Genomic DNA, 57,671 nt, shown 5'->3' with positions numbered 1-57,671 from the left:
ATACGTAGTAAGCCTTGCACATTAACCACATCAGGTCAGCAAGTGTTTGAATATTTGAAGAAAAGTCAAAGATTAGAACAAAATTTTTTACATAATTTAATGAACAAGTCACAAGCTGAATTTTTCAAAGTGGTTATAGCCTCTAATGCCGATAGCTTAGCAACTTGGTTACTTCCAACGCTCAAAGATGTACTTATAAAAAATAAGATATTGCTGAATCTAATCGTTGATGATCAAGCTCATACATATTCCTTACTAGAAAAAGGGATAGTTAATGCTTGTATCTCAATTGAACCTAAACCTATGAAAGGATGTAAGTCTCAATATCTTGGTGTGATGAAATATAAAATGATCGCAACAAAAGCATTCACAAAAAAATGGTTTCCTAGTGGCATAAATAGACAAGCTTTATGCTTAGCGCCTGCTGTGATATTTAATGAAAAAGACCATCTTCATTTTGATGTTTTAATAAAGCAATTCGGCCTAACAAAGGGAAGTTACCCTTTTCACTTAATACCATCTTCAGAATCTTTTTTGACAGCTATACGACTTGGAATAGGCTATGGAATGGTTCCGGAATTCCAATTGAATACCCTCTATGATCAAGATGAAATGATTGATTTATGTCCAGAATTAGAAAATAAAGTTCAACTCTACTGGCATCATTGGACTCAGCAACCTTACCACTTAGAAAGTGTTACAGACCATATAATTAAGTACTCAAAACTCATCTTAAAATAAAATGATTGAGCCGAATTCCCAGTCTATTTAATAATGGCGGTTATCCGGCATAGACACCAACATATTAAACCGTCCGCTAAGAAAACCACAAAAGTGCATATTCTAAAAGCGGACATTTCTATTTTGGGCTTACACAAAAATGGGAGCTAAAGCTCCCAATTTTATTGATGATTTTTTAAATCTTTTAACATTGCTTCACGCAGAATTTTATTCATGCGTGTCTGATAGCCTTTCCCTTGTGCTTTTAACCATGCAAGTACATCAGCATCAAGACGAACAGAAGTTTGTTGCTTTACTGGACGATAAAATTGCCCATGACGAATAGCATTACTCCAGTCTGTAATTTCAGGAATATCAGACAGATCTAATAGTTCATCTGGTACAGTTCCCTTAGCAAGCAAGCGTTTAATTTCAGCATCTTGCTTGTCACTGAAATTTTCATTCAGTTCTTTGCGTGTATATCTAACCATGCTCATATTGATTTCGCTCCGCTTTGGTTACTTCCCTTGCACTAATGATTCGTATGATTTCACAGTCATCTTCATCAAAGATGGTGTGAGCTACTAATAGCATTAGTACGCCTTTTACTTTTCCAATGGTTTGCCAACATTCTTCACCATCGGTATGTCTGTCCTGGATTGAGATCCTCAGTGGATCTTCAAAAACAAGGCTTGCGGTTTCGAAAGAGACATCATGTTTTTTCTGATTCCTTCGATTCTTTGCCTCATCCCATTCGAAATACTGTTCCATAAAAAACATTCAAATTTGTATATACAATAATGTATCATAAAATTGTATAACTCAAGTTGAGGGGCGTAATTTTTAACCGATTTTATAGACGAAATATATCAAAACAGTTTAAAAAAAGCCGACTTGTTTCCAAGTCGGCTTTTGAGGGTTTGCGTCCCAACTCCTTATATTATAACTTTTTGAAATTTAACACTATTTTTTATGAATATGCTGTTATTTCGTATAACGCCCATTATATTAATTTTAGGAATACTTAAAAAATGAAGAAATTAGAAATCATCATCGATTCTAGAAAAAATAATTTACAGGCTCCATTTCGCTAAAAAATTCGGCTCATCATAGTGCTTGTTCTTCATAGCGATTTCTAAAGGAAGTAAATAAAAAAGAACACCTGAAATACGAGGACTACCATCAGAATTTTCTAGATAATTCTGAACCTTAATATATGTTGGATCATTTTCATCATAACAAACATCTATATATATTTCGCCCCGATAAGACTCCATATAGTTTTCAACTGCCACATTAAAACATTCTATATAACCAATTTTATTATTTTCAAGCCAGTCTATTAGCTGTGTTCTATTAGTCCATTTCTCATAATCGTAATCAGGATAAATTTCCTTATCAAATGCAGCAAAAAGTACATCTCTTCCTTTTTCACGAGCAATTTGATCAACATATTTTAGAATTCTTGGCATTTCAAGCCTCCTGACAGGTACACTTTAAAAATTTACTTTTTACGTTCATAAGTTCTTACCACTGTAGATATCCTTTCCCAAGTCCCACCATCTTTAGTATCAATATTCTTCAATTGAAATAGCCCCATAAAACGATATACAGCTTTATTACTTAAATTGTCTTTGACACGTGCAAATACTATTCTTTTTTGCTTACCTATTTTCCATTCAATGACTTTCTGCTGCATAGTTGATTCGTCGATAGATTTTTCAGTAATTGTCATACCATCTGCTGTTATTTTATTATCCCATTGGTCATTCTTATAAAGTTTAGGAAACCAAATCATTGTATCTTCTTCATATGGATGAGATGCTCCACCTCGTTGCCAATGTTTGTAATCATGACCAAAACAATTACAAACATCTTTCTGACTTTTTAGAATGACATTATCTTCAAGTTTAATTTCACATAAATCTATATATGTCTGTGGGTTAAATTCTTTATCTATATTCCATGGCTTAAATAAATCAGCTTGTTCTAGTTTTTGTTTTTTACAACGTATTTTTTTTAATAGATTATCAATTTGAGTATGAATGCTATCCAAGGTATGTTCTAAGCCATCATCCTGTTTATAAACATTAATACGAAATATTTCATGGCCAGTCATATTAATAATATCCGCTTCTCTGACCTTATCTTCATGACATTGAGTAACAATATATTTTGGCTGTGATTCTAATTCATGATCAATTTTATCTTTAGTCAAATAATGATGTCCTTCATCAACCTCAACATGTAAGCGAAATTGAGGAAAAAACAAATCAGTTAATGCAATTTTATTATCATATCTTCTTACATATTGTTGGGTTACAAACTTAATGCTGAAATCATCTAATAAATGAATAATTCGATTCACCACATAAGACTCATATTTTTTGTATCTTAACTTAGCAAGATTTCGAACCACATAATCAGTGATGCTTAATGATTCCTTAGCATACAAGCTCTTCATTTTTTATACGCACTTCCTTTTAATAATTATTATTAAACTTAACACATAAGATTTTAAATTTTATAAAAAAATTACTATATGCGACAATTAATGTCGCTCCATACTTCTAGTTAGAGAAAATAAAAAGTATGCTGTTTTTAAGCAATCAGGAAATACCAAATAAGATGATTAAAATAAAACATCAACCTCTTATCGATGACTCAATTTCTAGAGAGTCTTTAACTGTATTCATCTGTAATGGATCTTACTTTTTAACCAATATAACTATTTTTAAAAATAGCTATATTGATTGCTGGGGCTTACTAACATTAGAAGAGTTTATTCAAAAAGTAGAACAAGGCTGGGTAACAGTAGAGTTGGATGATAGTGATGATTTAGAAATTTCAATATTTGGTGTGGGAGAAATTACATCAGGTTTTGAATATATCCCCTACAAAACTAATCAAGACCTGATTACAGAAGTTAAAGATATTATTGCTCAATTAAATCAACAACCTGATAGTTCTAAACGATGTTGGAACGCATGGCATAAATATAAAAAAGACCAATCAGAAAACAATCGGATTAATTTACAGCAAGCTTATGAAGCAGTTCCTAAACATAACCGTGTATATATATTAAAAGATCAAGATCTTAAAGATTTTCCCATTCGTCGTGCTATCTACCCAAATGAAGGATATTCATTTCAGGAACTTCTATTTTCATCGGAAATAAGCAAGGATTTACAGAACCAAATAGCCGAAAATCATCATGATCTCAAATCCAAAAGTCAGGAAATAAATATGATGCAGCAATTACAGCAGAATCTTACAGAATTAAGTTCAATTAAGAAAAAATATGAAGATGATATTCAAAATTTCATTAACCAAAAATTAAGTGAATTTCACAATGAAGTAAATTTACCAATTCAATATTTAGATGTAGATATTGATAATGTTCAAAATAATAAAAGATATAAAACTCATGTATCTAATTTCAAGATTCATATTAATTTAGAAATTTAAGTTATTAATTTAGATTAACTTTTAAAATTAATTTCACAAATTTACAGGATCTATTTGATGCATCAGGAATTTTCAAAAGCTTTTGAAAATAGAGCTTTTGGCTGCTTAATTGGATTGGCATGTGGAGATGCTGTAGGAACTACTGTTGAATTTTTACCACGTGAGCGTTTTAAACCTTTAACAGATATGGTTGGTGGTGGGAAATTCAAACTAGATCCAGGAATGTGGACTGATGACACATCTATGGCACTATGTCTTGCTGAAAGCTTAATTTTAAAAAAAGGCTTCGATGCGAATGATCAAATGCAACACTATAGCCTTTGGTTATATGAGGGCCATAATTCCTGTCTGCCCCATGCTTTTGGGGTAGGGAAAACTATTTTAAATGCTTTGTTTCGTTATCATAAGACAGGGAGGCCTTATAGTGGCCGAATAGAGTCTCGCTTTTCAGGTAACGGCTCATTGATGCGGTTAGCTCCAATTGCAATTTATTATCATGATGATAAATTGCAATTGGATGAATACTCCGCATTAAGTTCGAAGACAACGCATGCTTCGCTTGAATGTATTCAAGCCTGTCAATTTTTTGCTAAGATTTTAGTAAATGCTTTGTATGGAAAAACTAAAGAGGAATTGTTTTTAGTCGAATACTCTTCAGAATTAGAAGCGTTAAGCTCGATTATAAATGGCAATTATAAGTTAAAGAATGCTGACAACATTAAGAGTGGTGGTTTTGTACTAGATAGCCTTGAAGCAGCATTATGGGCCTTTTGGCACACAGATAATTTTAAAGATGCCATTCTCGCTGCGGCGAATCTTGGTGATGATGCAGACACTACAGCAGCAATTTGTGGTCAACTTGCTGGTGCTTATTATGGTTTAGAGCAAATACCTTCAGAATGGAAAAATAAATTATTCCGTTATAAGGATATTTTAAAAATTTCAAGATGCTTGCTATACACGTCACTAATAAAAAATAACAATAATTGCTTAACATAAAATCTCTTATGCGAAAAAAAAACATCTGTTATTCACCAATTAAAATGTCTATGCGATAAACCATTTAAAATGTCCTGTTTTTAACTACAAGAGTCAAGAACAGGATTTAAATTTCTTTGTTCAATAACAGCTTTCTGAGCTTTAAGACTCGGCATACTTTTCTTGGCACGGGAACGGTTATTCTGTTTTTCCAACTCTTCATGCTGCTGCTGGATATGGGCCAGGACTGAACCTAATCGTTTATTCTCAACCACTTCATTTTGCTATAGCCCAGCCAGTTTATTAAATCTTTCGTCCCTCATGCATAAAGGCTATAGTATCCGTCCGGATACTATAGAAATGAAATATATTACCCAACAAGCTTATGATTCTGCGCTGATTTGTTGCATGAAAAATTCTTCAAGATACTGATTTTCAAGGATTTGTTTAAGGTTTATTCCAAAATAAATTAAACAAAATCATAGTCTTGGATATTTATGCAACAAAGCCGGCGACTATTGGTAAAAAATGAATAATCACTAATTTGAAGTCGACTCTTTACATTAGAGAGTCGACTTCAACGTGATTTGCGTGATCAATCTTGGGGGAGCTAAAACAATTAGAACTGATATGCAAAGGTAATATAAAGTAACTTTTTCCACGCACTGTCAGTTGAATTGGCAAAGGAATTGGTATTTCCACCGACAAAGGCATCATTTTTCGCCAAAATATACTCTGCATTGATGGTAATGTTTTTGTAATCTGCCTGTAGTCCAGCAATATTACGGTAGGAGTTTGGCTGCCCATCCTGTTTCATTAGACCACTGAATACGAGATACGGTTTAAATCCTTTCCAATCCTTATAACTCCACGAAGTTTTATAGTCCAGATCAGCAACATAATAGTAGGCTTTATTCGCTACGTGATATTCCGTATCAAAAGAACCAAAGGTCGAATAGTCCACTCCAGCTAGCTTGTTGTCGATATCCTGATAACCGAAAGTTAAGGTTGTGTCATAAGTTGGTGTAGCCCACTGACCAAACACGTTGGCATTCATGCGACTGCCGGTCTTGTTGTCATTTTTATTGTCCAAGAACGAATACCAAACTGATGAACCCAGCGTATATTCAATTGTATCCTTCTGGCCCTGATATGCATAACGCATCATCAGCATATTCTTTTCATCAATCTGGGTGGCATTGTCTGATACGCCTTCAACAAAATTGGCACTATAACGTGATGCATCATTGCTATCCCCTTTATAGTTGCCGCCATCCTGTGGAAAATAGCCAAAGCTCCAAGACTGCTGATCCTGACTCAGGTCATAGCGAATCCCAATATTGTGGGTATCCTGCATGCCGATGGTATACATCATGCTTTCATAGAAACTGCTATCCCAATAGGTTCCAATCCCGAATGGAATCGGTTGCAAGCCCACGGTGATTTTCTGCTGCTCATCCAGTTGATAACCTAGATAAGCATCTGACAATGTAATCAAATCACACATTTCGTTAAATTGGACACAGCGTGCCGTAATCTTGCCATCTATCTGATCTTTCTGATAATTAAGATTGAGCCGGACATCACTGATCTGCGCTTTACTCTTTTCGCTTTCAGCATATTCTTTATATTGATAATTACCTCGTACAAAACCAGAAACCGACCAGTCCTGTTCTTCTGCATGAGTCACAGTCATTGTACATAAAACAGCAATAGCTAAGCCTGCAGGAATCATCATACGGTGTAACACTGTTTTTTTAGGCATAAGAAACCCCTTATCTATGCAGAACATAGACAATTTTTTGATTTAGTGATTTGGATTGCGGGTCAGGTAAATCCGGTTTAGGGCAATGCCGGTTGTTTATACATCCGGATTTTGCCTACCCGCTGGATCATTTCATCGAAAAATATCTTTCACTCGGATCAGATATTTTTAGTGTGTTGTTTTACCTGTTGAATTAGATGCCAATCGCTAAACGCTGAGTTGCAGCATCCTGCTGGGCAGGTGTTGCAACAGACAATAATTGCACCTGATCTTCCTGACGCTGCATGATGATGTTGCCATGACGCACACTTAGCACCGCCTTGGCCTGATTAGCGACAACCTCATAATCATTCTTGGCATTGAACAGGATAAAGCTCGCCGGTTTTCCTACTTCGATGCCATATTGATCCCCCAGACACATGGTTTTGGCAGAATTGTCCGAGATCAGATCCAGACAGTGCTGCAGGTCTTCATAGCCTAGCATGTGACAAATATGCAAACCGGCATCCAGAATGCGTAAAATATTGCCATTGCCTACCGGATACCATGGATCACGGATCGAGTCCTGCGCAAAGCAGATGTTCATGCCAGCACGGTCAATCTCCGCCACACGGGTCAGACCACGACGTTTTGGATAGCTGTCAAAGCGGCCTTGTAAATGGATGCTTTCGGTCGGGCAGGAAATAAAGTTGATTTTTGAACGCTTCAGCAAACGGAACAGTTTATAGCAGTAGGCATTGTCATAAGAGCCCATGGCTGTGGTGTGGCTGGCCGTGACACGCTCGCCCATGTTTCTGACCAGTGCTTCGTCGGCCAATACTTCCAGAAAACGTGAATTCGGATCATCGATTTCATCGCAATGAACATCAACCAGTACATTGTATTTTTCGGCCAAGTCCATCAAGTAATGCACGGAGCTCACGCCTTTGTCACGGGTATATTCAAAATGAGGAATCCCTCCGACCACATCAGCCCCCATCTGCAAGGCTTTTTCTAGCAGTTCACGGCCATTTTTAAAGGACTCAATGCCTTCTTGCGGAAATGCCACGATCTGCAGATTCACCACATCCTTGACTTCGTTCTTGACCTCAAGCATCGCGTGTAATCCGGTCAATTGCGGATCGGTAATGTCGACATGGGTACGCACATGTTGGATGCCATGCGCCACCAGCATGTCAATGGTCTGTTTTACACGTTGTTTGGTGTCTTCAAAAGTAATGCTGGCCTTGCGTTGCGCCCAGCGTTCAATGCCTTCAAACAGCGTCCCGGACATGTTCCATTCCGGCTCACCTGCGGTCAATACCGCATCCAGATGAATGTGCGGATCAACCAATGGCGACATCAGCAACTGCTGTTTCGCATCAATAACATCAGGTCCTTCGAGGGTTAGTAACACGGCCTGTGGCTCAATCGCATCAATCACACCATTGTGATAGCTGATGGTGAATAAACCGGTCTTTTTACGTAGGGTTGCATTGATAACTTTCATATTCTTTTCTCTAATTATGGGATATTTGCCAAATTAATAGGGCAACAGAAGCATTCAAACGGAAGTTGGGATTGCCCAAGGATTGTCCGGTTAAGGCTTCAATTTTTTGGATACGCTGGTTCAGAGTATTGCGGTGAATACCCAGCCGGGCAGCGGCTTGAATGGCATTACCACTTTCCTTTAACCAGGCATCCAGGGTTTCAATCAGCAGATAGGGCTGTTTTTTTTCTGGCTCAATCAGGCAGCCGAGCGTTTCATTCATCAGTTGCTGGGTAACGGCCTTGTTTGGAATTGCCTTGATCAGTCTGAGTACGCCCAGTTCGTTATACAAGCAGACACCAGAACTGGTCTTTAAATCTGCGGCAATTTCTTCAGCCTGACAGGCTTCCCAGTAGCCGCGCTGAAAGGCAACGGCAGAATTCACTTCGGTGGAAAGTCCAACATACAACTTGAGATCGGATTCAGACTCACGTAAAGCAGAAACCAATGCCGACAGAGCCAGGAACCAGAAATTCAGATCCTGATCCTGCAAGGATAGAACCAAACTAAACTGCTCTCCCTGCGGAACAATCGGGAAAACTTGTTCATGCTGTTTTCTCCAGCTTTCCAGATGTTCATAACAAGCCTGTTTTTTCTGGTACAGATCATGGGTTTTGTACTGTGCACCGCTATCCTGAAAAAAGTCTTGCACATTACTCAAACGGATCACTGCCACCACATGTTGCCTTAACAAGGGTAAACCCAGCTGCTGTGCACGCAACTGAATGGTTTCCAGTGATGGATACTGGCCCAGTAACAGCTGGCTCACCACGTCTTCTGCAGACTTCTTGATTTGTGACAGCTGTACCAAACGGGTGCCAATCACATGGGTCAGCTCTATCAGCCTGAGGTGATAAGGCTGTTCAATCAGCGGCAAACCCAGTGCATCCGCTTTTTCCAGCACTGTGGCCGGAATCTCACGAATAAAATCGGTACCGGTTAAGATCACAATACCTGCTACGTTTTTGGTAGCAGCTTGATCTAATAGATCTAGCAGGTTGGCTTCATCACGTACCTGGTTGATACCGGTAATAAATACCAGTTCACCACCTTCAATCCAGTCGGAAATTCCTTTGTTCTCAGCGACATAGAACCAGCGAACCAGACGGTGCACATGGTCGGCACCTGCTCGCAGCCGCAATTCATACAACTGTGGTAGTTCCAGCACCTCTTGCACCGTCATACTCATACTGATGGCCCTGTCATCACTTGTGCTGATTTTTCAGCCGATTTTGCTGGAAATAAAGGGATCAACACTACATAACATACGGAAGCAACCACAATTCCGACAAGCGGGGCAATCCAGGGAGAGTTATACGCCACGATCGCACCGATGCTATAGGCTATCAGACCATTCCAGTTAAAATTCGGCAGCTCTACATCATTCAGCAACGGATATTGACCTTTGTAGCGAACCCAGTAATCCGCCATAATGACGCCACCTACAGGCGGAATGATCGCACCGAGTAACAACAGAAATGGCAATAACAACTCATACATGCCTGCGACAGCCAGCACAATCCCCACAATCGCCGCCAGAATCGTCATGGTTTTACGGCGTTCGCTACGTACTAAATGGCATGCTGCTGCGGACACGTTATAGATGGTCGGGCCTTGAATGGTCCACAAGTTCATGCACAGCATAATCACTGCTGCGACAGATAGGCCTTGCAATACTAGAACCTCTACAATGTCAGCTTGTTGGTAAACAATCGCCATCCAGGCACCCGCCAAGACCATCAAACCGTTACCAATGACAAAGCTGATCAGACATGCCCATACTGCGATCTTGCCGTTTTTCGACATACGGGTCCAGTTGGTGATTTGCGTTGCGCCACTGGCAAACGTACCAAATACGATGGTCACAGCGGTAGAGAACGTCATGGCTTCCGTTGGCTTAACAGCAGTCAAGCCCGTCCAGCCGCCAATTTCTTTGGTGGCCAATACAATTGAGGTAATTAGCAGGATAAACATCAAAGGAATTGAAACCCGTGACAGGTACTCCAATCCTTTAAAACCGACCAGTGCGGTCACTGAGAAGAGTAAACCGAACAACACCATTAATGGCATTACCCAGCTTTCTGGCATCCCAACAATTTTCACCAGCGAAATAGCCAGTGTTGCAGTTCCCCAGGCATACCAGCCCAGTTCGGCAAACCCCAGTAAAAAGTCGGACAGCTTGCTGCCTAAATTGCCAAAGCAGAAACGTCCCATGAGTACTGTATTTAACCCACTGCGGGCAGAAATTAAACCGAGTGAGGCGGCATAGAGAGCCAGTAACAGATTACCAATTGCCGTGATCCAGAGGATGTCAACAAAATCAAATGCGACGCCAATTTTGCCGCCAGCAAACATAGTGCCGGTAAAAAAAGTAAAACTAAACAGCACCATTGCAATCGGAAACAATCCTTTTCGATTGGATTGGGGTGTTTCGGTCAGTGGACTTTCTTCATGTGTACTCATTTTTAGCTCCAGTCTCTTGCGCTATTTTTGAATACACCTGACTTTGCAAGAGCCGTGCCGCTTTAAAATTGGGTTACTTTTAAGTAATACGCCCTTCACAACATGTGCAACATGCACATTTACAGATATTTTTAATACATTTCTATGCCAGTTTTTTGTGCATGTTGTTGATTAAATGAGTTGATTTCGAGCAATCTCTAAGGAGTAAATATCACGAAGATTTATTGGTTGATGCCTAAACACTAGAATGTGATTTCCCTTCTGGATATGTTTCGTCGATTCTTTTTGCAAAGGAGAGTGGTGGCAGTTCAAAAGATGGTTATGTGTGTCTAGAATTTTGGTGGCTATTCAGATTAATCCTCCGACTTTCCCATTAGAGGCATTACCTAAAACCTACTATAGAGTAAGCTCTTAGTGCGAAACAAATCCCTCTAATAACGCACTTGCCGAAAAGGTAAAATTAAAAATGAGTCATGGATTTAGGCTGCGCAAGGGAGGAATGAAGTAAAAGACCATGTTTTGGTCATTTGACGTAAAATCTCTTATACAAAATTGGGCTGTAAGCCCAAAATAGAAATGTCCGGTTTCTCCAAAGTAAAAATGGGAGCTTAAGGCTCCCATTTTTGTGGATTAAGTTCAAGAGTTTGTGGCCGGCCAATACAGGCTAGATGCAGACAAAATTTAAACGCTGCAAGTGCTCTGCCATCTTTTATTGAGTAAAGTTGAAGGCGAACATAATCTTCCTGCGTTGTTGGATAATCTTTAGTTTTACTGTGTGATTGAGCAAGTTTCATTAATAAAGGCTGTTTCTTAGTATCTAATGATTTGACTAAGTTTTGTCCGAGAAGATGCCAAAATTGACGTGGAAACAAGTCTTTTACCATGGAATAAAATGATTCCAATTGATCGATTTTGCCCCATCGATAGTGAATACCTGTATGAGAGGCGGTGACACGACTTAAGAATATTTCAAGCACGGCTTTAATTTGATCTGGATTCTTTTTAAATAAATTTTGAATCTTCTCAAAAAAATGGATCATTGCTGTTTGTTCTTCAGCGGTATCGATCAAGGCAGGTTTGAGGGGAGTTGACTGATGATTTATGTTGTTAAGATCAAATAATCGGGGGTTATTTTTTTGAGACTTAAGATTGCTTAATTGTTTGGCATTTTCATACCAATAGTTAACGAGTTCGATGGGTAAACTCATTTCTAGTGATACACGCTGTGGGTCACGATGAATCTCTAGTAAATTAAGACAGTTGTAAAACAATTTAAATGAAATTTTAGACTCCTTTGTTCCAGCGAAATATTTAAAAAAGTCATGGGGTTGAGAATTAAACGAAGCGATTTCATCCAGAATGTCTTCTACATTGCTGTTTAACCAGCCAGTTTGATCGTTGAGTAAACGCTGACATAAATCATTAGAATGCTTTTCGAAACTAAATTTAGCAGAATCTTTCATTGTATTTAAAAACTTGAAAGAAGATTGATATCCCAGTATTTTCTTCGCCAATTGATTATCAATGTCTGGGTGATATTGCAGTATTTTACGTCCAGCGATCAGGTAGCTTAAATGGATATAACTTTTAAAGGTCTCAGTAGGATCAATATGGCCTAGTAAATGGGCAATAATAAACCAATGATGTTGACCATGTGAATTGCGGAGTATCTCTGCTCGAATAGATTGATATTCTTCTTCGGTGTAATCCGTCAGATTTTTTACAAGTGGAGTGTAATCAGAATTGAGAAGAACTGATAGGTGATTTGCTGCAGTGTGTCGGAACGAATGGAAAGAATAATCATGATAATCAAAAAGCTCATTCATAATCATTTTAAAAGGTGTAGTCACTGTATGCTTGTTAAGTTTTGTGTTCTCATTCCAATTGCGAAATAAGGATAAGTTTTTTTGTTTGAGTAGGCGTTGCTCGATTACATGACTATGGAATAGCTGATATTCATCAGTTTTTAATAAACAATGTACAGGTACTTTTCGTTCAGCACTATCTGTTTTGAGTTCATGTAGATTCCCTTGTTTTTTAGAACCGTACGGTTGAATCCATACTGATATATTGGTTAAACCCTCAATATCTCGTACACGCAATCCGAGTATTTCATTAATGCGCATACCTGTTCTGTAAGCTAAAATATAAATAATTTTCAATGTCTTATAATGGTATTCATGGATACAAGCACTTGTGAATAGTGCATCCAACTTGTGCATGAAAGCCTTATAAGTTAAAGGGCCTATGATGCGGGCTCTAGGTCTGCTTTGAGTAGCGATGAATTCTAAGTCAAATGACTCTGCATTGAAGACTTTTTGTTGGAATACATGGAAGCGTTTCAACATCCTGATCGTTTGACCTTTTGATTTTTTGAAATCAGGTTGATTTGCTTCAGCTGCTAGTCGAGTATTCGTAATGATTTGTTCGTAGATTTTATTCAGAGTCGTATTCAGTTCATCTTCTGCATCGAGATATTGTAATGAATGAGTCAACCAAGGTTCAGCAATCCGGGTGTAGTAGGTGTAGATCGAGCTATCAGCTAAACGTTGATTTTCCTGAAATGCCTTTTCAAATTGAATCACGCAAAATTTAAAAATTTCAGCGATAGGCAGGATTTTTTCCGGAGCAGGTTTATAAAGACTAATAAGCCATAAGACCATACGTTTGCTATATTCATTAAATTTTTCGGCATTTTCAATACAATATTCGATAATTAATATATCAATACCTTTATCGGTTTGTGCAGTACGAATAAGCTTTAAAAGATCTTTATGAATTTTGATGACATTGTCTAAGGCCTGTTGAGTATCATCAGAGTAGTACTGCTTCAGTATAGAAGGCGATTTTTCTATATCGACATCATTAATAGGATCCTGCTGATATTTGAATTTTGGTTGAAGAAATCGTTCAAATTCAGTCTCTGATAATCCACATGTTGCAGTGTTTTCAATCAGACATTGTGAGAGTGCAGGATCAATGTCAACGTTCGGGAGTTGCATCCAGTTGAAATTGGCATAGTTACGTAATAATTTATAAGTTTTGAAGGTAAATGGTAACTGAAGTTTATTAAAAATAATCTCCAAATAATCCTTAACATTTTGATGTACGTTACGAATATTTCTGGTGTTAAAGTGTATTAACCATAAGCGGGTAATTTGATCTGGAATAAAATTGCGTGATTTGCGTATGGTTTTTTCATCAACGAATAGATCACCATACGAGGGAGAAAGCGGTTCCAAAAATATAATGTTGAGATCTTCGATATTTCTAATTTTTGCCGGATCTTTTAAATGTTCAAGCAAAGCCTCCAATGTGGCTTTTTGATTTAGGCCTGAGTAAAGCATGGCACAAATAATGATATTCCCGATGATCTCATCATCAGAAAAGGCCTGACTATCTTTCGCTAGAATCCAATAGTCCCAAAGCTGATCAATAATTTCATCAATCTGATGCCCCTTCTTGATCCAGTCCATCGTGAAAACTGGCTGATCACGCTGCATATCAAACGTCAGACTAGGCAGAGGTAAAGGCTCACTACGTTCTAGATTGATTTTCTTAATATAGGCCCGGAAAAATTCATGCGCATATTTTTTCCAAGCCAAGCTTGGAGCCTTGAGCTTAATAAATTCATAAATTGCTGGATAAAAGGATTCAAGATTCTCTTTTTGTTCTAATTCTTGTTCTTGAAAATATTGGGTCAGTTCCTGTTCTACATCTGCTCGAAGCTCTTTTTCCTTATTGAGTCGATCTTGTGTTCTGCGTTCTTCAGCGTATAACTTTTGAGTTCTTTTATTGGATGAGGACATGGAGTTCAATACCCGTAATTTCAAAATGATCTTTCATCTGTTCAAGAATAGGAGCGATACTTAAATATTGTGAAATGGCTAAGCTCGAATAGGGATGCGCAGCTTCTTGCTGCATTGGTTCATGACCGAATAAGGCCAAAATTTCAGGTTCGCTAATCTTATTGCTGAGAAAAGCGCGAGCTGTATGTCGATGCCAGTTCTCATATTCCAGGCCTAGCTCGGGATTGAAGTTATTCACAATTGATGGACTCAAGGTCTGCCATTTTTCCTGGCTAAAAATATTTAGGAGCGGGAGTTTGTTTTCCATAATCTGTTGAATATTGTCTTGAATTTCTGGATGATGCGGGCCGATTTGAATTTTAAAAAAATCTAGAAACTGTATGAATTTCTCCATTTCCTGTACGACAAAGTTACAAAGCGGAATTAAACGCCCATAGCCTTGACGTCCACCAATTTCTTTATCAGAAACCATGAGTATTTGTCTTTTTAGGCTAAAGCTCTTTAAAAATCCAGGGAAGTCAGAAACTGGACGTGCAGCCGTAAACAGCAATAAAAAGTGCCACATCCAAATATTATAGTGGTTAAAAACAGCAATTAAATCATTTTCCTTTTGCACAAAAATTTTAGCTTTGAGTACGGCAAAGATTTTTTTAACCATATCCGCTGTGGGAGCTTTGCGGCTACCAAAGTTTTTTTCTGCAGCATGTTCGATGTTCTGGTAGTCATTAGATAATGACTCACATAGCTCTTTTAAAATCGAGACATACTCGGTCTGTAAAGTCTCAGTATTTTGATGACAATAAGAAATAGAAGAAGATTTATTGGCGTCAATTCCGGTAAGTAGGTCAGCAAGCTGTTTATTTCCAGTTCGTTGCAGAATCGTTTGATGTAAAAGCGAACTAATCTTTATCGATGACAATTTTGGAATATAAAGTTCTGTTCTTAGCTGTTCTAAAAGCTGTTGAAGATCGTCTTCATTGACAGGATCATTATTTTGCAGGTAAGCAATAAATTCATTAGGAATCGGGATCTCCAGATAGACTGTTTGGTTGAGCAAGCAGTTCGAATAAGCAAAATTATTATTTTCAAAAATTGAAAATTTACTCCTCAGAAAATATTGTCCTTTCTTAAGAATGATTTCCTGACGAGAATTTAAATTCTTAGCACGTTTTTTTTGTAGCTTTAACCATTCATCAATTTTATTACCCGTTATAAAGGACAGCATCAGGATCAAAGCAGCCTTCTTTTTCTGAATTCGTTTTAATATTTCATTGGGAGTTCCTTCAATTTTTGCATGATAATTTTCGTATAGTTTATTAAGTAAGGCACTCACACTTGTGGTATCTGGAAAAAGGTTGCTGAATGGCAGCAAATGCTCTTTTCTTTGAATATGTTTAGCCACTAAAGGCAGGACATAGCTTTGGCTGGATTCTGAGTATGCGGCAAGGGGGGTAACAACAGTCGGGTCTATGTGTATTTGACGTATATTTTGGTCATCTAATTGTTTTTCAATATTGAGGGCTTTTGACTTCGAACCCTTCTGAACTTCTGAAGTTTCTTCAATAAGCTGATCTTCATCTAAAAAATGATGTTCCAGTTTTGTGTTTATACTAGTTTTGGCAATTTTTGCCTTGTTTTTCAAAACATAAGTAAATGTGATACGAATAACTTTCAGCAGGTTTTGTACAAAATCATCCGATTTCTTTTTATCAATATCTTTATTAGTTAACTCATTAAGATATTGAACAAACTCTTCTAAAGAAAGTTTAGGATTTTGAAGATGCTGGTTCCAAAGCTTCTCGTATTCGCGTGTGTTTCGATATTCTTTGTTAGAGTTTAGAACCGAATTGGCTATACGAAAGCGGTCAAATAAGCGTTTTACAGTAGTGAAATGTTCCGTGTTGTTTTCTTTAAAAAGTTCCGGTTTCATATCTGGAAGAGCAATCAGATAGATTGCTGCTTTCAAGACTATGATATTCCAAGTCAAAGCATTTTCTTCTGACTGTGCTAATTGTGCAATTGAGTTTACATACCAAGTGATTGGATTTTCGCTAATTTTATGTTGTCGCGAAAGGATTAAGGCTGCTGGTTTTGTAATAACATGATCAGATTGTGGTTTAAAATCTGAGAGATCGATCTTCAGGCCTTCCAGATATTGATCAGTTTGTTCTGAGGTAAGTAAGTCAACGACATATTGAATATGTTCGGTACGGTTAAGTTCCTCACCCCCAAAGAGTTTTTCTAACGTTCTTTGTAATAATGTCTGTTGAGTCTCAGTCATACTTTGATTCGTTTTATTATATTTAGACATTATCATTTCCATAGCTGATCAGGTGAGATAGCGAAGTCAGGGTGGTTTAAAAGCTGTTGAACAATTTCATCAGTTTGCTCCAGTTGATCCAACACGTTTCGTCTTTGCTGCTTGATAATTTTATTGCGATGATTGAGTTGGTTTCGTGTGAATTTCAACAGTTTGGCAAGCAGATCCAAGCTAATAGTGCAGTGTGGTTTGAAAGAGTTTTCTTTGTTTAAATTGAGAATCACTTTAGATGAAATATGCATATTGATCAGTCCCTGTAACCTTTCTGGATTCAGTTTGTTCAAATCATGATGAAAAGAGGAAAGAAATTTGAGGAATTCTGAACTTGCTTGTTGTTTTAATAGCTTAATTTTCTCAACATCGCGAGGGAAAGAATGTACCTGCAGCTTGATATTTTGGGGAGTGGTATTTAACAAATATAAGTACATGTGAATATTGTTGGCCACTCTGTAGCCGTCAATATTTGGATCTTTCCATACACGAAGTTCGGGTTGGGAGACAAATATAGATAAATCAGCTTTTATGGATTGAAAAGCCCAAACATAGCAAAGCTGAATTCCAGAAAAATCAGGATGAACACTGAGATGAAGTTTATTGAAGTTTTTGCAGAATAATTCTTTAGCTGTACCAAATTCTTGATTGAACTCAAAAGTCGTTTTCATCTAAATGAGAGTCCTGAAAAATTATTAAAAAATAACCAAGTGAAATTCTTATTTTGTTTGGGCTAGAATTTTTTACATTTTCATGAATTCAATGTTGCTTAAGATGAACCTTATACTACTTACAAGAAAAAAATATTTCAAGTACTTGATTTAATTAAAATAATATATCAAAAAATGTTTCTTTTGTACATGTGAGAGGCTTTGTTGCATAAACATTCAAAAGCCGAATTTTCCCCGAGCCGTTCAAATTTAACAGACAACTTGGGTATGTGGTCTACCTAATTCACCCTTGGCATTCCACGTACAGAACTGGCTAAACAAATTTTAGGCATGTTTGAGACTGGGCTAGCTAGCTCTCTTACTTTTTTCCTCACGCCGGATGGGAAAAATGGAATTTTTATAAAAGATATTACGCTCCTAGCTGAACAGTTTGGATGGCGCATTTTTTATTTCAGTTTTTTAGATGCGGGTTTTTGTGTTGTTTTCCCAAGTAGAGATTTTATGTTAAATAAAAAATAAATTTTGAAAACTCACTTGGACAAAAAATAATACTTTACTACTATAATAGGTATATAATAGGTAAAACTGGCTATACTTTACTATTTAAATAGAATTATGAATGATTTTTGCTCTGTCCAAATATTTCTGAATAATCAATGGATCGATTGTGCCACTATTGAAGTAATAGGTGAAAAAGCTAAAGGTTGGAAAGCTAGCTGCGGAACATATTATTCAATGGATTACGCAATTGAACATATGGGGTTACGAGATGGTCATGCTGTTTCAAACCATTATCCGATTAATTTAGAAAGCAATATTGAGCCTACGTGGCCAGCTTTTCTAGTTGATCTATTACCTCAAGGATATGGTCGAAAAGAACTATTAAAAAAACTTGGCCGCCCTGAGTATGAAGAAGAGTCAGCAGATTGGCCATTGCTTAAAGTAGGAGCGAGCAACCCTATTGGTAACTTAAGAATAAAAGAAGCTCATGAATGGCTTTTAACTCAATATTCAGATCAGTTAGTACAAGGATTTTCAATACAGGAAATTATCAAACGTAGTGAAGAGTTTCTTGAGTCATTATCATCTTTTGGACTATTTATCTCTGGATCATCTGGTGTTCAAGGTGAGTGGCCAAAACTATTACTCACACAAGGTCATGATGAGTTATTTTATCTTGATCATACGTTACCTGATGAAATGGCTAAACAGCACTGGTTGGTTAAATTTAGCCGAGGAACGGATCAACGTCTAAACAAAATTTTGAATCAAGAACCCTTATATATGCAAATAGCAGCATATTTAGGATTGCGAGTGTTTAGACCTCTAGAATTACATGGAAGAACTTTATTTATTCCACGTTTTGATCGGCAAGTGGTTGATAACCGTGTTGAAAGAATAGCCCAAGAAAGTTTAGCTTCTTTTAGTGGAAAAGCGGGCTTCGGAGTAAAAATGTCTCATAACGAAGTCTGCAAAATTATCATGAATTATTGTACGGATCCAGAAACAGAAATTCTTGAATATGTAAAAAGAGATTTAGCCAATATCGCTTTAGGAAATAAAGATAATCATACCCGTAATACGGCATTTCAAAGGCTTAACAATGGCGATATTCAATTAACGCCTTTATTTGATTTTGCCCCTATGTGGCTACATCCTGATGGAATCGCGAGATCTACTCGATGGGAAAAAGACGATAACAATTGGGCTTCAATTGCTCATCAAATTGTAGAATGCAGTTCTTTAACCATAGAACAAATAAAATCTGTATTTTCTGAACAATTACCTTTGTATCAAGGGCTTTTAACCCATATGAAATCTATCGGGATAGATGATGAAATTCTAGAAAATTGTGCATATCGCATTGAAGGTATTTGCGCACAATTAAAGGAGATTTGTTATGGATAAACGTTTTATTCCACTCTCTCAAATAGAGCAAATTAGAAAAAGACAATATGTCTTAGAAATGATTCAGCTTAATCCAGACTGGCCGATACATGTCATTGCAAAATTCATTAGAACAGAGCTGCATCTGACATTACATGAAATGTCCAAGATCACTAAAATTTCGCTTCAAACTTTACAGAAGCTCGAGCGATCAGATGCAAATCCAACCTTAGAAACAATGCTAAAACTTTTAACCCCATTTGGTTTAAAATTAACTGTCGTGAAGAAATGAGAACTTTCTATCAGGATATTTTCGACCTCAATGATCTGTTTAACTTCTCTGATTTGATTGTCTTTACTCACAATATTCCTATTGAGTGAGTCGAATCTGTGCTCAGGTTGAGCAGTTCGGCTACTATTCTGAAATGACAGCTTTGTCCGTTATAATTGTATAAACATTTAGTGTCTGGTAATCATGTCCTCATTGATCAATTTTCTATCTCGCTTTAGTACCGCAACTATTCAGCGCAGTCTGAGCTATGCTAAACACATTGATAGGGAAACGATTGAGTTCTTTGAGGAAAGCGGCGATGTCACGATGTATGCTCAAATTGAGGGTACAGACTATTACGATACCGCCATTACCTATAATCCTAAAAAGGACCGTTTAATCGATGACGATTGTACTTGTCCCGTTAGATATAACTGTAAACATGCTGCTGCTTTAGCACGGTTATTCTTTCAAGAATATCGCCAAGAATTTCAGCAGCGTTCTGCTGAATCTCAATCACCACGGTCAATAGCAAACCGCCAACAGGGATATGATCAGGCGCAACGCTGGTTGCATGACTTTAAACGGCAGTTAGAACAGACGGACCCCGAGCAACCTTCCCAAACAAACACTTATTTAATTTACCTGTTAAATCAGTCTATCAGCTCAAAAAAATTGACTCTTGTGGTGCAGAAGGCCAGACGCAATAAAAATGGCTCGATTGCCGGTGAAAGTGATTATACGCAATATGAAAATATAACCAGAAAGCATCTGACTTTACCTGAACAAAAACGACAATTATTTAATCAGGTTTATTATTACGCCAAAATAAACAGTGACGAACGCTTTTATCAGAGCAATCTTGATGTCTCCGGGATTTTATTGGAGCACTTCAAAAGTTTTATTCAAAGTGGCGATGTTTATTGGCAAAAAAAGAGCCATGCTGCACTTAAATGGTCAGAGCAAGGGTACAACATCGAATTTATATGGGAACAAGGTGTCAAAAAACAGACGGAGCATTTAAACATTGAATTGGTCAATGGCGATATTCGACTCGATTTAAAATCAAATCCGCATATTCAAATTCTCGCTAGCCAGCCACCGTGTTATGTCGATATTCGACAGAACACGGTGGGTCAATTATATGGTGAATATACGGCAAATCTGCTCTACCATTTTTTGCAGATGCCTGATCTTCCATCCACGCTATTGTCTGAGTTTGAACATATTACTCATCAATATTCAAACGTGCAGAATCTGCCTCAGTCTGAGTCTATTCAGAGTGTTGAGGTCCTTGCCGGTAGCCCCCAGCCAATTTTACGCTTTGGTGTTTTAGATAAATTTGATTGGAAATTGGTGGAGTCTGTTTGTGCTGAAATTGAATTCTCCTATGCAGGCGGGCGAATAAAAGCGGGTACATCAGGTGACAGTTTTATCGGTGAGCAGCATGGCAAAATGGTGCGACAGCTTCGGGATTTTGTTCAGGAACAACAGGCAATCCAGCGTTTACAGCTGTTGGTCAAATCACTGGAGTGGGTGAAAGATCTGAGCAATGACCAGCAATTAAAACTGGATAAACAACGTCTCGACTCTATGGTCTGGGCTTTCTATGGAGACTGGATCAGGCAACTCATGCCCATCAATCAAATTGAATTGATGGGGTGGCAGATAGAGCATCTGGAACACAGCCCATTTAAGCTGCAATATGTAGAAAATTTAAATATTTCCATCACTGAATCTGAAAGCCAGCAGGACTGGTTTAATATCGGGGCGACCGTTCAGGACAGTGCAGGCAATTGCTATGACCTGCTCGATGCCATTGCCGTTTTGGTACAACAGCAGCCTGATTTACTTGATCCGCGGACTTTTAGTTATCTGAATGACAGTCAAATTTTTACCCTGAAAACTGCAGTGGATCAACCCGATTTGGCTCTATCCGCCAGAGACATTAAGCCGGTATTGTTGCATCTGCGGAGCATTTTACAGCAAGAAGAGCGCAGTATCGATCGCTATGATGCGAGTCAGTTACTGGAGGTACAGCATCATCTTGGGATGGCATGGCAGGTCAGTGACCGGCTGCAGCAATTTGCACAGAAATTCAAACAAGGCTATCAGCAACAACTGCCGACACCAAAAGGTTTTCAGGGGGAATTGCGTCCATACCAGCAGCAGGGCTTAGGCTGGTTACAGTTTTTAAGGGAAACCCAGCATGGCGGGATTCTTGCAGATGATATGGGCCTGGGCAAAACAGCACAAACTTTAGCGCATTTGCTCATGGAAAAGCAGGCTGGACATTTGCAGGACAGCCCCGCCTTAATTGTTGCACCTACATCGCTGATGCATAACTGGCTCAAAGAAGCGGAAAAATTTACCCCTGAGCTCAAGGTGCTGCTGCTACAAGGGCCGGACCGCCATCAGTATTTTGAACAGATTCCGCAATATGACATTGTTTTAACCACCTATCCGCTCCTGGCGAGAGATGAAGAACAACTGAAGCAATATGAATATCATCAACTCATTTTGGATGAAGCACAGAATATCAAAAATCCGCGTGCCAAAGCTGCACAGGTAGTACGGCAATTAAAAGCGCGACATCGTCTGTGTCTAACCGGTACCCCGATGGAAAATCATTTGGGTGAGCTGTGGGCACTATTTTATTTTCTGATGCCAGGATTTTTATATTCACAAGAAATCTTTAATAAAAAATACCGCTATCCGATTGAAAAACGCGGTGATCAGGAGTTAAGGCAAAAGCTGGTCAACCGGATTAAGCCCTTCATTTTACGTCGCTTGAAAACTGACGTCGCCAAAGAATTGCCTGAAAAAACCACGATTGAAGTCAATATTGACATGAATGAACAGCAATCCAAGCTATACGAGGCTGTTCGCGCCACGATGCAGGAAAACATTCAGAAAATTGTGGCAGAAAAAGGCTTTAAACGTAGTCAAATTCAAATTTTAGATGCCTTGTTGAAACTACGTCAGGTGTGCTGCCATCCTAGTTTGCTGAAACTGGATTCGGTTAAAACCGGGCAGGCACATTCTGCCAAACTTGAACAGTTGATGGATATGGTCGTCCCGATGGTGGAAGAGGGACGAAAAGTTCTCATCTTTTCTCAGTTTACTTCAATGTTGGAATTGATTGAGCAGCGACTCAATCACTCGGAAATTGGCTATGTCAAACTGACTGGAAAGACCAAAAAACGAGATGAAGTCATTACTACATTTCAGTCTGGACAAGTGCCTGTGTTTTTAATCAGCCTTAAAGCTGGAGGCGTAGGCTTGAATTTGACAGCAGCGGATACGGTCATTCACTATGATCCATGGTGGAACCCTGCTGCTGAAGATCAGGCTTCAGATCGTGCATGGAGGATTGGACAGGACAAGCCGGTATTTGTGTACAAGCTGATTACCAATCAAAGTATAGAAGAAAAAATTATTGCCTTGCAGCAAAATAAAGCAGAACTGGCACAGTCTATTCTAAGCGCCGATCATGAGGGCGAAGCGAAACTTACGGAAAATGATGTGATGAAATTATTTGAGAAATTTTAGTATTTTATTTTTGGCTAGTCTTTTTGTCGAGACTGTAAATTAAATAAACTTTATCATCAGGAATGAGCATCAATTGAGCATTTAATTCTGCCGCAATAATTTCTAAGATATCTAATCGTGGATTGCCCTGACTTTACAGTTTTTGGTACTGCTGCCTTGAAATGCCAGTACGGGATTGCATATCAACTTGCTTTAAGCTCAATTTTTAATGGTAATTAAAGCCAAACAGGAATAAGTTTTTAGTAAACATGTAGATGAGTTTAACTTGATTGATACAAGGAGCTGCATATGGAAATCAAACAACTGAAACAGGTGGAAGTCGTTACAGATGTTCTATGTGATGTATGTAATCAATTAACGCAACTGGAGTTTGGAACTTTATCAGCGAATTGGGGGTATGGCTCCACGCATGATGGGGAAAGATATGAGTTGCAGTTATGTGAGAAATGTTTCTTTTATACCCTAGCGACGTTAAAAAAAGAGAGAGTAGATGAGTTTATGTTTGATGAAAATTTTGACCCAGCGACATTGGATGGGTTTGGATTGAAGTAAGTTTAATAATATTAATACGATCTAGCGATTAAATTTTTTAATGAGCAGTGGGGATGGTGGATTTATTTTATAAATGTTTTCAATATATTAAGATGTTTTGGTCGTGAGTAAAGTGTAAGTGGCCTACTGTAGACTTTCATACTTTTTTTACTTGTGTGAGAGCGTATGTATAAATATCTTGGATTAATATATTCATACTTAAATGTACTGCTTAGGAAGACAGGTTGTGTCGTATCAATGGAGTTATTCCTTGAATAAAATTATAATGATGTATAAGCTACTGGAGACAATCTTCCAGTAAATCTGTTTTTAAGACGACTAGACTATGAGTTTTACACTACGCTTTTCAGGTCATGAGACTTTTGCATTAAGATATGGATGGCTTAATAAGTCGTATAATTCATTAGATTATAAAGAAAAAAATGAAGAAAATTTGGTTGTCGACCTAGGTGTAGGTAAAAATATGGTCAATAGTATTAAATATTGGACCGAAATTTCAGGTTTACAACCGCTTAAAGTTAGTGATCAAAAAAAAAGGTACATTTCGGACATTACAAAAGTTATTAAGTTACATGATTCTTATTTAGAGAAACCGGTATCAAACTGGCTTTTGCATTATTATATTCAAAAAAATTATTCAGAATTGACGTTTGCTCGATGGTATTTCAATTTTTCAAATAAGCAGTTTTTTGATAAAAATGATTTAATTTTAGATTTAATGGATTGGTTAAACACAGAGAATTTAAAAATCCCTGCGCTTGCAACTTTACAGAAAGATTTTGATTGTTTTGCACTCTGTTATGGGAAAAAACTAAGCAAAACCTTTAAAGGAGAAGATAGTTTTATCTCTCCTTTAAATGAGTTAGGTTTACTGTATCACTTGGAAGCTAATAAATTTAAGTCTGATTTTACTGAACAAAAAAGTTTAAAACCTGAAGTATTTTTATACTGTCTAGTGGATTTTTGGCAAACATTTTTTAAGAATACTTCGACGATTAGTGTTGATAGTATTTTAACTATGCCCGGAAGCCCTGGACGTTTATTTAGAATCAATAATATCGGTATCGATTTTTATTTAAATCAATGTTCATTACTTGATGAAAGATTTTTTTGGTCGGACACATTAGGTATTAGAAGCCTAGCATGCAAAGATATTCAAGCTTTTGATTTAGATAATTTATTAGAAAAAATTTATAGTGAGAGTGAGTAAGATGTCAACGACTAATTTGAATCAATACTACCAAATTAATGTGAATCATCTACTTTCTACGCGTTTAGATACAGATATTTCAAAAGAATTTTTTGATAAAATTATTTTCCATGGCACAGCATACAATGCTTTGGCTACTGTAGTGGATTCAAAATCTTCTACATTTACGATTACAGGTAGTTATGGTACAGGAAAATCAACCTTAGCTGCAATTTTGACTGGTTTTGTACATTCTGATCAAAATGTTCGTGATGCAGTCAATAAAATGATTGCCGATCCCATATTGTCAGCAAAATTAGAAACTGTATTTAAAACTGAAAATATTGAAAAAAAACCGTGGATTATAATCAAAGCGGTGGCAGGTATTATCTCACCAATTGAGTTATTTTATCGTTCAGTAGTTGATGCTGTACAGGTTGCAGGATTATTAAAATATTTTAAACAGTCTATGTTATTAGAACAGTATCCTGAAACTGAAGCACAACTTTTAGATTGGATTATTCAAGTATTTTCAGAGTTACAAGGTAAAATCTCGGGAACATTATTCATCTTAGATGAAATGGGTAAACTGCTAGAAACTTTGGCAAGAGGTTCTGGCAATTTACATTTTTTTCAGGATCTTTCGGAAAAAATTAATCGTTTATCTCAACCTGAATGCCCTTTTATTTTTATGGGTATTTTGCATCAATCATTTGCTGATTATGCAAAAGGCCTAAGTCATCAAATTGCTTTAGAGTGGGCAAAAATCCAAGGTAGATATGTCGATATTTCTTATCGCATATCCTTAGATGAATCAATTGCTTTAGTTTCGAAAACTCTAAAAAGAACAGATGCTAAAATACCTCAATCAGTAGATAAAAATGATCATGATTTAATTGATCAAATTCAAAAATTTATTGGTTCACGTCTCTTAGAAAATAGCCCAAAAGTAAAACAATATTTTTATAATGCATTGCCTTTGCATCCACTTACAACTGTTTTGCTTGGAGCTGTTTCAAAAAGTAGCTTTAGCCAAAATGAACGCAGTATTTTTAGCTTTTTACTTTCAGCAGAACCATATAGTTTAAGAAAGTTTTTAGATGCTAATACAGTATTGGAACAAAAGTATTCTATCGTAGATTTATGGGACTATCTAAGTCATAACTTACAACATCAAATTTTAAGTTCTAAAGAAGGACATGCTTGGAGTCTTGTTGAGCAAGCTTTGACTTTAGTGAGTCAAAAAACGAGTAAAGAAAATTTTTCTATTGCTAAGAATCAATTATATTCAAATTTAATTAAAGCAATTGCGATGTTGAATATTTTTGGTAAGTTCCTAGGCGTATATCCAACACGTGATTTGCTGAATTTTAGTTTTTATGCGAGTAAAAAAGAAACTAAAGCCATCACGGAATGTTTAACTCAACTAACAGAATGGAAAATTCTGAGTTTCTGGAATAGCACACAATCCTATGAGGTTGTGACGACATCAGATTTAAATGTGCAGCAGTTAATTCAGGACAAGCTAGAAACCTTAAATCCAAAACAAAATTATTTGCAATATACAGGTTATAAAGCAAATGTTGTTTTAGCGAAACGTCATTATCAGGAAAGAGGGATAATGCGTTGGATGGGGCAATATCTTATTTATAATGTGAATGAACTAAAACAATTTTCAGAGTTAGAACATCAAAGTAATCAGTCATACAGGGACTTTGTATTGATTGCTGAAAGCTCACTAACAGATAGGCAATTGATGAAGTTGTCTCAAACTCATTCAAACTTAGTGATCGCGAGTTTAAATAACTATAATGAGATTGAAAATTGGGCGAAAGAACTTTTTGTATTACAGCAAATTGTAAAAGAACAGCCTAAATTATTGATTGATCAGGTTGCGAAGAAAGAATATCAGCATCGTTGTGATTATATTTATCAACAATTAACCTTTTTGTTTAACCATGCTTTTGAGTCTGCTACGTGGTTCTACCAAGGTGAAAAACAAGCCCAAAAGCAACTTTCAGTGATTGCTTCTGAACTTGCTGACAAAATTTTTGATCAATGTCCAAAGATGTTTAATGAACTTGTGGTAAGAAATGAAATTTCAAGTTCCGCAGCTTCTGGGCGAAGAAAGCTTTTAGAAAAAATGCTTCATAGTCCAGAAATGGAAAACCTGGGTATTGAGAAATTTCCTGCTGAGAAAGCGATTTATTTATCTTGTTTGAAGCGGTTAGGTCTTCATCAGCTGAATAGTGAAACACAGGAATGGGCTTTTGTAATTCCGACGCCACATGAGGCGAAAGACTCAAATTCGCATATTCTGTTGGAAAACGGTTTTAAGGTTATTAAAGAAAATAAAGGTTTAATTACCCTTGCAGACTTTTATGAGAAAGCAAAATGGACGGTTGCACCTTTTGGTTTACCACAGGGTATTTTGCCTATATTTGCACTCGCTTTATTGCAAGCTAAGAAAGAAACTCTTGCATTTTATGATCAAGATGTAACGAATGAGTTCCGTTTTATTAGTGATATTGATGAGGAATTTATCAATAAGTTGATCAAACGTCCTCATGAAATCGCAGTAAAATATGTAAAAGGTCAGGTTGAGAAACAACAGTTTATTAATCTTTTAGCAAATAGTATTGAAGCAAATTATGGAAAACCCATAGAGGCTTCGGCATTACAAGTAGCTCGTTTCATTGTTTCTGCACTAATGAAAAAGTCAAAATGGATTAAGCATTCACGTAATGCCAATTTTTTTAGTGAAAAAACACAAAAATTGCGCGCTGCTATTTTAATGGCAGATGATCCTTTTAAGTTGTTATTTGAGGATTTATATGACTTATTAGATGCTGAACATGCAAAAAATGATTCTATTCAATCAGATATGAGCAACTTGTTTTTAGAATTAGATCAAGCAAAATCGCATTTATTACAAACATTTGAAGCTGAGTTAATCCATGAATTAGGAAATTTGACGCCTGAACTACTTGCCCAAGCAGAGATTATTAGTCATTCTGCTGCGGATTGGCAGTTACAAAAATTTGCCTTTCATTTAATGAAGAGTAATGACGCATCTAAGCAATGGCTCAGTAATATCATTACATTATTATCTCAAATACCTGAGCGAGATTGGACAGATGATAGTCTTAAGAAGGCATCTCAAAATATTCCAAATTACACACAGCGATTTAAACAACTCTGCTTTTTTGTCAAAAATGGTCATCCTCAGTTAAATACGTTGGATGAGCAAAAACATTTAGCCATTATTGTAAATACGCCTCAAGGTTTTGAGGAATATAATCGAGATGTACGGATTACATCCGAAACAGAGGAAAAAGTATCGTCTGCGATAGGTTCATTTAAAGAATATCTAGATAGTCGTGATTTAAATAAAGATACTAAAGCGATTCTTTTATATGAATTATTAAAAGAGTATCTAGATTTAGCACATTCTGAGAAAGGAGGCGAACATGTCTGACAGAAAAGTAAAGCATGTCCTTGGTCTTTCGGGTGGAAAAGATAGTGCAGCTCTCGCGGTATATATGAGAGATCACTATCCTGAACTAGATATCGAATATTTCTTTACGGACACAGGAAAAGAACTTCCTGAGGTCATGGAATATCTTAATCAGTTAGAGTCTTATTTAGGTAAGCCAATTTTGCGTTTAGGTTCTGATAAAGATTTTGATTATTGGTTAAAAGAATACAATCATTTCCTACCTTCAGGACATCAACGTTGGTGTACGGTACAGATGAAATTGGTTCCATTTGAGCAGTGGGTTAAACCATTTTTAGATGATGGCTATGAAATTATTAGCTATGTTGGTATTCGTGCAGATGAACCTTGGCGTGAAGGATATGTTCCTACCCAAAAATATTTGACGACTAAGATGCCATTTGCTGAAGATGGTTTAGTGAAGCAAGATATTATTGCTCTCTTAGAAAGTACAGGTTTAGGATTACCAAAATATTATGAGTGGCGTTCGCGCAGTGGGTGCACATTTTGTTTCTATCAACGGAAAATTGAATGGGTACGTTTAAAAGAGCGCCATCCTGAAAAATTTGAAGAAGCAAAAGCGTATGAGAAGCAGTTTGAAGATGACAAATCAGCGAATGGTGAAACCTATTATTGGATGGGAAAAGACACACCATTAAGTACCCTTGAAGATCCTGAACGTATTGCTCAAATTAAAGCAGACCATGAAAAAAAGATGGAAAAGTTTAAGAAAAAACGCCGTCGTAATATATTGCATGATGATCAGTTAATCGAAATGGTCGATTTGGATGCCGTATATGATGATATTGAAGGTGGTGGGGCATGTGTAACATGTTATAAATAGGCTAGTACTAAATAAAAATCTCAGTATCATATTGATTTAGATAGAAATAATATAAAGCCCGTACTCAGTATCTAGCTGAGTACGGGCTTTATTTAATTTAACATTTTTAGTAGTTTTTGTTTTAAGTCTGGACTTAGGGTATTAATCCGTTCAGCTAAATCCTCTAATGAAATAAGATCTAAAGCAGAAGCTATTTGTTTTTGCAATGTGATGATCTTTTGTTCTTGTTCATCTAATAATGGCAAAATTATGTGGGGAACATTTTTGAGTTTAGTACGTAATTGCATTAACCCTGTTTGATTTTGAGATGTTGACATAAATTCACTTTCAAGATTCACAAACCAACGTTGGAACATCTGCATATGACATTGATTAAATTGATGACGAATTTCATCCTTTAAAGAGTGCAAAAGAATTATTTGATCTTCATCAAAAATTTCTGGTGCTACTTCAACTTTATCAACGAGTTTCCGCAGAATAGAAATATCCTGCTGTGTGAAAGAAAGTTCATTTTGTGTTTGTGTTAACCAATGTTCAGCTGTTGATCGTGCCTTTTTAACATAGCCATCACGAATAGGTTTAAAAATTTCCTCAATAAAATCCCACTCTGCATCAATCTGTTGTTCACTCAAATAAGCCATCATAGCTTCCTGATCTTTAACTATCGTTTGATTTAAAAAAGCGAACATTTTTTGACTCGGTAAACCTTGTGTAATCCAAGATTGGGTACGATCAAAAGCGAATTGAAGCTGTTTCTGGATTTTTAAAATTTCCTCATATTCCTCTGTCGATACAAAGAATTTTAATAATTCTTCAGCATCCAATAAGCGAATTTTGAGGTCATTTAATTCATTAAAACCACCATACAAATTTGCAAATTGTTGACTGACATCAGTAATTCTTTGTCTAAAATCATTTTGTACAGTCCGAATTCCATTTTGTTTTTCAACAAGGGTTTGTACTGAATCAAAAATAGAGGGTTTATTGTCAATATCAATTAAAAGACGATCACCTTCTTTAATTAATGTTTCAAGCTCTTTCTTTTTCATTGTTTTATTTGGTGAAGTATGAATATAGCTCTCAATATCTTGCAAGAGATACTTAAAACGTTCTTTTTCTTCAATTCTTTGAATCAGTTGAGCTGTTTTATCTTGTACTTTATTTGCCTCTTGTTGCATTTGTAAGGTGATAAAAGCACGTTGATATTGTTCCGATTTTTCACGGAAGTTAATAATTTCATGATGTGAGGTTAGAACAAGATTATCAAAAAAACGATTAAATTTGACTGATAATGTGTTTTTGCCTTGTGAAATGTATTCAACTAAAGAGGTCGATTTTGTTGGTAATTCAATATGACTTTTTTTGAGATCAAGGTCTTTGGCAAATTTAATTAAAGCTGAAGTTGCTTGTAATAATTTGCTATAGTCTCGGATATCTGAGCTTTCAAGACCTCTTAGCATTTGGGTAAAAGTAGCATCAAATCTATCCTGTTGTTTCTTATGCTCTTCATAGGTTGTTTTGAATTTATCGAATAACAAATTATATTGAATTTCTAAATCTAACGGAATCGGGTCTACTTTCTTTTTATTTTCAATAGATTGAAAGATATCAATCATTTTCTTAGGATTTGACTCTTGGCTCCACTGCTTGAATAGTAGAATCCATTCATCACGTGTACTCATTTCCATTTTTTGTAATTGAGTATGTGCCAAAATATCTAAATTGAGTAAAGTCCCTGTTTTTTTATTCAGAACTAAGTTCAGCCATTCAGCAAGATTCTTTGGCTTACCTTGATGAAGGATTCTATATTGTGGTGTTTCTTGCGCAAGGTAGATACCTAGAATGAGCGCAAATGAACAGTCATTTAAACCATAACTTGGCATCACGAGTTTTTGATACAGCGTTTTTAAATCTAAGTCAGGTTTAATCGCAAATGTTGTTTCTATAAAGTTATATAAACTTTTAACATTTTGTTGTTGGGGGAGCGCAAATTTCCCCGTCATGGTATCTACGGCTTGCCAATTTTTTTTAAACAAGGTGTCAAAACGGTTCTGTAAAGGTGTCTTTTGCCCTTGTAACCATGCAATAGAGAATTGGCGATTCACCATAATACTAAAGAGTGCTGCAATATCCGAAGGTGCTGTTGCAGTATTTAAACGGAAGCCATCAAAAACAAAAGGAATGGTATTTTTATAGTTATGTTCAAACAATGCTGTTGCAACATTTTTGAGTAAGCCTAGAGGTAAATCTGGATAGTAAGGTGAGAAAAATTCCTTTTGTTTCATTAGTTTTGATGAAGTATTTTTTAATACAGTGAGCACATCATCTTTTTCTTCTTGTATAAAGCGCATAAATTGCTGTTGATCAGCAGGAGACATTATTTCAAAAGATTTCAGGCGTGCTAAAGCAGTACTGAGTTCATCATTTTGATCATTGAGATAGCAAAATAAGAAAGGTAATTTGTTTAATTTATATTTTGCTAAAACTGTTTCTAGCATTTGTTGAATTTTGGTTTGATATAGCTCTAAATCTTGCTGACTATTGAGATAGATATAGATAACACGACCTTTTGCATCTTTATAGGTCATATTATTTTGCCAATCTTGAATCAGAATTTCTAAATTCTCACATGAAATTTGTTCGGCAACATAGCTTTTGGGTTGGAATACCCAATCAGGAGTTGAAATATTACGTTTTTGTGCAAAGTCACATTCAATTTGACCTAAGCCAATATCATAAGATTTGCTAATAAATAGCTCACCAATATCCTGTTGTGTGAATTGAGCAGCTGTTTTTTTCATCCATGCAGTGAAACTCGCTCGACTTGCTCCATCTGTTAAGAGCTCATATCGCCCTAAGTCTGAATTCCACTCGGTTGCACCCAACTCAGACAAGCTCATGATTTGCTCTTGAAGTTGAATTGCATCAAAATTAGTCAATTCTTGTAGAATTTCATTGGCTTGAGATTGATTGAGTTGACGTAATTTTAGGGTTTCTAAAATCGCAATAGCAGTTAAGGTTTTTGGGTTATTGGTTTGAAAACCACTATGAAATTTTTGTAAGAGCGTTTGCAATGTTTCAATGACATTTGCACCTGTATCACGTTCAGCTGCAAGCATTTCATCGAGTAAATAATCATGTACAAGGTCAGCAGCCGAAACTTGGAAAAGTTGAGGTTGGCTGAAGACATCTAATTGTGCAGATTTTTGTAGTAAATCTCGGATAAACGTCAGTGCTGATCGTGATTGTACAGTATGCTCTTGGCGTGTGAGTAACCATGTTGCAAATGGATGTAATGGCCAACAACCTTTTGCAATAACTTGATTAAATAAATTTTCATCGTGCCAGACAGGGTATAGTTTAGTTTTAGGTAAATACTGTGCAAGACGTAACCAAGATTGATGGAAGTTATCTTCACTTGGATATTGTTGAAATAAGCGAGTTAATTCTTGCGTATCTTTTTGGATAAGATTGGCAAAAATAGTTTCTAAATTTGAAGAAAGATGTACTTTATTGGCAGTATCAAAGCGTGTGATATAGCGTTGTAATTGTCTAGAATCTTTAGCATTAAAGCGTTTTAGATACGTTTTTAAATCGTACTGAATAAAACCAATAAATCTTATCTTATTAGCATTATCTTGAATACCTTGGAAAATTTGCTGTAGCGATGAATCACCAGCAAGGTCAGGGCGATCCGCAGCATATTCAAGATAACGACCAAATTCATCAAAGAGTAAAATAATATTTTCAAAGGGTTTATCTGTACCGCAATAGGTATCACATAAGGTTTGTAGTAGGTCTTGTGCAGACTCTTGACCATCTACAGGGATTGCACTGCCCGTAACATCCAAGAAAATTTGATCAACAGCAGCGTAAACATCTTCATTATTTTCAGTGAGTAATTGAAAAATTTGTGCTTGATCAAATTGTGCTAATTTTTTTTGAAATTCTACAGCATAAATTTGATAACTTCGTTCAACAAAACGTTGTGCTTTATTAAAACGTGGTGATAAATCTCGTACAGCTTGAGCATCAACCGCATGCATATCAAGTTGCTTAAGTACCACTTTGTTAAGCTGATTGCCTAAATGGAAATTACCCATGCCATCTAAGGCAATAATTAGGCTCGGTTTTGTAAAGGTTTCAAAACAGGACTTTGCACGTTGTCCGAGAGTAGCATCTACACGCTCTATATGCGTTAAGATTGTTTGTGCTAAAGGTGTATTAGGTTTAGATAATAATGTCGCTAATGTAACAGCTAAATGTGATTTACCCGCACCATAACCTGCAGTTGCTAACCAATAGGGATTATCTTCTCGCCCTTGTTTTGCAAGTGAAAGACTTTCAAGGAGTTCAACAACTAGTGAAGCTGTATCTTTAAGTAAATGTTGGTCTTGTTCATTGACTGCACCATGGTAATGGGGGCCATGAAAAATAAATGATTCTGCTGCAATATTGGCTTGATCTATACGATTTTGAAACCAACCAAGTTGTACTGCACCCTCGAAAAAACTTTGTTGATTAAACTGTACTAATTCTTGTAATTTCATGATTACACAAGCTCACTAAAAAATTCTGTTAAAACACGATCAGTAGAAACCAATTTAAGGATGAGAGCATTTCCTGTTAGGCGATCGATTTGTATAAACCCTTTTTCTGCCATCCAATCTAATAAACGGTTAAAGTGTTTATTGGACCAATTCATTAATAAATTCCAACGGGTTTGTGTCAAAAAATCATCAAAACTAATTTGTGTCTGTGATGAAAATAGTCGGTCCCATTCAAGAAATAAAAATGAACTGTAAGCAGGGAAAAATTTATATTCTAAAGGTGCTGTTAAGCGTTTAATCACAAGTTGTGTTTGAGCTTGCTCAACCTGAAATACGGGGATTTTATAAAAAGGAGCATCTACATTGTTTTGATCATAGCTTGTAAGAATGAGGCGTAGAAGCTTATTCAGATATTTTTGGTCACCACGCTTATCTTTTATATATTGTTCAAGTTGATCTAAATAAAATGTATCGGAAATTTGATATTTACTAGAAATACAGACATCAAACCAAGCTGAATTTAGACCTTCTCGCGGTTGTTGTGGGTCAACACGATTCATCATTAAATGCATCATGAATAAACTTACATCTTCATTTAACATGCTATCTTCTTGCAAAATAGTTTTAGCTAAAGGTGTAAGTTCTAAAGCCCAAATACTTTGTGTTTTTTCAGCTGAAAGTAAACCACTGCTAAAACCATAGGCGATAGTGGGTTCAACTTTTCCTGAACTAGCGCCTGTAGGAATACCTGTTAACTCTGAAATTTCATGTATCGTGCCATGTAAAATATGACATTCATTAGTTTTAATGAGTAATTCAGCAAGTAGTAGAGGCTCTAATTTAAATGTTTGTGGAAAGTTGTAAGTGAGGTTCATATGTTAAAACCTCGTTGCTCAAGTGCGGTGATGTTAGTAAGAATAATTTTTTCTGTTAAGTGACCATGTTGATCTTCGACATAACCTAAATAATAGCATTGTCCTTTATTTAGCTTATTTAATCTGTCACGCCAATCATTTGCATTATAATCAGAGCTGACTTGACTAAGAAGTTTGGCAAAACTATCGACTTCCGTAGTTGCAGGTTTAAAGAATAATTTAGTCGATGCTTGGAAGAGACGATCTTTCTGCTCTTTATCAAAGTTACTGATTGTTTGCGTGGCTAAAATTAAGCTAATACCAAATTTACGCCCTTCACGGAGCATTTTATCAATAGGTGAATCTGGTGCATGATCTAAGTTTTGCATTTCATCCAGCACAATAGTCATAGGCTTATCTTTGCTACCATGTTTTTGTACATAAGCCCAAATATCCCAGAGAATAAATTCAGTAATAATTCTTTGTAAGTCACGAGGTATGTTGGTGAGCTGAATGACTTGCACAGGGAACTCATTGCGGAGTTTATCTTCATATAAATTTTCGGATGCTTCTGTATCAAAACAATTCACTTTGACAAGTGTTCTGATTTTATTCGCGACACTTTCACCACGAGCACTATCAGCTTCTAAATCTTCTAAGAAATCCGTTAAGTGATATTGAGGATTTTTTTCTAAACCTTGTTCTAATACTTTATCAATAATGGCTTGTTGCTGACTTCCGAAATCTTTGTAGACAGAGCAGAGAATATTTTTTACCCGTGTCGCAACATTAAAAGCCTTTTCTTGTACCTCTACTCCTGGAGCGATTTCATTGCTATAGGTTTTAAATGGATTGATCGGTAATGGATTGACAACCACATAATAGTCTTTAGGTGTACATACTTTTTGATAGACTTTTTCTGTGTGATGCGTCAAGAATCCATCTGTGTAATCTACAATAAAGGATGATAAACCCGCCCGAGCAAGCTCAGATAAAATACATTGAATGGCATAGGTTTTGCCTGAACCTGAAGAGCCAAAAATCAGCATATGACGGTTATTTAATTGTTTATGATGAAATGGCCAATTCACAGTAGTCAACATTTTCCCCGTTGTACCAAAACTAATATCTTGTTTGACAAGTGGAAGGGGAGAGCATTCTTCAGTCGCTTCATTTGTAGCAATGTTGACCATTAATGAAATTTTTGTCGAAGTATCAGAATGATCTATTGTTTGAAAATCAGTTAAGTCTAAATGAGAGCTTGATGTTCGATCTTGTGTATTATCTTGACTGAAATCTGAAATATCTTCTTGTTCTAAAAGATCTGTATTTTCAGTTACTGTTGGTTGTTGAGTGTCATCTATATAAGTGAATTCTAAATCTATACCATCAAGTAAAGCCTGCTCAAAGCTTAAGGCAGAATATTGACGAACAAGATATTTTTTTTCATTTCCATGCAGTGAATCATGGGTAAAGAAAAGCTCTTTAGATTTAGATAGGTTTAGTTTGGTCTCTGTATCGCAAATTACAATTTCAGAAGACCAATGAATTTGGTAATCACCTTCAGACAGCTTTTCAAGTGCAATATTAAGATCATTTAAACAGACTTGCGCACGGTCAAGCTGAGAACGTAATACAATTGCACGATAGAGTTGACCCCACCAATAGCGACAATCATAACGATTTTTTTGTGTTTCATGAATAGGCGTGAAAAGGTACTTTAAATGTAATAGTCCTGCTTCTATTTGCGCTTCAGCTTTAGTTAATAAAGTTTCTATTCCAGCGCCTACTTTTGCTTCAATAATTTTTGCATGAATGATGGGTTGATTATTTTCATCCATTTGTAATGAAACTTTGAGTAAATCTGGGCGATACTCTTGATCTTTAAACCAATGAGGGAAGGCATCTAAAGGAATCCATTGCTCAAGTATAGATGAATCTATACACGGTGTTGTTTGCATTGTTAAAGCATAGCCGTATAGATTACGAATAATTTCTGATTCACCTAAAATGGCTTTGATTGAAGCTACACCAGATAAGCCTTCATTTAATGCTGTAATTTTTTCAACGAGAGGTTTTAAGTTGCTTTCACGTAAAAAAGGCATGTTTGCAGAGAGATGACTACGAATTTGTGTTTTTAATAGGTCATGCGCTTTTTGGTCTGCAGAAACAGTAACATTAAGTTCACCATATGCACCATAGCCTGAACTAAAGCTGATAACTTTATGAGTATATTCGGTTTGATGTAACTTCAGTAAGTGATGATCAAAATACTGATCAATATTTACCACCCATTGTGCCATTTGGTGTAATTGTTCAATAAGCTGTTTTGAATTTTCATCATACTGAGTTTCAGAAATAACAAAAAATTGTTCTGAATCTTTACGATCGGTGACTTCTAGGCGTGCAGTTAAATCACTGTGTTTAGATTGAACTTGAATACGTCGATTACTTAAGAGTAATTGACGACGATCAGCCGTTTGTAGATAAGTTGGTTTCGGATAGTAAATAATTGGATAAATATTTAAACGATTTGCTGATGCGTCAAACTCATAGATTGGCGCTGCTTCAGTTTTACCAATTGCTTGAGCTTGCAGAAAATCAAAGTTAAATGCGAGATCATAGCTTGTCCAAGGATATAATTGTTTGCTTGCGTCAACCAATAATCTTTGTTGAATATTTGTACGTTTTGATACAAAATGATTAATTCGTAAATCTAATTTTTTATCTAGTTTGCTAAACTGATCAAGCAAATGACTATGCCAGATTTGCAAGGTGTTCACTGCATTTAAGTGAGATAAACCAACGGTATAAATGGTTAAATGTACAGTATAGTAAGGTGAGGATGTTATATTTTTCAAAATCTCTTGGCTTAAATACTGTTGTAAGCCAGAGAGTAGCGTTGATAACTTAGAAACATTGATGGCTAAAATTCTCAAGCCATTACAAACATGATGATTCGCTAAGGCGTAATCAGTCAAGACATTATAAATAATGTCTTGTTCAGGTACTTTCTTAACTATTTCTTTAACATCATCATCTTCGTCAATATCATCATCTTGTAATAATGCCTGAATAGATAAGTCCAATTCACCTGTAGGTTCACTACCAATAAAATGAAGCCATGAGAAAGATTTAATTTGGGTGCTGATGCCTTGCTTTTGTTTTAAAGCCAATAATGGTGCTTGAATTTCAGCAAGATTACAAATGCGATCATAGGTCAAGGCATTCGGTAGATCTTCAGATTCTTGATGAGTAAGTTCAATAGCTTCATTAATAAATCTTGTTTGCGCTTGAATAAGTTCAAACACACTTGGATGAAATGCTGACAGTAAAATTTGATTGATATTATGAAGGTCAAGGCGTTCAGATTGCTCTACAAAGCAGAATGCATAATAGACACGCTCAATCATTTCTTTTGCTTCAAAAGTTGCTAAAGATTTAAGTCGTTCACAAAGTTGCGTATAGGCTGTAATCAGTAAATGCGCTTTGGTCTGTGCGAAATAACGACCATGATCTAAATAGTTCTGAATAAATTGGATATATGTTGCTTTTAATTCAATGCAAAGATGCTGTATATCAGAATGGTTTTCTAGAGAAAAGTCATGGAATACATCATATATAGTCATGTTATTTAAGCCTAAACTTAATAAACGACATGCTTCTTGCTCATCAGTTGCATAGTAAATAGCTTTGAAAATTTGTTCAGGTAAAGTAAAAACAGGCAAAGTGTAGTCAGAGTAAGCGAGAAGATGACGATGTAAAATATTGGCTAAACTGACATGAATACGTTCGACTTGATACTCAGAAAAAGCCCATTTAAAGGCATATTCTTCTTCTTTTTCACCCGAGATAGTGATTTTAAATAAAACAACTGGATTGGTTGTTTTAAAAGAATATTCAACTGTGTCTTGTGCATCGGGTGTTAATAAAGGTGAAAAATGTAGTTCGACTTCATTAAAGCCTAAATCAAGATGATTGATTTGCTCTTCAATACCACCTAATGCACCGTGTAATAGTACACGTGCAAGTGCTTTATGAGAAAGATTCTGTGCTGAATTATTATGATCTGATAAATCATGTTGGAAGTTTTTAACCGCAATATTGACCCGCGTAACTTCTGAAAAATCATAGTTTTTTTGGTATTGCTGTAATGCAAAATGTAAGCCTGTTTGAATAGCTTCAAGACTATGACCACGGTAAAGCGGAATACTTTGTTTAGGTTCTGACGTTTTTTCCTCCTTTAGCCCCAATGCTTTTACTAGAGGTAGGAGATCAATTTGTTTTAAGTAGTGCTTTGCTTCTGGATGAGCATTAAAAATAAATAATTCTACATTTTTCAAATAAGTATGTATTTCAGTATGATGGATACCATCAATATCTTTAACTTCAAAAGGATCTTGATTTAAATGCGTATAGATTTTTTGATAATCTTTCTTTTTACGTGCTTTCGCTTTATAGCGAGCATGACTAATAAATTCATAGGCATTTTTTAGGTATTGTAAGCCTTTTTTGTTTTGAAAGGTTTTGAGATCATTTTCGATATTTAAATAGGGAATCCCAATGTTTGGAAGTACTTTGAAAAAATGTGAAAAAATATCTTTGAATTCGGAATTATCCCCTATGCTTGAGAAGCATTGTATCAATAATTGACTACGTTGATTTAAAGTTAAAGGGATCAATTGATTGATGTGTTGAATAGTTGAATTAAACTGCTGAAGTTGTGTATCAGAAATATAAACATCTAAGTCTTCAAAGGCGGCAGTTAACCAAGTTTGATATTGTTTATCTAAAGACAACCAAATTTTTTCATCATCGCAGATAAAGAAATCAGAAAGCCCACCTTTATCAGTTGTATGATCTAGACCAACTAAAAGTATAAGTAGTTGATCAACATGTTCATCATTCAACGTACGATTACGATACCAAGTCAGTTTATCTTCATGATCTAACCAGCCCTTTTCTTGTAAATCAGAAAAAGCTTGTTGATCTAAAGGATTTAAGCTTTGATTTTCCCAATAATGAATGAGTCCATGGGCAACTTTAAAATAGCTCTTAAACTGATCATGTAAAGGAAATACCTGACTTAAATGTGAAAAAATCGTAAAAACCTGATGAGGCATCAAGCTCTGTGTAACAATCCTCAATTCATTGGTTTTAAGAAAATTTTCTTGAATAGTATTAACTAAAAAGTTTTTATAACTCTCTAAAAAAAAGTCAGTTTTCATCTTTATTCTCAAATTTAAGGGTTTTTTACAATAGAAACAGAGTCTGATAACTCGATCAGTAAACCTGATTGTTTTAAGCTTTCCTCAAACCAGTTCAATTTAATATCAGTTGTAGGATCACTTAACTGTTCATATTGCCATTGCAAAGCTTCTTGTAATTGCTCACCAAAAAATGAGATTGCAAAATGAGTTTGAATTCTAGCTAAAAACTCAGTCATCTGAATGCGTTTTCCAGCAGGAATTAAAGTGTAAACAAAGAGGCGAATCATATTCGCATTCAAGACAAAACGTTGATGTCCACCTGTAATAGGAATCACCAGACCAATGGTTTTAGCCATTTTTTTAAAGACATCAAAACTATGTTTGTCAATATTGGTATATTCACTTTCTTGGACACCATGTTTTTTGCCTTCTGCACGCAAAATTCGATAAATAATTTCTTCACTTTTTTGATAAGAATTTTCTGCATATTTGCGAATAGGATCGGATGTTATTGCTGTCGGTGAGCAAGCGACCCAAGCATAATGACCATGAAAGTTTTTTGTTTCATGGGCTGTTGTATCAAGTTGTCTTGAGCGTGCCATAATAGAACGTAGAACTTGCATCACACAAAGTAGTTGTAATAATTCAATTTTTTCTAGTTTACTAATATTAGATTTCAATAATGACAATAATTCGTTTGCAAATAAAAATGCTTCAAACACATAGCTCTTGGGTATGGTTGCTAATTTTGCATGCGATAATTTTGCTTTTGGAAGGTCGAAATCTTCTAGAGCATCTTCAATAAAATCACAAATTTTTTCAATTGATTGTGTCTCACTTCTGAATAATTTATTGAGCTCATTTTCAAGTTGTTGTTGTAGGCTCTCTAAATTAAATTCAAGATGTTTATACTGGTCTGTAGATGCCATTTTTTGAATGAAATCTGTATTTTTAGTGATGTTTGAGAACAGATAACCTAATTGTAAAAATAAAACCTCACCACCACGAGCCATGAAATTATGATCGCTGAGTGAGAATTTTACAGTACTCTCTTCCCAATCATTAAAGTTTTCAGTCGTATGAGACCAAGTAATTTCACGACCTAATAGCATAGGTGTGATCGGCAGGAAATTGTAAGTTGACCACGTTCGATTTTTTGCAACACCTACAAAACCATAAAGTAAAGCTTGCAAAGTTTGTACAAGTTGATTTTTTTCTGTCGCAGAAATAGAAGGGCTCATTCTATTCTTTAATTGTTCAATCGCATTTAAAAACTCAATTTGATGTACAGGATGACGAGTTTCTAATTTTGATTGACTAAAAAAACTAAAAAATTTTAATGCTAATCGTGTAGATGGGCAATAATGAGTTGTTTGATCATTCACTTGAAAACTATTTTCACCAAAAGTATTTTTATTTTCATCTGCTTTTGCTGAGTTAAAAACTAATAAAAATTCTGATAAATATTCTGTTGGTGTTTGATCTGCATAAAATCGGCGTCCAAAAATATCTAAGGCAATATTAGGTTTTTTGTCAGTATTAGAGGGATTTTGATTGGGGGTGTTTTTCTTAGGAAAATAACTATATGTATTTAAAGTGCTCAACGAATTAATCCTCTAAAGTTAAAGTTTTATTTTGTTTTAAGTCTAATTCAATTTTAATAATATTCTCTTGAATATCACCATTAGATAAAGTACGTACTAGCGTAATTTCATCTTCATGATCAATTTCTGAATACTCGATAAGACTTAATTTAAATCGTTCTAATTGAGTTTTATAAATAGGTGTAAGAGACTCTGTGATATCACCTTTAATAATATTTTGAATATAGTCAAGTAAAGGTAAGCTTAACTCTAAGCGGACTTCATTTTCCTTTTTGAGAGTTAAATAGGGTTGTTGTTTATTATTACAGTAATTAACAATAAATTCTTTTTCCATAAAGCTACAAATTTTAATTTGTGCGATTTGAAATATAGAACTATCTGATCGTTTTAATGTAATGTTTAAATATTTATCTTCACTTATACCGCTGAAAAATAAATTAAGAGCTTGCAAACTCATTTTTTTAATTTGACGAGCATCCTCGGCCATAAATTTTTGAGTATCTAAACGCCACTCACTATATTTTTCAATATTAGGGGATCCTAGGAATTGTGCTTGAGCATTGGTATATGTGGTTGGATATAAATTATAGATAAATATTAAACGTCTTAAAGCAGGTTTAAAAAGATGTATATCACTATCTTGATCTTTTTGAATATAGTTTTTGATTATGCTGTGCAAGGATGGGGTTATACCTTCGAAATTTTTAAGATCAGCCATAAGTTTTTCGATTTCTAAACTGCGATAACCTGCGAAGTTTAATGTATGAAGTAAATGAATCGCAGGAAGTTTAAATGCATTCTCCCATGGAAGATGGTTTTGATATCCAAAAAATAAGTCACTGAAAATAATAGGATGTATAGGGGAGTCTTCAAGTTGAAAACCACCTGTCAATGATGCGCAGAAATGAGCAAGCATTTGTCTAAGGGTTAAACGTTTTTCATAATTGAGTAAATATAAATAAAGTAAACGTATACTATGGATGACATTTTCTATGTTATTTTTGATAGAAAGGTAGTTTTGAATAATGGGATGTTGAGGGTGGCTTTCAACTAATTCATGCCATGAGCTATGTTGAATAATTTTTTTAAATATTGATAGTGCAACCTCAATATTGTCTAATTTAGCTATATTGATAATGAAAAGCTTTTTATTGTGAATGTTGAGGCTTAAATTTAAATGGTCTAAACTTTCTAATTGATCAGAAATATAGATTTCTTTATCTAATAAACTAAAAATTTCAGATTCAATATCTTGTGTTAAGTCAATAGATTTTAGATATTCAGTAATAGAAGTAAGTAAAGGTCCTGTATTGCTTACAATCAACCAATTGTCTGTTTCATTAAATGCTTGAGAGAGCCATTTTATCCGTTCGGATAGACTTAACTCACTCATATCTTTTAAGATGTTTAAATTATATTTTTCTGAATATTCATGTTTTTGAAAAGTATGCTGCTGAAATTTTTCATCTAAACGTTTAATTAAATCAAATGCAATGGTTGATTTACCATCACCAGCATGTCCAGTAATAATAATGATGTTATTTTTATCTTTTGTAAGCAGATTATAGATATGTTGAACAATAGGAAATTCTGAGTAAATTTCATTAAAATATATCGTATTTATTTGTGATTCTGCTAAAGCATTTGCTCCAGCTGGCGTTAAATTATGTAAGGAATTTAAATAGCTTATAAAGTCAAGAGTCATTTTTTCTTGTCCCAAAAAATTATTTCAAAGTAAAAGGTATAATTAATGTATTAAGTGTCTCAAAAGTTTATCAATATCTTCTTTTGAAGTCGTGAAACCTAAACTAACTCGTATTGTAGATAGTCCTTCTTCTGTAGAGAGTCCTATTTCTTTCAGGACATAAGAAACTTCTACATTGAGTGATGAACAGGCTGATCCATTTGAGCAAAGAATTTTTGAGTTAGCTATAAATAATTGACTTTCTAAATGTGGTACCGTGAAGTTAATGATATGTGGAATTGCATTTTCGACAGGCGTATTTAATTTCCATCCTAAATTTAAAATTTTTCCTTTTAAATAATTTGATAAGTCCTCAAAATATCCTTGATGTTGAGATAACATCTCGTCAGTTGCCGCTGTGGCAAAAGCAAGAATTAAGGGGGTTGCAAGAGTGCCTCCACGTAATCCAAATTCTTGACCTGCACCATGAATAATAGGGTGGAGTTTAGTTTCGCGTATATCTCTGATATATAAAGCCCCAATACCTTTAGGACCATAAATTTTATGTGCAGAAAGTGAAAGAAAATCAATATTTAATTCATCTACATCAATTTTTACTTTTAGATATGATTGCGCGGCATCAACATGAAATTTGATATTTTTTTTGAAGCAAGCATCGCCAATTTCTTTGATAGGTTGAATAGATCCTAGTTCATTATTTACATGCATAATGCTGACAAGTGCTGTATCTTCACGCATATGTGAAATAATATCTTGTGCTTTTACAATCCCATTTGCTTGTGGTGCAACATAAGTAATTTCATAATCAAATTCTTTTTTTAAAAAATTACAAATAGATAAGACACACTTATGTTCGATAGTGCTTGTTATAATATGCTTACCTGCTTTTGTGTTAGCAAGTAGATAACCTTTGATTGCTAAATTATTTGATTCGGATGCTCCACTCGTAAAAACGATTTCACTTTTATATGCTCCAATCGACTCCGCAATTTTTTCACGGGCAATTTCTATTTTATCAGAAGAAGATCGGCCCATTTGATGAGCTGAAGAAGGATTTGAGTAATCTTCCTGAAAAGAACGAAATAATTCGGTTTTAACAGAAGGGAGTAAAGGGGTCGAAGCAGCAAAGTCTAAATAAACCATCTTCTACTTAAATCTACGATTATATTTTGATGATACATCTGGAAGTGTTAGTTTTCAAAAAAATAATCACTATATACGTCAAATTATGTCGTTGAATCGCTTGTGCTTTATTTTAATAGTTTAGCCATTAGGTAGTAATTATATTAATAAAGGCAATTCTTAATGGACTTTGTGAGCTTCAACTTAAAAATGAAAGGATTTCATCCCTTCTTCTGGAAATATTTTGTCTATATTTTACATAATAAAGGTCATTATTCTGGGAACCTCAGTAACTAAAAAGCCAACTATCTCAGTAAGATAATTGGCTTGAGTAAAGGGTTCTCTTATCCGGTTATTCGTTGATCATCCCAATAACACGGCACTACAATTAAATTGTTTTCATGTAACCGCGACCATAACCGAACTTCTAAATCCCGCTGCATATTCTGTAATGTGAAATTGGAAATCAGTAGTGTGGATTTCATGTTGTCATAACGACTATATAAAACCTTATGTACCATTTCCAGACGTTTCTCATGCCGGTCATGCAGGCCATATTCATCAATCACCAATAAATCAAAACTGGAAAAATGGTCGATTAATTCTTTTTCAGAGCGTGAAGTATCTGACCAGGTGTCCATCATTTTTTGAGCAATTTCTGCACTGGTATAGTAGCGTGCAGATTTCGTACTGTTATGCATAATGTTGCGAATGATTGATGCACTCAGATGGGTTTTTCCTGTACCCGGTGTGCCGATGAGCAGCAGGTTTGGATGATGGTCGGAAATAATCTGTTGTGCAAAGGCCTGACATAGCTTGATGGCATTGTCTTGTGCAGGACATGCAATCACATAATTCTTGAAGCCACAGTCTAGGTAGCGTTTATTGAGTCCTGAGTTCTTGATTTTCTGCTGCAGTAAGCGCTGCTGCAATTCATCTTCATAGGCTGCATGTGAATGACGAACGGTTTCTTTTGCACACAATTTACAGAGTCTGTGACCGGCAATTTCCATCAGGGGTGTATGATGGGTAGGACAAAACGTTTTCGTTGCTTCAGCGTGAATCTGGAGCGTTTTAAGCATAGTATTCATGGTCGTTCTCCTAAATCCATTTTGAATTTTCTAAAAAATTCTCATTTTTTTCTTCAAAATTTGAAGATGAAGATGAAGATGAAGATGAAGATGAAGATGAAGATGAAGATGAAGGGCATTGCTTGAGCTTGGTCGGAGCAATGCTCGGGGTATCCTCAGAGGATGCTTGAGCATTTTTTTGCACTTGCTTGTTAGATGCTTGAGCATTACTTGCGGATTTATTCCAGCGTGCTTGCGCTGCATTTTTAGCTTTATCAGATTTCATCTGCTGATTTTGTAAAGCCTGGCTTTTTAAACTGGTTAAAAAATTTGAATGAATCTGTTCAGATTCGATTTCAAACAATTCCAATGACATCAGCGTATTCAACAAAGTTTTAGCCTTGGTCTGCTGCGGTAATTTCGTGATGCTGCAGACCGTCGCTAGATCATGAGGAATAGCACCATTTTTCCAGAAATCCATCATTAACAGCAGTGCTGCACCAATTTGTTCTGCAGTCATTCGTGCGAATTTTGCCTGTAAGTCGCCAATATAGAGTGGCATCCAAATTGAAATATCTTTATGCATATTTTCACCTTTTTATAGGTATAAAAGGGCTAAGGTCATCAATTAGATGACCTTATATATTTGTTTGATTAGGGAACTAGGCTCATTAACCGGATGCGGGCCTGGCGGGCTAAATCATCGTAATGGGCTTGCCCATCATCCAGCAGTCGTTGTAGCCAAAGCCTTAAAGCCTGGTGATCATCGAAGCATTTATTGATTTCCAGCAAAAAGGCCAGATTGTGCAGTTTAGGAATGTGTAACTCATGAATGAGTTCACGCGCGACCATATCTGCTTCTGGGCTAACGACTACGCCGCCAAAGAAAGCTTTACTGTTCATGGGCAAGCTCCTCTGTATTCAGTCTCTCCAGCATGGCTTCAAAAGCACTACCATCGCGACGCGTAACATTCGGAATGTAGCGGCTATAGACCCGGAACAGCATTTCAGTGGTTGAATGTCCCAGCTGGCGTGCGATCCATTCCGGGTTCTCGCCTGCAGATAACCATAATGTTGCAGCGGTATGGCGTGTTTGATAAGCACGACGAGGCTTTAGCCCTAAATAGCGTAGCAGGGGATGCCAGACACGTTTATTCACCAAACGATAATCTAGAGGCCCGCCATCACGATTGTAGAAAACAAAACTGGATTTACCATTATTTAAGCTTTTCTGCTGTAGAAAAGCTTGATAGACCCGATCATTCATTTGGATGGTGCGGTCAGAGCCATAAGTTTTGGTTCCACCCAAAACACCATTTACCAGTGCTTCTCTAATATGTATTTCACGACGCTGTAAGTCGATATTTTTCCATTGAAGACCATCGATTTCACTAGTACGCATACCTGTGAAAAAGCGAATAGTGTAATAAGGTTTAAAATCATCACGTACCATTGTGAGAATTTTATGTACCTCTTCCAGAGAAAAGGGAGTAACTTCAATCTTACTTTCCTTCAGATTGTTAATATTTTTATAAGGCGACTCAAACTCGTATCGTTCAGCCGCATCATTGAGTATCATACGTAAAGGCGTCATGATTTGATTAATCCGCGATGCTTTCAGACTTGTCTGATCATTTCCGTGTGTCACTTTGGCGAGGGAGGCACGAAAATTCAGCAAGTCTGATTTTTTAATTTTCGTCATTACTTGATTTCCAAAAGCAGGAATCAAATATTTTTTCATGACGATTTTAATTTTCTCCTGATAGGAACCTCTCCATTCTATTTGTCTTTGATTGAACCAAATGTGCGCATAATCTTTGAATAATGGAACATTGGTTTGCACAGCAATTTGCTGACTTCTTTTCTCTTTAAACTCCTCAAGACGTTTACTTTTTGGAAAGTACTTTTCGTACTCAAAAGTTCCCAAAACAATCTCAGCCTCAAGCTGTTCAAGACGTTTTTTTAAAATACGTCGGTTATATGCGTTATCTTCAAGCGTTGTGGTTTCTCTGCAACGCATTCCCATATAACGGAAGTCAGCAATGAGCTTTCCACTTCTTTCACGAATAGTCGCCATACATTAAACTCCTATTGCAACGCTTCCATGCTTAAACCAGTAAACTTAAGCATTTCAGTTTCGATACGTTCCCAAACAAAAAGAATTTTACGGCCACCGAATGGGCGAATGTAATGAACACCCTCAATGAACACACTATCTTTAAGTTGGTTGCGAATAGTACGAGCGTCGTACTGAATTTTTTCAGCCAGTTGTTGGGCGGTAAGGTAGGTATATGTCATAATTGTATTCCTGTAAGAATTCATTGGATGTAAGTAATTATTCATCCATAGACGTAAAATAACCTTAAATTTAATTGAATGCAATTAAATTTTCATCGGATTAGTGGAATTTTTAATGGTTATTTGTAAATTACCAATTTTATTGGCAGAAAGAAAAATGCGGGTTGCTGATTTAATTCGTGGTACTGGAATTAATAAAACGACTTTGCATAAACTTTATAATGGAGAGTTGACCCGAATCGACTTAGATACCATTGATCGTATTTGTGAGCATTTAGATATCCAAGTCGGAGATTTATTTGTTTTTGAAAAAATTATTAATAATCATGGTTTTGAATAGTAATTTGGTCACAAATGGTCACAAAAAAATGGCCTTGGTCACAATTTTTTGCTTAGAAATAGACTTTAAGAAAGTGGAAGGAAATGACAGAATATTTTGTAAATAGTTTAAGAAAATTTAAGGTCATTTAAGATCATTTATAAAAAATGGGCACGTTTTGGTCACATCTTGGTCACAAAGCTAAATTATATTGCGATGAGAAATAATAAAACTGCCTGAGATATGTTGACTGAAAAATATAAAATATATTTAAAAATCAACAAGAAAAAAACCCCCATCTTTCGATGAGGGCTTTTCTGAATCTGGAGCGGGAAAGGAGACTCGAACTCCCGACCCCAACCTTGGCAAGGTTATGCTCTACCAACTGAGCTATTCCCGCTTATTGAGCAGTTTTTTCTAAAACTTACACTAAAAATTTGAGCGGGAAAGGAGACTCGAACTCCCGACCCCAACCTTGGCAAGGTTATGCTCTACCAACTGAGCTATTCCCGCATGCCGTGTATAATACAGTATGCAAAAATAGGGTCAATAACTTTGTGAAAAAACTTGCATCAATTGCATAAAATAAAACCATTTTTGAAGATTATGGCGGTTTTGTAAGCAAAAATAATATCGATCACCCTAATCTCTGCTTAAAACTACTAAATGATTTAGGCTGTTCAGGATAAAGATTGAATCGGAACACGTTATACTAAACCCAGCGCTTTAGTGATTTGGGAGTATTATTTTGACTTTAGAACAACAACTGATTCAACGCCTTCAAGATTTATCACCAACACATTTAGAAGTGGTGAATGAATCATCAGGTCATGGTGGTTATTTTCCAGGTAAAGAATCACATTTTAAAGTAATTGTGGTGAGTGACCAATTTGAAGGATTACGTTTAGTGCAACGTCATCAAAAAATTTATGCTGCCGCAGGAGATTTGCTTGCGCCAAGTCGTATTCATGCTCTTGCAATCCATGCTTTTGTTCCCTCGGAATGGCAAGGACAAGCCACACCAAGTCCTGAATGTGCGCATGCACCCAAATCTGAATAAGGAATGTTGAACAATGGACATGCAGCTGACTGTTAAAATTATACATATGAGCATTGTGACATTGCTGATAGGTGTTGTAATTGCTCGTGCTTTTACTCTGTTTGTCGGGGTTCAGGGCAATCAACCTAATCCCGTGGCACGGAAACTGTTGGTGGGACTCCAACATTTGTCGATGACCTTGATTGTACTGACCGGTGTCACATCTTTAGTGATCAAGAACTTTGAAGTGCAATCCTGGTTCTATGCCAAAGTGGTTCTATTTCTGGTTTTATTTTCATCTTTAATCAAAGCGTATAAAAAAGATGACAGTATTTTATTGGCACAACGTCGTGCAGGCTTAGCCATTGCTATGGTGGCACTGATTGGGATTATTGGTCTAGTCATAATCAAGCCAAATTTCGGTTAATTGTTAGACATAATTGTTTTTGAAGCAAGGCGGGTAGGTTAAACTGCAAGCAATACATAAATATAAGGCATAGAGGGCTGCAATGCGGACACGTGTGGTTTTTAATCAAAAAGGTGGGGTGGGTAAGTCAAGTATTGCCGTAAATCTAGCGGCAATCAGTGCACATCAAGGTTTTAAAACGTTGTTGATTGATCTCGATCCACAAGCCAATTCAAGTCAATACTTGTTGGGAGATGATGCGACTTACTCAGTGGATAAACCTGCGCTGGAGCCGAATGTTGAAAACTACTTTGAAGAAGTACTGGGTGCTACCCAAAGTAAAGGGCTTTTAGGCAATGCAATTGGTTCGATTTTAAAGAATCGTTCCAAAGGTTTAGAAAGCTATGTCCATCAATCGCCGTTTAAAAATTTGCATGTGATTCCTGCCAGTCCAACCTTGGGCGCACTGGCACATGCCTTGGAATCAAAACATAAAATTTATAAATTACGCGATGCCTTGCAACAGTTGGCTGGACGATATGACCGTGTTTATATTGATACGCCACCAGCGTTTAACTTTTTTACTTTATCTGCACTGATTGCCGCAGAGCGGGTACTGATTCCTTTTGATTGTGATGTTTTTTCGAAACGTGCCTTAAAAACATTGATTGAAAATGTCATCGAAACCCAAGACGATCATAATGATCATCTGGAAATTGAAGGCATTGTGGTCAATCAGTTTCAAGCTCAGGCAAAATTGCCACGTGAAGTGGTACAGCAACTTAAAGATGAAGGCTTACCTGTTTTAGACAGTATGTTGCCACCGTCAATTTTAATGAAAGAGTCTCATCTTAAAAATCAGCCTCTCATTCATTTGGCTACTGATCATAAATTGACGCAAGCCTATCAATCATTGTTCAATGAAATTGAGCAAAATAAGATTTGAGGTTTCCCATGAAAACAATGTATTTAAGTCTGTTACTGGGTAGTACTCTTTTATTGGGTGCATGTGCGACAACAGTTAAACCGACTTATGTATCACCAACGCAGTATCAAGCCTTGAGCTGCCAACAATTGCAAAGTGAATATAACCGTATTCAGCAATATATCGACAGTGGTGTGCAACCGCCCAAGCGTAGTGGTGTGGGTGTCGGCGTTGGCGTGGGTGGCGGTTGGGGCAGTCATGGTGGCTGGGGAATTGGTCCAAGTGTTTCAGTTAATATGGGACAATCTTCAAATACCAAAAAAACTGAATTAGCCCGTCTATTGGGTGAGCAGGAAGCTGTGGTTCAGGCGGCTCAATTCAAGAATTGCCCGATTATTGTTCGCAATAAAGCTTAATAATTCATCAATTTATCACGCTGTTGTCGGTCTGTGCTCGACAGCAGGGTGATAAAATCTTAGCAAAATGTTTCAGTGAAATTTTATGAATATCAAGTGGTTGATATTTTTTAGGGTGAAATTTAAACGCATCAGGTTATGATTTTTTAATTGAAATACTTGTCACTTTTTGTGACTTTCGTATAAGGTGTGCCACTCTTTAGTGGTGATATCAGGTATTTATGATTGAGAGTTGGCTTTTTGTGTTGGCAGTGATTGCGGTTCTGATGATTCCGGGTCCAACTAACGCATTACTTGCAAGCTCTGCACATCAACAAGGCATTGCCAAAACCAGTTTATTTATTCCAGTAAAGCTGCTTGGATATTTTTATGCCATTAATTTATGGGCATTGCTAATTCATGTATGTAGTCCAGTCTGGCCGAACTTTATTCATATTGTGCATTTTTTTAGTGCCCTCTATATGGTTTGGATGGCCTTCCATTTATGGAAAACCTCAGATTTAGAAAAGCATAATCAACGTCATCCTTCTATCCGGCCTCGACAACTGTTCTTTTCCACGTTCAAAAATCCTAAAGCCTTATTATTTGCCGCGGGCATTTTACCGATTGAAACCTGGAATAATCCGACCAATTTTGTTTTGGTGTTTGCGGCATTCAGTTTGGTGCTATTGCCTACGGCGGTGTTCTGGATGTCTTTTGGTCGTGCCATTTTGGCAGGTCAATCGAAACAAATAAAAGCCGATCTTTTATATAAAGGATCGGCCATGCTGCTGCTGCTGGGGATGTTGCCTGTCGTGATTCGTTTCTTTTAAATTTCACACCTGTTGCAACACGCCAGTTTAATGTGTCTTTTTCAGCTTTTGGCGAATAAAACCAATAATGCCGGGCAGTACACTAATAATAATGATACCAAAAATCAGATGGGTGAAATTGTCTTTGACAATCGGCATGTTGCCAAATAAATAACCCAAGGTAATAAATGAACCGATCCACAAGAATCCACCAATCGCATTAAAGCTGAGGAAAAATTTGTAGTTCATGCTGCCTGCACCGGCAACAAAAGGAGCGAAAGTACGGGCAAAAGGCACAAATCGGGCAAAAATAATGGTTTTACCACCATGTTTTTCAAAGAATTTTTGCGTGTAATTTAAATGCTGTTTGTTAATAAAACGTGATTCCGTTTCGAAAACACGTGGCCCGATAAATTTACCAATATGATAATTCAGGGTGTCGCCCAATACTGCAGCAGTAAACAAGAGGATCATTAGAATAAAAGGATCCATTGCACCTGTTGAAGCGGCTAATGCCCCTGCAGCAAATAATAAGCTATCGCCCGGTAGAAACGGCATAACCACCAGACCCGTTTCCACAAAAATAATTAAGAAAAGAATGGCATAAATCCACACGCCATAATTGGTGATAAATTCGAGCAGATGGTCATCAACATGTAAGATAAAATCAAGCAGTTCCATGGGGCTACAGGCAGCAAAAATGTGCTGAAATCCTAGCAGTCTAAGTCATGAAAGTCAGTACCAGAAAAGAAATTAATTGCATTTTAATCCTTCATGTTTTGGCAATGATTTCTCTTACAAATTTTTTTTGGATCCTTGTAAAAATAGACTTAGGATGAATAGGTCATTAAAACAAAAATCAAGAGTTGACCCCATGTTCAATCCGAATGTAACTATAAAAAATCTGGTTCAAGGCCCACAAACCAATGCCTTGGTGAGTCTGGTGGCACGTGTGCTGATGGCTTATATTTTTCTGATGTCTGGCTGGATGAAAATAAATGCTTATAGTGCCACCGCCGGTTATATGGAATCGAAAGGTGTGCCGGGTGAATTGCTCCCTTTAAGCATCTTGATTGTGGCTGGTGGTGGTTTGGCATTGTTCTTTGGTTTTCAGGCACGTTTGGCCGCTTTGGGTTTGGCGATTTTCACCTTTATTTGCGGCTTTATTTTTCATGGCACTGGCACTCCAGATGATACGATTCACTTGATGAAAAATATCGCCATGACGGGTGGACTATTGTTCCTGATGTTGCATGGCGCAGGAAATTTCAGCGTGGATTATTTGATTGAGAAAGCATGATTGAAGCTAAAAATGAGATGACTTTAGCCCGGTCATTTCATTTTTGTAATTACATAAAAGCTATGCACAGTACATAAAAGCTGCGTACAAATTGCCTGAATTTTGCTTCAATAAAGACTGATGAAGCTAGTTAGTGGAGTCAATCATGAAGAAAATGTTATTGGCACTGTTTGTTACGGGTTCAATGTTTTCTACAGCATCTGCATGGGCAGGTAAAAGTGATCAGGTCATCATGACTGAAGCTGCTCAAAACATGGTGACTGTTGCAGAAGCAAAACAGCTCCCTGATGAAACTGCGGTCACGCTCTCCGGTACAATTGTTAGAAAAACCCATAAGGATCATTATGAACTGAAAGATAGCTCGGGCAAAATTGGTATGGAAGTGGATGCTGATTTATGGAGACCGATGGGCTTGAAAGCAGGTGATAAAGTTAAGGTGATTGGTGAAGTGGATACCCATACGGGTCAACCGATGACAATAGATGTGGTTCGAATTGGAAGAATGGAAACTCAATCTGATAAATGGATTTGGTATAATCAACCATGATGAGGAAGATGTTTTCTAAACATCAATAGGCTTGAAAGTAGTTGATAAAGTTAAAGCAATTGGTGAAGTCTGCACTCATCGTAATCAACCAATGGATATAGATGTGATTAAAATAGAAAAAATTGCTACATAAAAAAGCACTCGAAAGGGTGCTTTTTTATGATCAAAATATAATGCAATCAATTGAATACAGGCCTTGTGCGAATAGTGTGCTTAATGCGACGAAAAATGATAGAATGCAGCGCTTATTTCGTTTGCCTTACATAGTTGTTTGTCATGACTACCAATACTCAAATCACTGAAGACCGCATCCTGATCTTGGACTTCGGTTCTCAATACAGTCAGCTTATTGCACGTCGTGTACGTGAAGCTGGTGTATATTCTGAAATGTATGCCTATGACATGTCTGAAGAAGACATTCGCGCATTTAATCCAAACGGTATCATCTTGTCTGGTGGTCCTGAAAGTGTTCATGAAGAAGGTAGTCCACGCGCACCTGAAGTTGTATTTAACTTGGGTGTACCTGTATTAGGTATTTGCTATGGCTTACAAACCATGTCTGAACAACTTGGCGGAAAAGTAGAGCCAGGTACAGTGCATGAATTTGGTTATGCTGCGGTTGATGTTTTAATCCGTGACCAACTTCTTGGTGATTTAATCGATGGCGAAAACAAACTTAATGTTTGGATGAGCCATGGTGATAAAGTGAGTGCGATACCAGAAGGTTTCTCTGTGACTGCCAGCACACCAAGCTGTCCATTTGCAGCGGTAAGCGATGAAAAACGTCGTTTCTACGGTGTACAGTTCCATCCAGAAGTAACCCATACTGCAAAAGGCGCAGAGTTATTATCTAACTTTGTCCATAACATTTGTGGATGTCGTAATCTTTGGAACTCTGAAAATATTATCGACCTTCGTGTTGAACAATTACGCGAACAAATTGGCGATCAAAAAGTATTGCTCGGTCTTTCAGGTGGCGTAGATTCATCTGTGGTCGCTGCACTTTTACACCGTGCGATTGGCGATCAATTGACTTGCGTATTCGTAGATAACGGTTTGCTTCGTTTAAACGAAGGCGAGCAAGTGATGGACATGTTTGCCAAAAACATGGGTATCCGTGTGATTCGTGCCGATGCTGAAGAACGTTTCTTGACTGCACTTGCAGGTGAAGTTGATCCTGAGAAAAAACGTAAAATCATTGGTCGTGAATTCATTGAAGTCTTTGCTGAAGAAGCGCGTAAGCTGGATGGCGTAAACTTCCTTGCTCAAGGGACAATTTACCCAGACGTAATCGAATCTGCGGCAACTAAAAATGGTAAAGCACATGTGATTAAATCACACCACAATGTGGGTGGTTTGCCAGAAGATTTAGCATTTGAGTTGGTTGAGCCAATTCGTGACCTGTTTAAAGACGAAGTACGTCGTTTAGGTACAACTTTAGGTTTGCCGCACGAAATGCTTTATCGTCATCCATTCCCGGGTCCAGGTTTGGGCGTGCGTATTTTGGGTGAAGTGAAAAAAGAATATGCTGACATCCTTCGTTTAGCGGATGACATTTTCATGCAAGAACTTCGTGCCAGCGGTTGGTATGACAAAACTGCTCAAGCATTCGCTGTATTCCAACCGGTTAAATCTGTTGGTGTAGTAGGCGATGGTCGTCGTTATGCATGGGTGATTGCACTTCGTGCAGTTGAAACGGTTGACTTCATGACAGCACGCTTTGCTCATCTTCCATATGAATTGGTTGATAAGATTTCGACTCGTATCATGAACGAAATTAAAGATGTTTCACGTGTAGTTTATGACGTGTCATCTAAGCCACCAGCGACGATTGAATGGGAGTAATTTAGGGCTTTCAGAAAGCATTGCTTCCTGCCTAAATTACGGTAAGGGCTGTGCCCGCGCCAGTTAAGAAAATTATTGAAAAAAGGACGCTTTGGCGTCCTTTTTTATTTACGCAAAAAAATTAAGGCTTAAAAGGCTGAAAACCTCGAGTTTGATTACGTCCATTCTTTTTGGCTTGGTACAGTGCTTCATCAGCACGTTTAATGACACTATTTAAATCTGGGTTTTGAACACTAAATTCAGCTATGCCAATAGAAATGGTATATTGAAGCGTGGTGCCATCATCAATCTTTAAATGACTATTTGCAATGGCTTTGCGTAAACGTTCAGCAATTTGCTGAGTTTGTTCCAAATGCGCTCGTGGTAAAAGCATAATAAATTCTTCACCACCAAAACGCGCTAACACGTCATTCGCACGTAAAATATTGCTGCTGGTTTCAGCGATCTGTTGTAACACCAGATCGCCAATATCATGTCCATAGCATTCATTAATTTTTTTGAATTCATCTATATCGAACATTAATAAACAAATAGGATGAGCAAATTTTTGAGCCGATTGGATTTCTTGTTCGGCTAGCTGCGTAAATTGACGACGGTTATGCAGCCCAGTCAGCGCATCTGGATGTGCGATGATATTAAGCGCCTGGCAATTAATTTCATCTAATTTACTATGTAAAAATAACATTTTGGATTTTTGTGTTGAAGTCCAGCTGATATAAAGACTGAACATAAATACGGGATTGTAGATGAGAGAGAAAAGTAGCATTTGATGCCAATTACGATCAACAACAAAATATACTCCAGTATAAATGACTGCCGAGATTAAAAAAGAAATGATCACAGCAGGCATAAAACGAATTTGTACACATAGATTGGCCAAGACGACAAATACTAAAGAGGCATACAAATAAATGGGTCTGTCGGGACTATGCGATAAATTGAGTAAATAAAACCAAATCGCAGAAGCCCCAATAATGGATAGGGGTAATATTAAATCAAATAATTGAACACTTCGACTAAACTTATAAATCAGTACCGTGACGAGACTTATCAAAGCGGTATAAGACAGTTTCAGCCACACCGCAAGAGAGCCAACATCAGGAAGAATAAAATAGTCTGCAACGCTATAAGCGGCATAGGTACATTGGGCAAGAATATTGACTTGCAGTAAAAACTTAAAGATTTGGTCTTTTTGGTAGGTATGAAATTCATGTTCTAGGGAAGAAGGAATTCGCACAAAAGGGCGTTTTAAAATCTCTTGAATGAAAAAACGAGATTCTTTTTTATACTCATCGATCATTGTATTGTTCTACTAAATTGATAGAAGTGTGATTTATTTTTTTGTATATATGTAATAGATTATTTTTTATTCTATGACAAAGAAGTAGTAAAACAAATAAATATTTAATGTACATGTGTTTGAGTTGTAAGTTTTTATTAAATGATTAAGTTGAGTTAAGTTAATATCTATATTATTTATAAAATCGACCAAGACCGTTTTGATGAAGAAACTTTTTAGTGATTCATTTTAATCATTCATACGTATAAATCGCCACCTGATTGCGGCCATTTTTCTTGGCTTGATAAAGGGCAATATCTGCATTTTTAATCAGTAAATTCAAATCATTTTGATGCGGTTGCAGTTGGGATACCCCAATAGATACGCTAAAATTGAAATAGAATTTATCTTTAATACAGATTTGATGACTTTCAATTGTTCGGCACAATCGATTTGCAATCGTGACTGCATCTTCTAGTGTGGTATTTGGCAGTAATGCAATAAATTCTTCGCCACCAAAACGGGCTAACACATCGGTGTGTCGCATTTCCTTGCGAGCAATTTCAGCAAGTACCCGAAGCACTTCATCACCTATATCATGTCCATAGGTGTCATTAATGTTTTTGAAAAAGTCGATATCCAGCATCAATAAACAGGCTAAATTATATTTTGGCCATTTCTGAATGGCTTGTTCAGCAACCTGCAAAAACTGTCGACGATTATTGAGTTGAGTTAACTCATCTGTATGTGCCAGTTCACTTAAAGCATAGTAGTTCCAGTCATTTAATAGAACCCGTAAAAAATTGCGTTTTGAATTTAAAGTATTATTCCAGCTGATATACATGCTGAGTAATAAAACAGGGACATAGATGAGAGAAAATAAAACC

General features: G+C 36.4%; 44 protein-coding genes, 2 tRNA genes and 2 pseudogenes (2 of these 48 cut by a window edge). 19 read left to right on the top strand and 29 right to left on the bottom strand.

Annotation, left to right across the window (positions count from 1 at the left end):
* On the top strand, positions 1-741 hold the 3' portion of the coding sequence (locus HLH18_RS08080) for a LysR family transcriptional regulator ArgP (RefSeq protein ID WP_171546426.1). It extends 147 nt beyond the left edge of the window; the window shows 741 of its 888 coding nt (coding positions 148-888); its start codon lies beyond the left edge, outside the window; the stop codon is at positions 739-741.
* 161 nt (positions 742-902) lie between these two features.
* On the opposite strand, the gene HLH18_RS08075 is transcribed toward HLH18_RS08080, so the two are convergent.
* The 4 genes from HLH18_RS08075 to HLH18_RS08060 all read right to left on the bottom strand — a co-directional run bounded on the left by HLH18_RS08075 (position 903) and on the right by HLH18_RS08060 (position 3,184).
* Positions 903-1,217 carry a BrnA antitoxin family protein gene (locus HLH18_RS08075; RefSeq protein WP_171546425.1) on the bottom strand — a complete coding sequence of 105 codons (315 nt, stop codon included), beginning with the start codon at positions 1,215-1,217 and terminating at the stop codon, positions 903-905.
* A complete protein-coding gene (locus HLH18_RS08070; RefSeq protein WP_171546424.1) occupies positions 1,204-1,491 on the bottom strand; it encodes a BrnT family toxin in 288 nt (95 codons plus the stop codon). The genes HLH18_RS08075 and HLH18_RS08070 overlap by 14 nt, the downstream gene beginning before the upstream one ends.
* 302 nt (positions 1,492-1,793) lie before the next feature.
* The gene (locus HLH18_RS08065) at positions 1,794-2,192 is read right to left on the bottom strand and encodes a hypothetical protein (RefSeq protein ID WP_171546423.1); all 399 of its coding nucleotides are present in this window, start codon (positions 2,190-2,192) and stop codon (positions 1,794-1,796) included.
* 32 nt (positions 2,193-2,224) lie between these two features.
* Entirely contained in the window at positions 2,225-3,184 is a 960-nt protein-coding gene (locus HLH18_RS08060) for an AbaSI family restriction endonuclease (RefSeq protein ID WP_171546422.1), read from the bottom strand.
* A 128-nt stretch (positions 3,185-3,312) separates the two neighbouring features.
* On the opposite strand from HLH18_RS08060, the gene HLH18_RS08055 reads away from it, so the two are divergent.
* Both HLH18_RS08055 and HLH18_RS08050 read left to right on the top strand, forming a co-directional pair.
* Positions 3,313-4,188, top strand: a complete 876-nt coding sequence (locus HLH18_RS08055) for a DUF7638 domain-containing protein (RefSeq protein ID WP_171546421.1) — start codon at positions 3,313-3,315, stop codon at positions 4,186-4,188.
* Between the two features lie 57 nt (positions 4,189-4,245).
* A complete protein-coding gene (locus HLH18_RS08050; protein ID WP_171546420.1) occupies positions 4,246-5,187 on the top strand; it encodes an ADP-ribosylglycohydrolase family protein in 942 nt (313 codons plus the stop codon).
* A gap of 80 nt (positions 5,188-5,267) precedes the next feature.
* Here HLH18_RS08050 and HLH18_RS08045 read toward each other — a convergent pair.
* From HLH18_RS08045 to HLH18_RS08010, 8 genes and pseudogenes are all read right to left on the bottom strand, one after another.
* A pseudogene (locus tag HLH18_RS08045) lies at positions 5,268-5,557 on the bottom strand (ISNCY family transposase); the annotation flags it as partial.
* A 228-nt stretch (positions 5,558-5,785) separates the two neighbouring features.
* Positions 5,786-6,931 carry a porin family protein gene (locus tag HLH18_RS08040; protein ID WP_171546419.1) on the bottom strand — a complete coding sequence of 382 codons (1,146 nt, stop codon included), beginning with the start codon at positions 6,929-6,931 and terminating at the stop codon, positions 5,786-5,788.
* Positions 6,932-7,124: 193 nt separating this feature from the next.
* The gene (gene codA / locus HLH18_RS08035; RefSeq protein ID WP_171546418.1) at positions 7,125-8,420 is read right to left on the bottom strand and encodes a cytosine deaminase; all 1,296 of its coding nucleotides are present in this window, start codon (positions 8,418-8,420) and stop codon (positions 7,125-7,127) included.
* 10 nt (positions 8,421-8,430) lie between these two features.
* The gene (locus HLH18_RS08030; protein WP_171546417.1) at positions 8,431-9,648 is read right to left on the bottom strand and encodes a PucR family transcriptional regulator; all 1,218 of its coding nucleotides are present in this window, start codon (positions 9,646-9,648) and stop codon (positions 8,431-8,433) included.
* The gene (gene codB / locus HLH18_RS08025; RefSeq protein ID WP_171546416.1) at positions 9,645-10,922 is read right to left on the bottom strand and encodes a cytosine permease; all 1,278 of its coding nucleotides are present in this window, start codon (positions 10,920-10,922) and stop codon (positions 9,645-9,647) included. The genes HLH18_RS08030 and codB overlap by 4 nt, the downstream gene beginning before the upstream one ends.
* Before the next feature lie 608 nt (positions 10,923-11,530).
* A complete protein-coding gene (locus HLH18_RS08020) occupies positions 11,531-14,731 on the bottom strand; it encodes a tyrosine-type recombinase/integrase (RefSeq protein WP_171546415.1) in 3,201 nt (1,066 codons plus the stop codon).
* Positions 14,715-17,042 carry a hypothetical protein gene (locus tag HLH18_RS08015; protein WP_171546414.1) on the bottom strand — a complete coding sequence of 776 codons (2,328 nt, stop codon included), beginning with the start codon at positions 17,040-17,042 and terminating at the stop codon, positions 14,715-14,717. Before HLH18_RS08015 ends, HLH18_RS08020 begins: the two co-directional genes overlap by 17 nt.
* Before the next feature lie 2 nt (positions 17,043-17,044).
* Positions 17,045-17,713, bottom strand: coding sequence for a hypothetical protein (locus HLH18_RS08010; protein ID WP_171546413.1), 669 nt, complete (start codon positions 17,711-17,713; stop codon positions 17,045-17,047).
* Positions 17,714-18,328: 615 nt separating this feature from the next.
* On the opposite strand from HLH18_RS08010, the gene HLH18_RS08005 reads away from it, so the two are divergent.
* From HLH18_RS08005 to HLH18_RS07995, 3 genes are all read left to right on the top strand, one after another.
* Positions 18,329-19,621, top strand: a complete 1,293-nt coding sequence (locus HLH18_RS08005) for a type II toxin-antitoxin system HipA family toxin (protein WP_171546412.1) — start codon at positions 18,329-18,331, stop codon at positions 19,619-19,621.
* Positions 19,614-19,892: a helix-turn-helix domain-containing protein gene (locus tag HLH18_RS08000; protein ID WP_053579060.1), complete on the top strand. Its 279-nt coding sequence runs from the start codon at positions 19,614-19,616 to the stop codon at positions 19,890-19,892. Before HLH18_RS08005 ends, HLH18_RS08000 begins: the two co-directional genes overlap by 8 nt.
* 183 nt (positions 19,893-20,075) lie before the next feature.
* A complete protein-coding gene (locus HLH18_RS07995) occupies positions 20,076-23,423 on the top strand; it encodes a DEAD/DEAH box helicase (protein WP_171546411.1) in 3,348 nt (1,115 codons plus the stop codon).
* Between the two features lie 28 nt (positions 23,424-23,451).
* Here HLH18_RS07995 and HLH18_RS07990 read toward each other — a convergent pair.
* A pseudogene (locus HLH18_RS07990) lies at positions 23,452-23,625 on the bottom strand (transcriptional regulator); the annotation flags it as partial.
* Between the two features lie 86 nt (positions 23,626-23,711).
* On the opposite strand from HLH18_RS07990, the gene HLH18_RS07985 reads away from it, so the two are divergent.
* The 4 genes from HLH18_RS07985 to HLH18_RS07970 all read left to right on the top strand — a co-directional run bounded on the left by HLH18_RS07985 (position 23,712) and on the right by HLH18_RS07970 (position 29,504).
* Positions 23,712-23,975, top strand: coding sequence for a hypothetical protein (locus HLH18_RS07985; protein ID WP_171546410.1), 264 nt, complete (start codon positions 23,712-23,714; stop codon positions 23,973-23,975).
* A 325-nt stretch (positions 23,976-24,300) separates the two neighbouring features.
* A complete protein-coding gene (locus HLH18_RS07980; RefSeq protein WP_171546409.1) occupies positions 24,301-25,185 on the top strand; it encodes a DUF4007 family protein in 885 nt (294 codons plus the stop codon).
* Between the two features lies 1 nt (position 25,186).
* A complete protein-coding gene (locus tag HLH18_RS07975) occupies positions 25,187-28,642 on the top strand; it encodes a hypothetical protein (protein ID WP_171546408.1) in 3,456 nt (1,151 codons plus the stop codon).
* Positions 28,635-29,504, top strand: a complete 870-nt coding sequence (locus HLH18_RS07970) for a phosphoadenosine phosphosulfate reductase family protein (RefSeq protein ID WP_004668057.1) — start codon at positions 28,635-28,637, stop codon at positions 29,502-29,504. The genes HLH18_RS07975 and HLH18_RS07970 overlap by 8 nt, the downstream gene beginning before the upstream one ends.
* A 92-nt stretch (positions 29,505-29,596) precedes the next feature.
* Here the strand turns inward: HLH18_RS07970 and HLH18_RS07965 are convergent, their stop codons facing one another.
* From HLH18_RS07965 to HLH18_RS07915, 11 genes are all read right to left on the bottom strand, one after another.
* Positions 29,597-34,054, bottom strand: coding sequence for a hypothetical protein (locus tag HLH18_RS07965; RefSeq protein WP_171546407.1), 4,458 nt, complete (start codon positions 34,052-34,054; stop codon positions 29,597-29,599).
* Between the two features lie 2 nt (positions 34,055-34,056).
* Positions 34,057-34,929 carry a hypothetical protein gene (locus HLH18_RS07960; protein WP_004668059.1) on the bottom strand — a complete coding sequence of 291 codons (873 nt, stop codon included), beginning with the start codon at positions 34,927-34,929 and terminating at the stop codon, positions 34,057-34,059.
* Positions 34,926-40,136, bottom strand: coding sequence for an ATP-binding protein (locus HLH18_RS07955; protein WP_171546406.1), 5,211 nt, complete (start codon positions 40,134-40,136; stop codon positions 34,926-34,928). The genes HLH18_RS07960 and HLH18_RS07955 overlap by 4 nt, the downstream gene beginning before the upstream one ends.
* 14 nt (positions 40,137-40,150) lie before the next feature.
* Positions 40,151-41,722, bottom strand: a complete 1,572-nt coding sequence (locus HLH18_RS07950) for a hypothetical protein (protein ID WP_171546405.1) — start codon at positions 41,720-41,722, stop codon at positions 40,151-40,153.
* A 4-nt stretch (positions 41,723-41,726) separates the two neighbouring features.
* On the bottom strand, positions 41,727-43,427 hold the full coding sequence (locus HLH18_RS07945) for a hypothetical protein (RefSeq protein ID WP_005200761.1): 1,701 nt from the start codon (positions 43,425-43,427) through the stop codon (positions 41,727-41,729).
* Positions 43,428-43,469: 42 nt separating this feature from the next.
* Positions 43,470-44,570: a cysteine desulfurase family protein gene (locus HLH18_RS07940; RefSeq protein ID WP_004668067.1), complete on the bottom strand. Its 1,101-nt coding sequence runs from the start codon at positions 44,568-44,570 to the stop codon at positions 43,470-43,472.
* Between the two features lie 323 nt (positions 44,571-44,893).
* Complete coding sequence (locus tag HLH18_RS07935) at positions 44,894-45,640, bottom strand: ATP-binding protein (RefSeq protein WP_171546404.1); 747 nt, start codon at positions 45,638-45,640, stop codon at positions 44,894-44,896.
* 10 nt (positions 45,641-45,650) lie between these two features.
* Positions 45,651-46,205 (bottom strand): DUF1376 domain-containing protein, encoded by a 555-nt coding sequence (locus HLH18_RS07930; protein ID WP_171546403.1) that lies wholly within the window; start codon positions 46,203-46,205, stop codon positions 45,651-45,653.
* 68 nt (positions 46,206-46,273) lie between these two features.
* Complete coding sequence (locus tag HLH18_RS07925) at positions 46,274-46,522, bottom strand: hypothetical protein (RefSeq protein ID WP_004668074.1); 249 nt, start codon at positions 46,520-46,522, stop codon at positions 46,274-46,276.
* Entirely contained in the window at positions 46,512-47,696 is a 1,185-nt protein-coding gene (locus HLH18_RS07920; RefSeq protein WP_053579046.1) for an Arm DNA-binding domain-containing protein, read from the bottom strand. Before HLH18_RS07920 ends, HLH18_RS07925 begins: the two co-directional genes overlap by 11 nt.
* Positions 47,697-47,707: 11 nt before the next feature.
* Entirely contained in the window at positions 47,708-47,917 is a 210-nt protein-coding gene (locus HLH18_RS07915) for a hypothetical protein (RefSeq protein WP_004732663.1), read from the bottom strand.
* Positions 47,918-48,032: 115 nt separating this feature from the next.
* On the opposite strand from HLH18_RS07915, the gene HLH18_RS07910 reads away from it, so the two are divergent.
* Positions 48,033-48,257, top strand: a complete 225-nt coding sequence (locus HLH18_RS07910) for a helix-turn-helix domain-containing protein (protein WP_171546402.1) — start codon at positions 48,033-48,035, stop codon at positions 48,255-48,257.
* 303 nt (positions 48,258-48,560) lie between these two features.
* Here HLH18_RS07910 and HLH18_RS07905 read toward each other — a convergent pair.
* Together HLH18_RS07905 and HLH18_RS07900 are read right to left on the bottom strand one after the other, a co-directional pair.
* A tRNA-Gly gene (locus HLH18_RS07905) sits at positions 48,561-48,636 on the bottom strand.
* A gap of 40 nt (positions 48,637-48,676) precedes the next feature.
* A tRNA-Gly gene (locus tag HLH18_RS07900) sits at positions 48,677-48,749 on the bottom strand.
* A 235-nt stretch (positions 48,750-48,984) separates the two neighbouring features.
* Here HLH18_RS07900 and HLH18_RS07895 point away from each other — a divergent pair.
* The 5 genes from HLH18_RS07895 to HLH18_RS07875 all read left to right on the top strand — a co-directional run bounded on the left by HLH18_RS07895 (position 48,985) and on the right by HLH18_RS07875 (position 51,834).
* Positions 48,985-49,296 carry a BolA family protein gene (locus HLH18_RS07895; protein WP_131290385.1) on the top strand — a complete coding sequence of 104 codons (312 nt, stop codon included), beginning with the start codon at positions 48,985-48,987 and terminating at the stop codon, positions 49,294-49,296.
* Between the two features lie 13 nt (positions 49,297-49,309).
* Positions 49,310-49,702 (top strand): SirB2 family protein, encoded by a 393-nt coding sequence (locus HLH18_RS07890; RefSeq protein WP_171546401.1) that lies wholly within the window; start codon positions 49,310-49,312, stop codon positions 49,700-49,702.
* A gap of 82 nt (positions 49,703-49,784) precedes the next feature.
* Entirely contained in the window at positions 49,785-50,627 is an 843-nt protein-coding gene (locus tag HLH18_RS07885; RefSeq protein WP_171546400.1) for a ParA family protein, read from the top strand.
* Between the two features lie 8 nt (positions 50,628-50,635).
* The gene (locus tag HLH18_RS07880; RefSeq protein ID WP_171546399.1) at positions 50,636-51,022 is read left to right on the top strand and encodes a hypothetical protein; all 387 of its coding nucleotides are present in this window, start codon (positions 50,636-50,638) and stop codon (positions 51,020-51,022) included.
* 221 nt (positions 51,023-51,243) lie between these two features.
* On the top strand, positions 51,244-51,834 hold the full coding sequence (locus HLH18_RS07875; protein ID WP_171546398.1) for a LysE family translocator: 591 nt from the start codon (positions 51,244-51,246) through the stop codon (positions 51,832-51,834).
* Between the two features lie 27 nt (positions 51,835-51,861).
* Here HLH18_RS07875 and HLH18_RS07870 read toward each other — a convergent pair whose 3' ends face one another.
* A complete protein-coding gene (locus HLH18_RS07870; protein WP_171529521.1) occupies positions 51,862-52,494 on the bottom strand; it encodes a DedA family protein in 633 nt (210 codons plus the stop codon).
* A gap of 193 nt (positions 52,495-52,687) precedes the next feature.
* Between HLH18_RS07870 and HLH18_RS07865 the strand changes: the two genes are divergently transcribed.
* The 3 genes from HLH18_RS07865 to guaA all read left to right on the top strand — a co-directional run bounded on the left by HLH18_RS07865 (position 52,688) and on the right by guaA (position 55,505).
* Positions 52,688-53,113, top strand: a complete 426-nt coding sequence (locus HLH18_RS07865; RefSeq protein ID WP_171546397.1) for a DoxX family protein — start codon at positions 52,688-52,690, stop codon at positions 53,111-53,113.
* Positions 53,114-53,258: 145 nt separating this feature from the next.
* A complete protein-coding gene (locus HLH18_RS07860) occupies positions 53,259-53,660 on the top strand; it encodes a NirD/YgiW/YdeI family stress tolerance protein (protein ID WP_171546396.1) in 402 nt (133 codons plus the stop codon).
* 276 nt (positions 53,661-53,936) lie between these two features.
* Positions 53,937-55,505 carry a glutamine-hydrolyzing GMP synthase gene (gene guaA, locus HLH18_RS07855; protein ID WP_171546395.1) on the top strand — a complete coding sequence of 523 codons (1,569 nt, stop codon included), beginning with the start codon at positions 53,937-53,939 and terminating at the stop codon, positions 55,503-55,505.
* Between the two features lie 121 nt (positions 55,506-55,626).
* On the opposite strand, the gene HLH18_RS07850 is transcribed toward guaA, so the two are convergent.
* On the bottom strand, positions 55,627-56,805 hold the full coding sequence (locus tag HLH18_RS07850; RefSeq protein WP_171546394.1) for a GGDEF domain-containing protein: 1,179 nt from the start codon (positions 56,803-56,805) through the stop codon (positions 55,627-55,629).
* Between the two features lie 232 nt (positions 56,806-57,037).
* Positions 57,038-57,671: the 3' portion of a GGDEF domain-containing protein gene (locus HLH18_RS07845; protein WP_350642737.1), read on the bottom strand. Its footprint extends 569 nt past the window's final position; 634 of the gene's 1,203 nt are visible here — the last part of the coding sequence; the start codon falls outside the window, past its right edge — the gene reads right to left on this strand; the stop codon is at positions 57,038-57,040.

Source organism: Acinetobacter sp. ANC 5414 (genome assembly GCF_013004295.1).
Lineage (GTDB): Bacteria > Pseudomonadota > Gammaproteobacteria > Pseudomonadales > Moraxellaceae > Acinetobacter.
This window is presented reverse-complemented; position numbering and strand designations above follow the sequence as displayed.

Excerpts from the sequence above, each read along its gene's own strand:
- HLH18_RS08075 (WP_171546425.1), bottom strand. The coding sequence starts at position 1,217 with ATGAGCATGGTTAGATATACACGCAAAGAACTGAATGAAAATTTCAGT.
- HLH18_RS08070 (WP_171546424.1), bottom strand. The coding sequence starts at position 1,491 with ATGGAACAGTATTTCGAATGGGATGAGGCAAAGAATCGAAGGAATCAG.
- HLH18_RS08065 (WP_171546423.1), bottom strand. The coding sequence starts at position 2,192 with ATGCCAAGAATTCTAAAATATGTTGATCAAATTGCTCGTGAAAAAGGA.
- HLH18_RS08060 (WP_171546422.1), bottom strand. The coding sequence starts at position 3,184 with ATGAAGAGCTTGTATGCTAAGGAATCATTAAGCATCACTGATTATGTG.
- HLH18_RS08055 (WP_171546421.1), top strand. The coding sequence starts at position 3,313 with ATGCTGTTTTTAAGCAATCAGGAAATACCAAATAAGATGATTAAAATA.
- HLH18_RS08050 (WP_171546420.1), top strand. The coding sequence starts at position 4,246 with ATGCATCAGGAATTTTCAAAAGCTTTTGAAAATAGAGCTTTTGGCTGC.
- HLH18_RS08040 (WP_171546419.1), bottom strand. The coding sequence starts at position 6,931 with ATGCCTAAAAAAACAGTGTTACACCGTATGATGATTCCTGCAGGCTTA.
- codA (WP_171546418.1), bottom strand. The coding sequence starts at position 8,420 with ATGAAAGTTATCAATGCAACCCTACGTAAAAAGACCGGTTTATTCACC.
- HLH18_RS08030 (WP_171546417.1), bottom strand. The coding sequence starts at position 9,648 with ATGAGTATGACGGTGCAAGAGGTGCTGGAACTACCACAGTTGTATGAA.
- codB (WP_171546416.1), bottom strand. The coding sequence starts at position 10,922 with ATGAGTACACATGAAGAAAGTCCACTGACCGAAACACCCCAATCCAAT.
- HLH18_RS08020 (WP_171546415.1), bottom strand. The coding sequence starts at position 14,731 with ATGTCCTCATCCAATAAAAGAACTCAAAAGTTATACGCTGAAGAACGC.
- HLH18_RS08015 (WP_171546414.1), bottom strand. The coding sequence starts at position 17,042 with ATGTCTAAATATAATAAAACGAATCAAAGTATGACTGAGACTCAACAG.
- HLH18_RS08010 (WP_171546413.1), bottom strand. The coding sequence starts at position 17,713 with ATGAAAACGACTTTTGAGTTCAATCAAGAATTTGGTACAGCTAAAGAA.
- HLH18_RS08005 (WP_171546412.1), top strand. The coding sequence starts at position 18,329 with ATGAATGATTTTTGCTCTGTCCAAATATTTCTGAATAATCAATGGATC.
- HLH18_RS08000 (WP_053579060.1), top strand. The coding sequence starts at position 19,614 with ATGGATAAACGTTTTATTCCACTCTCTCAAATAGAGCAAATTAGAAAA.
- HLH18_RS07995 (WP_171546411.1), top strand. The coding sequence starts at position 20,076 with ATGTCCTCATTGATCAATTTTCTATCTCGCTTTAGTACCGCAACTATT.
- HLH18_RS07985 (WP_171546410.1), top strand. The coding sequence starts at position 23,712 with ATGGAAATCAAACAACTGAAACAGGTGGAAGTCGTTACAGATGTTCTA.
- HLH18_RS07980 (WP_171546409.1), top strand. The coding sequence starts at position 24,301 with ATGAGTTTTACACTACGCTTTTCAGGTCATGAGACTTTTGCATTAAGA.
- HLH18_RS07975 (WP_171546408.1), top strand. The coding sequence starts at position 25,187 with ATGTCAACGACTAATTTGAATCAATACTACCAAATTAATGTGAATCAT.
- HLH18_RS07970 (WP_004668057.1), top strand. The coding sequence starts at position 28,635 with ATGTCTGACAGAAAAGTAAAGCATGTCCTTGGTCTTTCGGGTGGAAAA.
- HLH18_RS07965 (WP_171546407.1), bottom strand. The coding sequence starts at position 34,054 with ATGAAATTACAAGAATTAGTACAGTTTAATCAACAAAGTTTTTTCGAG.
- HLH18_RS07960 (WP_004668059.1), bottom strand. The coding sequence starts at position 34,929 with ATGAACCTCACTTACAACTTTCCACAAACATTTAAATTAGAGCCTCTA.
- HLH18_RS07955 (WP_171546406.1), bottom strand. The coding sequence starts at position 40,136 with ATGAAAACTGACTTTTTTTTAGAGAGTTATAAAAACTTTTTAGTTAAT.
- HLH18_RS07945 (WP_005200761.1), bottom strand. The coding sequence starts at position 43,427 with ATGACTCTTGACTTTATAAGCTATTTAAATTCCTTACATAATTTAACG.
- HLH18_RS07940 (WP_004668067.1), bottom strand. The coding sequence starts at position 44,570 with ATGGTTTATTTAGACTTTGCTGCTTCGACCCCTTTACTCCCTTCTGTT.
- HLH18_RS07935 (WP_171546404.1), bottom strand. The coding sequence starts at position 45,640 with ATGAATACTATGCTTAAAACGCTCCAGATTCACGCTGAAGCAACGAAA.
- HLH18_RS07930 (WP_171546403.1), bottom strand. The coding sequence starts at position 46,205 with ATGCATAAAGATATTTCAATTTGGATGCCACTCTATATTGGCGACTTA.
- HLH18_RS07925 (WP_004668074.1), bottom strand. The coding sequence starts at position 46,522 with ATGAACAGTAAAGCTTTCTTTGGCGGCGTAGTCGTTAGCCCAGAAGCA.
- HLH18_RS07920 (WP_053579046.1), bottom strand. The coding sequence starts at position 47,696 with ATGGCGACTATTCGTGAAAGAAGTGGAAAGCTCATTGCTGACTTCCGT.
- HLH18_RS07915 (WP_004732663.1), bottom strand. The coding sequence starts at position 47,917 with ATGACATATACCTACCTTACCGCCCAACAACTGGCTGAAAAAATTCAG.
- HLH18_RS07910 (WP_171546402.1), top strand. The coding sequence starts at position 48,033 with ATGGTTATTTGTAAATTACCAATTTTATTGGCAGAAAGAAAAATGCGG.
- HLH18_RS07890 (WP_171546401.1), top strand. The coding sequence starts at position 49,310 with ATGGACATGCAGCTGACTGTTAAAATTATACATATGAGCATTGTGACA.
- HLH18_RS07885 (WP_171546400.1), top strand. The coding sequence starts at position 49,785 with ATGCGGACACGTGTGGTTTTTAATCAAAAAGGTGGGGTGGGTAAGTCA.
- HLH18_RS07880 (WP_171546399.1), top strand. The coding sequence starts at position 50,636 with ATGAAAACAATGTATTTAAGTCTGTTACTGGGTAGTACTCTTTTATTG.
- HLH18_RS07875 (WP_171546398.1), top strand. The coding sequence starts at position 51,244 with ATGATTGAGAGTTGGCTTTTTGTGTTGGCAGTGATTGCGGTTCTGATG.
- HLH18_RS07870 (WP_171529521.1), bottom strand. The coding sequence starts at position 52,494 with ATGGAACTGCTTGATTTTATCTTACATGTTGATGACCATCTGCTCGAA.
- HLH18_RS07865 (WP_171546397.1), top strand. The coding sequence starts at position 52,688 with ATGTTCAATCCGAATGTAACTATAAAAAATCTGGTTCAAGGCCCACAA.
- HLH18_RS07860 (WP_171546396.1), top strand. The coding sequence starts at position 53,259 with ATGAAGAAAATGTTATTGGCACTGTTTGTTACGGGTTCAATGTTTTCT.
- guaA (WP_171546395.1), top strand. The coding sequence starts at position 53,937 with ATGACTACCAATACTCAAATCACTGAAGACCGCATCCTGATCTTGGAC.
- HLH18_RS07850 (WP_171546394.1), bottom strand. The coding sequence starts at position 56,805 with ATGATCGATGAGTATAAAAAAGAATCTCGTTTTTTCATTCAAGAGATT.